Raw genomic sequence first — 57,671 nt, forward strand, 5'->3', positions numbered from 1 at the left:
GGATACCAATATATTTCAAAGCAATTGGCAAAAATCGTCTATCTATACTAAAATTCAACATCAAACCAAGTAATATCATGGACAATGGCATATTCGCGCCTGATAATACTGTGAAAAAGTCAATTACAGGTTTAGGAAAATGAATATTCGCCATGTTCAAGATAAACATAATAATATAGGTCATCAATGGTACAGAGCGTAGTAAATTCTTACCTAAATATTTAAAATCAAAGCTATCTCCACCACTACTAAAGTAACTACCAACAAAGTACGTTACGCCAAACATAATAATTGCCCCACCGATGTCGGCCATACCAAAATAAATCATTCCAGATTCAGGCCAAATCGCTTCGACTAGTGGATAAGCAAATAGCCCAATATTTAAAGAGGCCATCATCATACCAGTTGCGCCTCTTACATGGTTATCGTATTTTAAAAAGAACCATACTACAATAATCTTTGCAATGATGCCATAAGCAATCATCATAATAGGTAAAATTGATAATGACACATCTAAATCTGCTTTATTTAAGTTTACAATAACCAAAGAAGGAAGCGTGACATTAAGGACGAGTGTAGAGAATACTTGGCTATCATTCGCCTTAAAGTAATTAATTCTCTTAAGGGTGTAACCTAAAGCAATCAGTAAAATGATTATGATAAATTGTTGCGTCACAATAATCCTTCTTTCATTTTATTTTTTCAAATATAATTTACAATCTATTTTCATACTTTAACATACATTTTGGTGATTTTAGAAGCTTTCAGTTTCATGTTATACTTTATGTGATTTTCATTTTTTAAATTAGTAGCTTAAAGGAGTTTATTATATATGGATTTAAATCAAAAACTTATTGAACTTAAACATGACTATGTTCGTTTACAAGGTGATTTAGAAAAACGCGAATCAGTAAATCAACAAACCGATCCGTTATTAAAGCAATTAGATGAACTAGAGCATGAAATAGCTACTGTCCGTTCAGAAATTAGTCAAAAAGAAGATAAATAATATCCTAGTAAATATATTTTTAACATGCTAAGATTAATAGCGAATTATAGAAAGGATGTTATTTAATGCAACTTTATCTGATATTTTTACCAATACTCTATTTAATAGTTAGTTACATAAGTATATTTAAGATGGATACAATTATTACACGCATTTTACGTATAATTATGGCACTATTATTATTATTTGTAGTTGCAATCACAACATTATCCTTCCCTGCAGTTAACTGGTGGGTATTTATATTATTATTACTAATCGTTGGTAATGTTGAAATTACTGCATTTAAACATTTAAAGCAAGATAAAAAAGCAATTCAAATATTAAATATGATTAGCCTTGGTTTAATCATAATTTATGTCATCTTAACACTTGTACTTTACTAAAGTGATTTGAGTACTTCAGCAGTGTTTAGAACATCATACTTATAACAATGCCCCAAAATGGAACTATAAATTTCATTTGGGGCATTTGTTTAGCCTTTTCTAGCTAGCGATATTAGTTTACACATACATTTCAATTACTAACATAGCATTCCCTTTTAACCATTAATCACTAACCTTCAATAATTTAACGTCCATATCATTGTTATTCAAAAATGCTGTACATCTATGCAGCAAAAAAGACAATTCCTATCACAGTAAGATAGAAATTGCCTTTTATTCATATTAGCTAGAAGGCACTTCGTTTTATAAATGAGTGCATAAGCTAGAATTATTTTCTTTATGATTTTCGATGTTTAAATAGTTTATTTTTCATTGTAAATAAAAGTTCATAAATAACAGGTACGACGATTAACGTTAATACAGTCGAAGAAATTAATCCGCCAACTACAGTCGCCGCCATTGCTTTCGAAATAAGTATTGAACTATTTTCACCAAACAGCATTGGTATTAAAGCTGCAATTGTAGCTAATGCTGTCATTAATATTGGTCTAATACGTGTTGCCCCCGCTTCAATTAAAGCTGCTTTCATATCTAAGCCTTCATGTTGCTTATTAATCACTCTGTCAATTAGTACAATGGCATTGGTTACAACAATACCTATTAACATCAACATACCAATCATACTTGGAACAGAAATTGTTTCTCCTGTTATAACAAGTGCTATAACAACACCTATAATTGTATATGGTAGTGAGAACAAAATTGCAAATGGTGCTAAACCACCTTTAAATGTTAACACTAGAACCAAATACACAATGATAATTGCTGCTAACATAGCAACAGAAAGTTGAATAATTGCATTTGAAATATCTTCGTTCGCACCACCAACACTCGTTTTTACATTATTTGGTTTGTCTAATTTATCAACCTTAGACAATACTTTTTGAGACACTGTTCCAACATCACTTTGTGTAACTTTAGCTGAAACTTTTGTCGCATAATCTCCTGCTTTGGTCTCAATTTTATTAGGTGTAGATGATTTCTCTAAACTTGCGATATCACTTAATTGAATTGTCTTTCCAGTTGGAGTTTGAAGCTCGGTCTTTTCTAATTTTTCTTTTGTCCAATGTGTTTCTTTATCTTTCTTCACTTTTACATCAACTGATTTACCATTTTCTTTTACTTTTGTTATTGCTTGCTCTGGTGCATTCTGACTTAAAGTCATAGCTAATTGTGATGCAGATAATCCGTTCTCACTTGCTTTATTCTGATCTACTTTGACATTGTATTGCTCATAAGTCTCTATCAAATCAGATTTTACATTTGCTAGGCCTTTTGTATGTTCCATTTCACGTTCTATTGATTTCACAGTACCTTTAATTGCATCCAATGACGGACCTGTCACAGTAATTTCCAATTTGTTATTCGTTCCACCTGTACCCATGTCTTGATTAGACCATTCACCAGGATGATGGTAACGTTTGATATGGTTTAACACTTTATCAGGTTCTTCATCAAAATGAGGTGTGTCAGAATCATACTCAACCATTAGTGCCAGGCTATTTGAACTGCCCGTTGGATCAGTTGGTGTTTCTCCACCTACTGAATATTGTACAGTTTTAACTTTATCCTTATCATTCAAATAATTTTGCACTTTCTCTGCATGTTTTAAAACACTTTGCTTTGTTTCACCTGGTTTTGGAGTGTATGTCAATGCCATATATTTATCTTCACCAGTAGAAATAAAGCTCGTACCTAATTTGGCAGCACCTAATCCTATACTAAAAATTAATAACACTGTACTTACAATAATGACAATCCATTTATGATTGAGCGACCATTTGAGTATACGTTGATATTGCTTACTTACAATACCTAAATTTTCAGTACGTGGATGTTTAATACCCTTTTTAAATAAACTAGCACTTAATGCAGGTACTATCGTAATTGAGACCAGTAGCGATGCAAGTAAACTAAAGGCAATCGCTAAGGCAAACGGTCTAAACATCTGACCTACTGACCCTGATACAAATGCTAATGGTAAGAAGACAACGATTGTCACAATAGTGGATGACATAATTGGTTTAAATACTTCTCTCGTTGCATCTATAATTAAACTATCCCCTACTAATGCCTCACCTTTATCTGATAATCTACGATAGATATTTTCAACCACGACGATAGAATCATCAATAACACGTCCTATCGCTACAGTTAAGGCACCTAATGTAAGTATATTTAATGATACATTGCATAATTTCAATGCTACCATAGCAATTAGAATCGACATCGGTATAGATACTACTGATATAGCCGTTGTTCTAATATTTCTCAAGAAGAGTAGGATAATGATGATAGCAAAAATTGTACCTAAGATTGCCTTTTCAATCATTGTATTAATCGCGTCTTCAATCGGTTTAGCCGTATCCATAACTTTTGTATCTTTTAATTCAGGATTGGCTTTAACGAATTTGTCGATCTCTTTCTTAGTATCTTTAGCTACTTGAACTGTGTTTGCATCCTGTGCTTTAATCACTTGGACATTAACTGCATTTTTACCATTCGTTTTAGAAATTGATTTTCTTTCATCACCAATAGAAACACTAGCAATATCTGCTAATTTAACTGATGGTATTTTAGTTGATTGACTCGTGTTAGTAGCAGAAGTCCCTGTCATAGCATCCTGTCCACTAGCTGACGCATTACTTTGGTCATCGCCATTCCCAGATGTTGCACTTGCTGCAGATAATGGTATTTCTAAATTTTTTAGTCCATCGACAGAATTAAATTGTCCATCAATGACAATCGATTTCTCTTTATCATCAAATTGAAATAATCCCAGTGGTGTTTCACTTGTAGCACTCTTTATGTATTGTTGTGCACTATCCGCTGTCAAACCACTTTTTTCTAATGCGCTTTGTTTAAATTTAATTGTTACTTCACGTGTTGTTTGCCCATTTAATTGTGCGTTCTGTACACCATCAATGGTTTGCAATTTAGGTAATAATTGCTGTTCTAATTTTTTCGTCGTACTTTTTAAATCATTGTCTTTAGAAGTAAAAGAATACGCAACGATTGGAAAAGCATTCATCGTTTGTCTTTTTAGTTCTGGTTCCTCAACATTTTCCCCAAATTTGATCTTATCTAGTTCTTTTTTTAATTTATTTTCAGCACTGTCTAAGTCAGTACCTTCTCTGTATTCAACAGAAACAATCGATGCATTCTGTATGGATTGCGCACTAACATTTTTCACATCGGCCATCGATCGAATTTGTTCGTCAATCTTATCACTAATTTCAGTTTTAGTTGTCTCTGGTGTTGCACCCGGCATAGTTGTTTGAACTGTAATCATTGGTGTTTCAACATCCGGCAATAATTCAAGTTTCATTTTAAAGCTTGAATAAAGCCCGCCTAGAATAACGAGTAACACCATTAAAAAGATTGCAAATTTATTCCCTAGCGAGAACTTTAGCATCTTCTTTATCATTCCCATAGCTCCTCTCATTTTTTCACTAACAACATCAATTTACCACAATATCACAGGATGCAATATAGCTTTACTAAATTATTTTAAAAAGATTATCAATCTTTCTTAACTGCTACTATTTATTTTTCAACATAACAAAATCCCTAACATATTTGATAACGCTACATTGTAAGAACAATTGCTTAAACTAATGTATTGTTTCAAATCGCTAGGGATTATTTTTATCATTTGCTATATTATTTTCGCTTTAATTTTCTTGAAATATTAATTTTTGCTTTAATTTTCTTGAAATATTAATTTTTGCTTTGGTTAATTTAGGTTTAACATTTTCAATGACTTGGTAAAGTGGCTTGTTTAACACATAGTCAAATTCGCCGACTTTTTCACTTAAGTATGTTCCCCATACTTTTTTAAAGGTCCACAAACCATAATGTGATGAATCTTTATCTGGATTATTATCAGTTCCACCAAAGTCATAAGAAGTTGCACCATTTTCTCTTGCATATTGCATCATAGCAAATTGCATATGGTGATTAGGTAAAAAGTCTCTATAATCATTCGAAGATGCACCATATAAATAATAAGATTTTTTACCTGCAAACATAAGTAAGGCACCAGATAAATAAATGCCGTCTGGATGACTAGCTTCCAAGCCTTCCATTTCTGTAATAAGTTCCGTTGTTTTTGCTATCTTATTATCAGCATCATTGATTTTATTTAATGTTTTTTTATCTTGCTTTTTCTCACTTAATTTTACTTTTTCTGCTTCAATACCTGCTAATTCTTCACGTAATTCCTTTAATACAGGTTTAGGTTCCAATTTCACTAAGAATAACTCAGCATCGCCATCTGGATGTAACGCATCATAAATATTTTCAAAATAACTTATATCTCGCGTTAAGAAGCCATCTCTTTCACCTGTAATCTTCATTAAATTACTAAATGTCTTCAAACCTTCGCGATTTGAACGTTCAACAGTGGTACCTCGTTTTAAAGCCAATCTTACTTTAGAACGGTTTCGTCTTTCAAAACTTTGAATTAATTCTTCATCAGTCTTGTCGATTGGCGTAATCATCGTCATGCGAGGTTGAATATAATCTTTAGATAAACCTTCTTTAAAGCCTTTATGCTTAAAGCCTAATGCCCTTAGATTTGTTAAAGCTTCAGTTCCATGTTCAACTTCAACATCTGGATCAATTTTAATTGCATAGGCTTTTTCTTCTTTAGCAATTTGCATAGTGGCTTCTAATAATGTTTCTAATGCTAATTTATTACTATAATCAGTTACAAAGCCTCTCGAGATATAACATAACGTAAATGGTAGTTTGGGCACTTTTTTAAATAATAGTTGAGCAACTCCAACGATTTCTCCAGCTTCCCCAACTGCGACTCGTCTTGAATACCAACCCGTTAGTTTTTTTGTTTCTGCCCATTTTGTCAATTGTAATAAATCACCTTGCGGGTGAGCCTTTACAAATGCATCATGTTCTTGATTTGTGATATTCATCTTTTCCATAAAAACTGATGTCTCCTTTATCATTACAGTACATTAAGTATTATACATTGCTTCAAACATTCTTTCACATATTTACCATTCATTTGCTATACTATATTAAAAATTAAAAAAGAGGTAAAGGTAATGCGTATTATTATTTTAAGTTTACTATTAATTATCAATATTATTTTTATATTTCATGATATAACTCAAGCATTAACAGTTTCATTTTTAAGTATTAGAATTATTTTAGCATTTCTTAGTTTCGTATTATCCATTTTTCTATTATTATTGCGCGTCAATCGATATATCACGATATTGACAATCGTTACACTTCTCGTTTCAATCATTCATATAGCATTGATTGCGCACAGTGTATACCTTTATATCTACTAATCAGCTTCAAATTGATAATTGGCACCTCTAATAATCAACGTATATGACGAAGTTGTTTTATTATCTGTTAATTGAATCGTTTTATAACCTGAGTAATGTCCATCATTAATACGATAGATGATTGGGTCATTTTCCAACTTTAGATCTGAATAAGTTGCTGTTTCATCTACGATTTTCATGTTAAACCATTTACACCACTTTTCAACAGTGTGAGCACGCTCTGTACTATTAATAACGATTCCTTTAACAGTAAATTCTTTTTGTTTAAATGGTTCAATTTTTTTATTTCTAACTTCTTCAATCTCATCCCATTGAATAAAAAATGGCGGTTTAACTCTATAATCAGGATCCGCAATATATAATAATCTCCATGTTGTTTTATGACCCTTTTTATTTTCACGTTGCATATTTACCGGGCCAATGACCTCGACACCCTTTTCTTCCAAGTCACTTTTAACTTGATCGATATCTGATGTTTGAAATGCAATTGTCTTTAAACCTTGCTTATAGTCATCTTGTACTATCTTTGAAGGAAATGAAACACGTCCTTCTTCAGTTTTAATTATTTTTTGCAAAACTTCAGGTTTATTTACATCTAATAATTCAATATAAGTATTATTCAAATAAGCTAATCTGTTAAATGTACCTAATCGTTCGTGCTGTCCACCTTGATTTAATTTTAAAATGTGACCAGGATATTTAAAATCATTGAGCTGTTGAATATAGTGAATGATATGATCCAACTTTAATTCTTTCATAGACAATCCCCTAACCTTTAATATCTTATTAATTTTAACAAATAATAAGCTTTATTACCCGTCAAAACAATATTCAGTCGTCTTTTATTGTTATAAATTTCAATTGTTTATTCATTACCCTACTTGAATTATAGATAATCTAGTATTGCTTTATTTAAAGAATAGGTTTACAATATTAATTGTTATAAACAAGTTAGCTTAGCTAACTATTAGGGAGGATCATATGGATACAACTTTGCTTTTCAATCAATTAACTGGTGTTTATCGACCTTATATCAAACTATTTCAACCAGTATTTGATGACTTCGAACTCTTTCCTGCTCAATGGCTCGTGTTAAAAGATATATCTCAAAATGCACCTACAACGTTAGTTCAAATTTCGAAACGACGCGCTATAGAAAAGCCAACTACGCGAAAAATCCTAAAGGCTCTTTCAGAAAAATCTCTACTCATCATCGAACAAGGAAAAGATAAAAGAGAAAAAAAGCTATCCTTATCTGACGATGGAAGATTATTATTCTCGCAAATGAGCGAACGCATAGAAGGCATTCAGGATGAAATTATTAAAGAAGCAGGTATTTCAGCAGACCAACTCGCTGAAACATATCACACCATCCGCTTAATTCACGAACAAATTAATAAAATGGAGGAATCATAACATGTCTGATCGTTCAAATTTAAAGACACCAATTTGGACAAAAAGCTTTAATATTAACTTTATCACTAACTTTTTAGTCTACTTATGTATGTACTTGTTAATCGTTATCGTTGCCAGTTATACGAAAGAAGTTTATCATGCCTCTGACAGTGTTGCTGGTTTAGTGTCTGGATTATTTATCATTGGGTCACTTATCGGTCGATTTGCTACTGGTAAATATGTAAATAAAATTGGTCCTAAGCGTATATTATTAATAGGACTAGCTTTTCTCTTAATCACACAGCTTTGTTATTTTATTGAAGGTTCATTGTCTTTCTTAATGTTCACAAGATTAATTAATGGTATTGCCACAGGTATTACAACTACTGCAACTGGTACAATTGCAGCGTATGTAACACCTTCCGAAAGAAAAAGTGAAGGTATTAGCTTGTTCTCATTAAGCCTAGTCATAGGTGCTGCAATCGGACCATTCTTTGGCTTATTATTAATCAATAGTTTTCCAATCAAACTATTATTCTTTATTTGTTTAATTTGTGGTATTGTCAGCTTTATTATTTCTTTCTTCGTTAATGTGAAGTTTGAAATCACTAATGAAACTTTAACACCTACGACTAAGCGCAAAGGATTTAATCTTAGCAACTATATTGCAAAAGAAGCAGTACCCGTTGCCATTATTATGTTAATAGCTGGCCTAACATATTCATCTATTCTGACATTTTTACAATTTTTCGCTAAAGAAATTGATTTAGTCTCACTTGCAAGCTACTTCTTTATTTTCTATGCCATAGCATCATTAATAACTAGACCCATTGCCGGTCGATTAATGGATCAAAAAACAGAAAATGTAGTAGCGTATCCTTCGTTCATTTTGTTATTTTTAACATTTTTAGTACTAAGTTTAACGCATAGTGGCTGGATGTTAGTATTAGCTGGTCTGTTATTAGGTGCAGGATATGGTAATATTTCATCATGTATGCAAGCAATTGCCATTAAGGTATCACCACCGACTAAATATGGTATTGCCACTTCTACTTACTTTATTGGATTAGATTTGGGATTAGGATTTGGTCCATATGTACTTGGATTTGCTACATCAACTATGACATACGCTCAACTATACGGTGTCATGGCTGTTGTCGTTATCATTACCTTAATCATTTATTATTTAGTACATGGTCGCAAAGTAAAAGCCATGGAATCATATTAATTCAATAACAAAAAACGAGGGTTATCGATAATTTTCAAACCGATAACCCTCGTTTTTTACTTTAGTGAATATCCCGCATATAAACTAAAGTCTAATGTATTAATTTTCAACTTATTATATTAAGGAACGTTGATATGCTCAATTTCTTTAATAATGTCATGTAACGCTTCATGTTGTGTCTCATTATAGTAATAGAACACCTGACGCTCATCAGTCTCAGATCGTACTTTTGACAATAATTCCTTTTTATAAATTTTTCTAATTATCACATCAATTTTACTTGTGTCCCATAACATTTCAAAATGTAATGTGTCACGTAATTCCTTACCACTGATTTTTGTGGCTTCGTATACTTTATATAAAACCACAAATTCTTCAATAGATAAACCGTGCACTGACTTTAACCAATGCTTTAATTGACTTAACGCCCTTTCGGAAGTTATAAAATAAGATACTTTACTTTCCATAATGCGTGCCTCCTCATTGTCTTCTCTAGTTGTATTAATGGCTATTTTTAATGAATAAGCTTTTTAAATATTATATAACACTTTCTTCAATAAATCTATTATTTTAATTCAAATAAATAATTAAATTCTACTATTGGATTCTATTTATATACCCTATTATTCATATCACAATATTTTTGTATTACCTAAAATCTATAAATGTTATTTTAAATTATTACAAAATATGTAAACTTAACATGTAAATACATTGAATCTACCATAAAGTATTTACTTTCAAGTATGTAGAGCGACATCTTTCACACCTTTAAAAGTACTAAGTAAAAAATAAAACAGGAACACCTCGTATTAATTGGAGATGTTCCTTTTAATTTATAACTATTAAAGTTAAATTAGACACTTATGTGATTGTTTTAAATAAATAATATTAAGTGTATACTTATCCACCTATATAGTTCATATTTATTTTATTTCTTTTACGATTCGCTACAGTTTGTTCAGTACGTTCGTCAGAATACCGATTATCTCTTATTTTCCATAATGCTTTAAATTGATCTAATAGTGTTTCATCTGAGGCGCCTGAGCGCATAAGCGATTTGACATCAAACCCATCGACTTCACTAAATAAACATCCATAAAATTTCCCATCGGATGATAAACGTGCACGTGTACACGTACTACAAAATGATTGTGACACGCTTGTAATCAAACCAAATTGTACACCGTTATCTTTATGTCTATAGTACTTTGCTACTTCACCATAGTATTTAGGCTTTACCGCCTCTATATCAAACTCATTTTCAATCATAGATAACATTTCATCTTTAGTGACTACTTTACTAAAATCCCAACCATTATCATTACCAACATCCATAAATTCAATAAATCTTATTTCAATATTACGGTGTTTAAAATATTCAAGCATTGGCAATATTTGATTATCATTCACACCTTTTTGTATCACTACATTTACTTTGATGTGAAAACCAATCGACAGCGCATAGTCAATTTGTTCTAAAATGGTAGTCGCCTTAATGTTTCTATTATTTATACTTTGGAACACCTGATCATCTATTGCATCAAGACTAATATTCAGACGTCTTAACCCTGCATTATACAAGTTCAAACCATGTTTCTTAAGCAACAATCCATTTGTTGTCAAACCAATATCTTCAATGCCCTCAAGTTCGTTAAGTTTAGCTATCAGTTTATATAAATCACGTCTCAGTAACGGTTCTCCACCTGTGATGCGTATTTTTTTGACACCTAACTGCGTATAAAGTGCAGCAATACGTACCATCTCATCAAACGTTAATAATTCATCTTTAGGTAAAAAGACAAAATCATCACCGAAAATTTCCTTAGGCATGCAATAATCACATCTAAAATTGCAACGGTCAGTAACTGACAACCTTAAATCTCTAATAGGACGACCGAGTTTATCAGTTATTTGTTCAACCATATTCACAGGCCTCCTTATCTATTCAATATACGAAACTTTAAAGAGTCCAAATCTTGCTGATAGTTTATATTTTTGTACCAATATTCAGTCGAATCAATTTGATTAACATCTAACCAATCCGTTACGACTTGATGATAAACATGCTTCAGACTGTAATCGTCAGAAGTTAAGGCCGCTTCTATCTGTTCCATAGTCCTTGGATGATAAAATGCAATCGTTGGTATAGGTTGTTCACCTTCTTTAAAACCAGCGACATCAAGTTGGTCATCAATTAAATGTTCCACCATAAATTGATAGAGCTTACTTACTGCCTTTTGAGTAATCATAGGCGTATCGACCGAAATCACGAAGAATAATTCTTCTTCTTGATAAGTTTTCATAGCTGCATGAATACCTGCCAAAGGCCCTTTATTTTTATGTTGTGCTTCATCTACTAGAATATGTGGATAGTCAAATTTATCCTGTAACTGATCATTTGTACTAATAATAATTTGATTAAACATATTCGTAGCCTCTAATACATCGATGATTCTACGATAAAATGGTTGTGAATCAATCTCCGCAAAAGCTTTAGGTTCACCGAATCTCTCTGATTGTCCTCCGGCAAGTATAATTGCTTTCATTTCTCTCTTAACCTCCGCTAACTGGTGGAATTAATGCGACTGTATCATTTGATTGTACAATGTCGTCATCCTTTACAAACTCTTCATTTACTGCAATCTGAAACTTCACCTTTGCAATTTCTGGATAACGTTCTATGATATGTTGTACAAATGATTTCACAGTAATATCATAACTTAAATCAATTTCTTCATCGTGCTTATCCAATAATTCCCTAAGTTCTGCAAAATAAAGTACCCTCATCGTTTAACACCTTCCTACAGAATCTTCATGCTTACCACGTTGGTCACCTTGCCATTGTGCACCATCTTCCCAGATTTCTTTCTTCCATATTGGCACGATGGCTTTGATGCGTTCAATTGCATATTCATTTGCTGCATATGCATCTTTTCTATGTGGTGATGACACACTAATTAATACTGCTATGTCCGAAATATTTAATGGACCAATTCTATGCACAATCGCAGTAATTGTACCTGGCCATTGCGCTTCAATTTCATCACCAATTTGCTTTAATTTTTTCTCTGCCATTGGTATATACGCTTCATATTCAAGATATTCAGTTCTAATACCTTTTGTCCACTCACGAACATGCCCCGTAAATACTACAACAGCACCTTGCTTTTCATTTAACACAAATTCCCGATATTGTTCTGTCTTGATAGGTTGAGTTACAATTTCGAATTGTTTCATTCTATTTCATTCCTTCTTGTATATACGCTAATAACCACTTATCATATTGTGCTAATGCTTGTTGATCATCTAAATTGATTCTATATTTAATATTGGTAAGTTGGTTCAACTGCTTTAATTCATCAGTATCTCTATAGACAACTACTTTAGGAAAAGTAGCATCTTTGTATCCTTCTACCAATATAATGTTAGTGTCTATTGTAACAGATTTTCTGATAATTTCAGTCAAAGTTTGCTTAGGACTCCGACTTACTGTTTGTTGATAATTGACACCTTGGACAATGCTTTGATCTGCACCTGCTTCAAAATGTTTCATATGATCAACTTCTGCACTTTGCAATTTAATATCCTGTAATTGATTATCGTGTTCGCCACCATGATGTTTAATAGTTACAACTGTATAGTTATTTAACTTTAGCTGTTGAATCGTATGACTCATTAATGTCGTTTTACCTGATTTCTTATATCCAACAATTTGTATTATCATAATGTTAAATCATACTCTCTACTGTCAGATTCTGTCAGTATAACGTCAACAGTATAGCCTTTTTTATAACCTCTAGTCCCGCCTGGCAACATTATCATGGCATTACTATGAGCAATTGCTACAACAGCTCCAGATTTATTAAATCCTGAAGGCGTAACAGTCATTTGGTGACCATCAAATGTTGTTGTTGCACGTATAAATCTTGTAAATGGGTTCGGTTTTGTGAAGTCTTCCATTAACGTTGCGCGAACTACTTGTGGGTACACTGCCTGTGCCCCTGTCATCTTTAAGACAGCAGTTCTCACAAATAACTCAAAGCCTGTATAGCAAGCAGAAGGATTACCTGAAAGCCCAAATAAATATTTCCCTTGTGCTACGGCAACTGTCGTAACACTACCAGGTCTCATAGCAACCTTGTTAAACAAGACCTTTGCCTCTAAATGTTGATAAATTTGTGGTAAATAATCGAAGTCACCAACAGATACACCACCTGTAGTGATAATAATATCGTGCTGTTGCAGTGCATTTGTAACAGTTTCTATACTGGTATCTAAATCGTCCTGTTGAATTTTATAAGTTTCTATTGTTAATCCAAGATTTTGTGCTAATGCACTAATCATAGGCCCATTAGAATTTCTGATTTTTCCAGGCTCTAATTCATCTCCGACATCTAACAATTCACTACCTGTAGCAATAATAGCTACGCTTGGTTTATTATAAACAGGCACTTCTGTATAGCCGTAAGTTGCTAATACTGCGATGGCACCAGCATTAATACGTTGTCCTTTTTGTAAGACAATGTCACCCGTCTTAGTCTCTTCTCCCTTAATAGAAATATTTTCTAAAGCATCAAATTGCTTACGAATCGTAAATCCTGACTCGTATTCGGTAGTTTGCTCTAACATAACAACAGCATCTGCGCCTTTAGGAATAGCAGCACCTGTCATTATACGTACAGCCTCATGTTCACCTACTGATTCGTTAGATACTGCTCCCGCTCCAATGTGATCAATTACTTTAAAGAAGATTCTGTTATCTCCTGATGCCTTTGTTGTATCTATACTTCTAAGTGCAAAGCCATCATAAGGAGACTTGTCGAATCTCGGTATATCGTATGTAGCAACAATATCTTCGGCAAGTATATAGTTCAAGCTTTCAGATAATTTTACATTTGTGATATCCATTAATATAATTTCATTAACAATACGTTTAATTGCCTCACTTACAGGGATAGGCGTTCTCTTTTCTACTGGCATACGATCTACTCCTTATAACTTATAATTTCATGGTATACTAAAAATGTTTAGGAGGGATAACTGTGTCTCAATTTACACATATAAATGAGCAAGGTAATGCTAAAATGGTAGACGTTTCAGACAAAAAAATCACAAAACGTACAGCTACTGCACACTCTAGCATTACAGTAAACGAAGAAATCCACACACAAATTGTCGAACATACGAATGATAAAGGGAATGTCTTAAACACTGCACAAATTGCAGGTGTCATGGCAGCAAAGCAAACATCAACTATCATTCCAATGTGCCATCCTCTACCATTGACTGGCATTGACATTCAATTTAATTGGCAACAAAACCAAGCCGATTATACATTAAATATTCAAGCTACTGTTTCTACCACAGGTAAGACTGGCGTAGAAATGGAAGCACTCACTGCTACCTCTGTTACAGCACTCACGATTTATGATATGACTAAAGCATTAGACAAAGGTATGATTATTGGTGAGACTTATTTGCTAACCAAGACAGGCGGTAAATCCGGTGACTTTCAACGCGAACAGTAATTTAATATAACAGTTCATACCTCGAATTGATTGTTCGAGGTATTTTATTTTGTTAGTTCTTTAATCAAATGTGTAATTTCAGGTTTAATTAGTTCCTCTATTGCCAATTTCACGGCACCAGTTGAACCTGGTAAGCAAAAAATCAACTTATCATTGTGCGCACCTGCTATCGCCCTCGACAACATTGCCCTTGTCCCTACATCCTTGACATAACTTAAATATCTAAACAATTCTCCAAATCCTTCGATCTGCTTTGTTAAATACGGACTTACCGCTTCGATTGTTACATCTCTTTGAGCAATGCCCGTCCCACCTGTTGTTATGATGACGTCTAAATCTGTCGCTAACCAATGCTCTATTTGAGACTCTATAGCAATTTTGTCATCTTTGACAATTTTGTAATATTCTGTAGAAATTGTGATACCTATTTCAGAGAGCAACGCTTGCACTAATTTACCACCTTTATCCGTATCATAATTTCTAGTATCCGATATCGTTAATACACCACATTTAATTGGTCGATTTAACTTAACATTCGTATGCATAATGCAATTCCTCCTATGTTAGCCAAATAATTGATTAATTAAGGTTTTCGCCTCATTCGGGTTAGTCATTCCGTGAATGAGCATTCGTCCACCTTTGAAACTTACGATTTGATGCTCTTTGTATTTAAACCTTATCATATACGGGTTACTTTGATAGTTAATATGATTTCTAATTAAAAATGATTCTAATATTTCCTGGGTTATATTATTATTTTGATATTGTACTGTGTCTCTACCACACAAAGTCGCATAATCTCGACTAGTAGCATGCAAGTATGGATATGTTGGATTTTCACCACAAGTAGGACAAGTTGAGCGACTCATTTTGGCAAAGCCAAATGAATGATGTGTACCTTCCCATAAATCACCATAAGTTAATTTAGGAGATAATTCCGCATCTAAGATAATCTTTAACGCATCTCTCATCTGTAAGCTCGTCGTCATTGTCACTGCTGGTTGAATAACGCCTACCGTATCACAAGTCATGTTTATCGTTGGTATATTAGGAACAAGGCAATTAAAGCACGGTGTCTCACCTGGTATAAAAGGCGCTTCCACATATGTACTTTGTACAACACCACCATAAATCCAAGGCACTTTATTTAAATATGCAAAGTCATTTATGAGCTGTCGTGTCTCAAAGTTATCTGTCGCATCTAAGATCAAATCAATTTGTGTTGCATGCAGTTCTAAAAATCGTGCATCGACATGAGCAATGTGTTGATGAATCACAACATCAGAACGAATTGCTTTAAGATGGTTGTTTGCGGCTACCACTTTAGGCATATATGACGAAGCATCCTGTTCTGTAAACAAAGTCTGGCGTTGCAAATTACTAAATTCGATATAATCCCTGTCTACAATTGTAATTTCACCGACACCAGTCCGTACTAAACTTTCTGCTAAATGTGTTCCTAATGCACCCATTCCTATAATCAGCACATGTTGCTTTAATAACTGTGCTTGACCTTGTTGTCCAATATTCTTATATAAAATTTGCCTAGAATAACGTTCGAAATCCACCATTATAAACTCCTCTACACATCAATTGTATCTATTATAAATCTTGCACTTCAATGTAACAACGTTTAGTAATTATATAAAATAAAAATAAGTGAATTCCCTAATACAATTATAGTCGCATAACTCACTTATTCAGTGAACAGTCATTTGCCATACTTTGACACACTTACAACACCTTTTAGCTTGTGTTATAGATAACAAAATTAAAAATGTATTAAATTGTTTACTTTAAAGAATATCTTTCGAAATACTGTTCATGGTACAATATATAAGATTTGATATGGAGGTGGATAAATGGCACGTTCAAAGGGCTATGAAGAGCAATTAGAAAAAGCAAAAGATATTGTTATTAATTCTATTGGTGAAACAATGGACTTATATGGTGTAAATAGAAGTGTAGGTAATTTATATGGAACGATGGTTTTTGAGCAAAAAAGTATGACATTGGATGAAATGCGTTATGAATTGCAAATGAGCAAACCCAGCATGAGTGCAGGTGTAAAACGATTGCAAGAATTTGACGGCGTGAAACAAGAATTTATTAGAGGGAGTAGAAAACAACATTTTACTGCCGAAAAAGATTTCTTCACCTTTTTTGGAAATTTCTTTTCACAAAAATGGAAACGAGAAATCAAACTTAATTTAGAAGCCATACATAAAGCCGAAGCCATTCTTAATCCAATCATTCATTCGGAAACAGCAACTACTGAAGTAAAAGAAGAAGCCTATGAAGTTTTAGAACAGATTGAGCATTCAAAGGTTTATTATGATTGGCTCTCAACACTTAGCAAAGCATTAGCATCTGGTAAAATATTCGATTACTTCCCAATTCCAGATAACAACCAAGATTAAACACTGACATCTAACAATTCGATTTTCGACACATAACCTTAAAGCTATACTAAACGCTATATAGTGGTTTTTTATAAATTAGAATAACTTAAATGGAAATTAAATAGTATATTGTCAGGAATATTTTCCCAAGAGAAAAGTCGGCAACTGAGTTTTTACAATTTCAGTTACCGACTTTTTATTTAACATACGCCACTTAATTAGCTACGATGCTTAAATGATCTAATCCTGCTTTTCGATTTTCTCGATATATACACGTTCATTATTCAATCTACTGTGTATATGGAACTATTACATGCTTAAATGGCACAATATTAAAGTTATATAACTTCAACACATCTTTATTATGACCAGATTAACTTCTGATAATGAGTTATATTTTATAGCTATAATTCATGCTTTAAAGTAATAATTTCATCCGCCAACGTTTCTGCTTCATAATGTGAATGTGTAACAAAGATAATAGGTATTTTCCATAAATTGAATATTTGTTTAACTAAGTCAATGCTTTCATTTTTCGTATTATCATCCAAACTTGAAAAAGGCTCATCTAACAATATTAAATCAGGTTTCGTAGTCAATGCACGTGCAAGTGCAACTCTTTGAGCTTCTCCCCCTGACAAGCTGCTTGGGTATTGACTTGTTAAATGCGCAATATTTAATTGCTTAGCTAATTCTGTGATATGTGAAGAATGTCGTGACATAAAGGTTAAATTTTGCATCACTGTCATATTTGGAAATAATTGATAATCTTGAAATAAATACGCAATACGTCGTTGTTGAATTTTCACTTGAACGCCTAGTTCAGTATCTGTTAACACACGACCATTAACTTTAATGTAACCTTTGGCAGCCGGAGTTAACCCCGCAATAATATTTAACACTGTTGTTTTACCAATACCAGAAGGACCTGTTAGCGCATATATTCGCGGTTGCTCATCGTTAATATTCACTTTCAAACGATAATCTCTAACCTGTTGGACTATATGAATATCTATCAATTAAGTCCCCTCCTTAAAACGCTCTCTATGCATAAGGTTTATCGTGCCAATTACAGTTATAGCAAATGCCACTAATACAATAACCCATAACCATGCTTGATTTTCCTTGCCCTGTTCTACTAAAAAATATATCTCAAGTGGTAATGTGTTCGTCTTATTTGGAATATAGCCAGCAACCATCAGCGTCGCGCCAAATTCGCCAATCGCTCGTGCGAAACTCATCATTACACCTGATAACACAGCGCGCTTAGATAACGGTAATGTTAACTTGAAAAATATTTTTAACTCACTGGCTCCCATAGTTCTTGCAGTATTCAGCATCTTCGTATCAATATTACGAAACCCTTGCACCGTATGTTGATACATCAATGGCAAACTAACAATCGTAGAAGCTATGATTGCACCAGTTAAGGTAAAGACGACAGGTATATGGAGTACTTGTGTAAAAAAATGACCTAGCGGATACTTTGGCGAAAAGATAATAAGCAATATAAAACCCATAACGGTAGGAGGCAATACAATAGGCAACACAATAAAGCTCTCTATAACTCGCGCCATTACACCATGCCTTTGATATAGCCATCTTGCAATGAGAATACCAAGTATTAATACAATCAGTGTACTCGATATAGCTACTTTTAAAGATATCCAAAATGGAGTAATATCTGGCATCTCGTTAACCTCCTACTTTATGCTTCAAATTTATATTTCTTCAAGATTGATTTCGCTTTATTTGTTTTCAAGAAATCTACCCATTCTTTTGCCATCTTCTTATTAGATGTTGTAGCCGCTTTATAAATAATTGGCTTTTTCAACTTAGCATCAGCAATTTCTTTAACTTTATCATTACCATTCTGTTGATTTTGATATAAATCTGTTTTATATACATAACCGAGTTGCGCATTACCTTTATCAACATAATTCAATACCTGTCTGACATCTTTAGCATAAACAATATGATCTTGTACTTGCTTATATAACCCTTGTGATTTCAAATATTGCTCTGCATATTTCCCAGCTGGTACTGATTTCACTTCTCCTATTGCTAATTTATCTCCTTGTTGTAAATCACTAACTTGATGATACTTATGTTTATCATCACCGATTAATATTAATTTGTTTTTTGCGTAATTATATGTATGATGCGCTTTATTTTGCTCAGTTAAAGCGTCGACATCCTTTGTATTAGCAGACATTAACACATCGGTTGGCGCACCTTTTTCTATTTGTTGTCTCAGCGCACCAGAACCACCATAGTTAAAGCTTATATCAACATCTTTATGCTGTTTCTCAAATGCTTGCTCTAAATCTTTTGTAACATCTGTTAAACTAGCTGCAGCAGAAATTTGTAACGTTTGCTTTTTATTTTGGCTACTTTTTTTGTTGTCACTCTTTTGTGCAGATGAATTCGAACAGCCAGCTACAATGACACTTAATACTAGGACCATTATCAAAAATGGTTTGTAATATTTGTTCATATTTAATACCCCTTCCTTTGTGAATTATTATATTCCTCTTTTTTAAAAAACAAAAGGGTAACTAAATTAACAATTTATAAAATAATTTTCACTAAATGAATTTTTAATCATACTTTCAATACTAATTGCTAAAAAATTCACAAAAAAGCTTGCCAAAAAATGTTTTTGACAAGCTCAATGATATTTTATTGAGTGCTTTCTAATGTGTGAATAAAGCGCATAAATGCATTCTGTCCTACTTCAGTTTGTTTAAATACACCAGCATCCTCTAACACGCGTTTAAATTTATAGCCTACTTCTTTGTCTACAATTTCATCAACATTAGACTTATTTATACTATAATTAGCTTTCATTGTATCCGCCCATGATTGATGGATACCTAAATCAATATAATTATCACCTAATAAATAGGCTTTGACATGTTGTAGCTCTTCCTTCAATCTGCCAGGAAGGATTGCTGTGCCCATTACTTCGATTAACCCTATGTTTTCTTTCTTGATATGTTGAACATCTTGATGAGGATGAAAAATTCCATCTGGGTATTCATTAGACGTCTGATTGTCTCTTAATACAACATCTAATTCATATAAACCATTACGATATCTTGCAATTGGTGTTATGGTATGATGTCTCTCACCATTATTACTAAACGCTTTAATTTGGACAGTTTCATCAGAATAACGATTCCAACCATCCATAATAAAAGTAGCCGCTTCGATAAGTTCATTTTTATCTGCGCTTTTCAATCTAATGACACTCATCGGCCATTTTAAAATACTAGCCTCAACACTAGGAAATTGGACTAGCGAAAAACGGTCTAATTCACGTGCTTTATCCATAGGGAATGTATGTCTTCCAGTTTGATAATGGTTATGTGACAATATCGAACCACCAACTAATGGAATATCAGCATTAGAACCTATAAAGTAATGTGGAAATTGATCAATAAACGCCAGTAAATTTTTAAATGTTTGCTTATTAATTTTCATTGGTTCATGTTGTTCCGACAACACGATACTATGTTCTTGAAAGTATGCATAAGGAGAATATTGAAAACCAAAGTGTTCATTATCTAACTCTATTCTTATAATACGGTGATTGGTACGCGCAGCTTGAAGCACAGAACCTTTATACCCTTCATTCTCAATACACAATGCACATTGTGGATATGCTGAACTTTTTGCTTCTTTCGCTAAAGTAATCTGTTTAGCATCCTTTTCTGGTTTAGATAGGTTAATCGTAATTTCTATATCCCCATATTCCGTCGACACTTCATAATTAATATTGTTCGCTATGGCATCTTCTTTAACATAATGATTTAGCTTTGAAATTTCATAAAAATAATCTGTCGCATTTTGAGGTGCTTCCTTATAGGCTTCAAAGAATCGCTGATTAATCATTGATGGTTTAGGTGTTATTAAATCAAGAATTTGTGCTTCAATTATTTCTTTATTGTATAAAGCATCTTCAATCATTTGTTGCTCAATTGCCTGTTGAATCCAATACTGAGTAATATCATTTGGAGAAGGCGCGCTATTGATTGAATCAGGCATTGACAATTTTTGATCAATACCTTCTGCATTTAATATTGCTAACAGACGATTTTGTATATAAATAGCATCTTCATTTTCGAAATCACCATACTTAATTGCAAATGCCACAAAGCGATTTACGAGTTGTTGCTCTAATAACATCTTTTATCCCTCCGTATCTTCAAGATAACCATTAGGATTTTGATTATGCCAAGCCCAAGCTGAAGCTATAATGTCATTAATATCATCATGTTGCGGTTGCCAACCAAGTAACCTCTTAGCTTTATCACTAGAAGCAATCAACTTACTTGGATCACCTGCTCTTCGCTCTCCTACTTCGGCTTTAATTGGTTGTTGCGTCACTTCTCTTGCTGCCTTTAAAATTTCAAAAACTGAGTATCCTTGGCTACTGCCTAAATTAAAGGCACCAGATTCTCCACCACTTTGTAAATATTTAAAGGCTAAGATGTGCGCATCGATTAAATCAACTACATGAAGATAATCCCTAATACATGATCCGTCTGGTGTATCATAATCATCACCAAATATCGTCAAATGATCTCTTTGACCTAAAGCAACTTCAAGAACAATAGGAATAAGATGTGTCTCTGGTCTATGATCTTCACCAATCGAACCACCCTCTTTAGCACCAGCCACATTGAAATAACGTAACGCCGCATAATTTACACCATATGCTTCATGACTCCAACGCATCATTTTTTCCATCATTAATTTACTTTCACCATATGGACTAGTAGGCGTTTTTGAATCATCTTCTGTAATAGGTACGTTGTCTGGCTCACCATATACCGCTGCAGTAGAAGAGAAGATAATATGTTCTACTTGATAATCATACATAACCTCTAATAATACCTGTAGACCTTGTACATTATTATTAAAGTATGCTAATGGCTTTTGAACAGATTCTCCTACTAACGAATATGCACAAAAATGAAACACACCTTCAATTTGATGTTGTGAAAATACATTAGTTAAGAAAGCTTTATCTCTAATATCTCCTTCATAAAATTGCGCATCTTTATGAACCGCATCTCTATGCCCCGTTCCTAAGTTATCAACTACAATTACTTCAAAGTCTTGTGAAATGAGCTGATCAACAGCATGACTACCAATATAACCGGCTCCACCCAATACTAATACAGACATCATAAATCTCCTCCTCTTTATATCGTTAGTTCTTTAACGCCTTCGCTAATACCTACATGATAAAATGATGGTAGATAACCTATATCATCCTGGTATTTTTGGGATACTTCAGATTCTAGTTGCTTAATACTATCTTTATGTACTAGCGCAATTGCACAGCCAGCAAACCCTGCACCAGTCATTCTCGCTCCTAATACACCTTCTACCTTTTGTGCCGTTTCAGCTAAAGTATCTAACTCTTTACCTGTTACTTCATAGTCATTTTTCAATGAGTTATGTGATGCATTTAACAATTCACCAAAGGTTGTAAAATCACTTTGTTCTAATGCTTTGAACGCTTGTTTTGTACGTTCATTTTCAGTGACTGCATGTCTTGCACGGCGCAATTCAACATCATTTTCAATTAAATATTGATGTGCTTTAAATTGCTCCGTTGACAATTCACCCAATGCTGCTATATCTAATTTTTGTTTTAATGCTTCTAGTGCCGATTCACATTCTGCCCGACGTTCATTGTACTTACTCTCCGTTAAATTCCGACGTTTATTTGTATTCATTATCGATATGACATAATCACCAAACTTCGCTGGTACATAGTCATACTTTAACGTTGCTGTATCTAACATAATTGCATGTTCAGCTTTACCCATGCCAATGATAAATTGGTCCATAATACCTGAATTCACGCCCATAAATTTATTTTCAACTTGCTGACCCATTTTTATTAATTCTAACCTTGATAATTCTAAATTAAATAATTGTCTTAGTAGCCAACCTGTTAATAATTCAATAGATGCTGATGAAGACAAGCTTGCACCATTTGGAATATTACCTTCTACAAGCATATTAAAGCCCTGAGTAATATGTGGAAATTGTGCTTTCAAGTATTTAATAATTCCTTTTGGGTAATTGGCCCAATCATGCGTATCATCAAATTCTAGCTCATTTAGCGAAAAGCTAATCATCCCCTTATCTTCAAAGTTATTTGAAAATAATTGCACCATATCATCTGAACGCTTTGACACTAAACCATACGTACCTAATTCAATTGCAGCAGGAAAAACATAACCCCCATTATAATCAGTATGTTCACCAATTAGATTAATTCTCCCGGGCGCAAAAGCTGCAACATCTGCCCTGCTATCAAATAACCGTTCGAATTGTTTATGCATTGCTTGTAACATCATCCATCCGCTCCTTATTGTGTGACGCACTTTCGTCCGTAACATTATTTTATTTCAATATAGTAAACTTAAAATGAGTTTACTTGTTTACTAAATGTTTTGTCAATGAACTTCATTCAATGCATCGTTTTGAAGGTTGTACGTTCATTTAATTGCGCCTCCACTACAACGTGAATTGCAATTTTACGTGTTTTATTTATACGTTCTTCAGCCATACGCACAGCTGTTCTACCAAATTCATCAACCGGTATATGTACCCCACTAACTGATGGAACGGCATATTGAATGACTTCTAAATCATTAAAGCTTACTAATTTAACTTCATCAGGTAATTTAATATTTTCACTTTGTAACTGTTGTAAAATACCAATAGCAACCATATCATTACCAGCTATTAACACATCTGGCAAAGTATCTTCAGCTATAAAACGTTGTACTGCTAATTTGCCATCCTCTTGTTCCCAGCCACTCATTATCGGCAAGGCATCAATATGATGGTCTTCACACCATGCTGTATAAGCTTCATATCTAGGATCTGTGTTATATAATTTAGCTTCCCCTGCAAGATTCCTAACTGTATGGGTACCACCTACATATGCTACTCGCTTTAAATTCATTTTCTCAATTTCATTTAATAATGTTGTCATGGCATAATGTAAATCTGAATAGACGGCATCTATAGATTTAGGTGTATTTGGATTATTAATAACAACAATATTATTATTGTGTGCTTGTAATTCGATAATCGCTGCTTCTGAAAAGTTACCTACCACGATAATTGCTCCAGCCTTTTCAACTTTATCGAAATCTACAACACCACTACTCCCATCAATTCTAATAGTACGTTTCAATGATAAATTGAGTCGTGTTACTTCTGCTTCAATAGCTAATCTAATTTCTCTGTAATATGGATCTGACATTTCCTTAGCTCGTGAAGCATATGTGATGATTTGAATTGTCTTGTTTTTACGTGATACCTTTTGATATTGCATGCGTTTAGCCACATCATGAATTCTCTCTCGTGTTGTTGCTGCAACAGACAGTGTTGGATCATTATTTAACACACGGGACACAGTACCCGGACTCACATTTGCCTCTTTTGCTATATCTCTAATACTCGCCATTGTATCACCTCATATTGTTTACTTTAAGTTTACTTGTTTACTCTTTAGGTATCAACCATTTACATTACCGATTGTTTTTTCTACTATTGGTACAATTAATCTGTTTTATTTTTTTACATTTAAAAATAAGTTACACTTAGTAAATGAAAAGAAATGAGGTGTACTTATGCATGAAGATGTCTTAACTAATCAACCCATTGTACGTTATGAACAAGGCGCATTAATCCAAACAACAGATCATTATGTTACAGAATTCCCATTAACTATCATGGTAAATGGCTCAGAATTTGCCACTGTTATTTGTAGTCCTAATCACTTAGAAGAGCTAGTGCTAGGTTTTTTAGCATCTGAAGGTGCCATATTGAAAAGTACAGATTTGAAATCTATTCAAATTGATGATAGTAAGGGCTTTGCTCATGTCCATCTAAATAAAGAACTAGGTGAGCGTTTTGAATATTCTACGAAGCGAACCATTGCTTCATGTTGTGGAAAAAGTCGTGCTTTTTACTTTCAAAACGATATGGCTGTTGCCAAGACTTCACTCTCCGACATCACCTTAACACCGACTCAGGTATTAAATATGATGACAAGATTACAAAGTGCAAGTAAGGTATTTAAACAAACAGGTGGATTGCATAATGCTGCAATCAGCGATGGTGAAACATTCTTTGAACACCGCCAAGATATCGGTAGACATAATGCATTAGATAAACTATATGGATATTGCATACAAAGACATATACCCGTGCGCAATAAAGTATTGATCTTTAGTGGTAGAATCTCATCCGAAATATTAATCAAGGCTGCAAAGATTGGAGTAGGCATGATACTATCAAAATCTGCTCCTACTACATTAGCCATCACATTAGCTCAAGATTTGAATATAACAGCAGTCGGTTTTATAAGAGATGGTAACTTTAATGTATACAGCCATCCAGAGCGCATAAAAGCTGTAGACGCTAACGAAACTTAAATTCCGAATGCATCTACAGCTTTATTTAAATACTTATAATTGTATATCACTATCTTCAATGGTCTCTTTTACTATTTGATACCTAAAGCTTATAAACTGATACCCTTGCTTGATATACATATCCTTTGCAGTATCTTCTCCATCAGCTATCAAAATCATTGGCTTTTCACCAGCATAACGAGCTACAAAACTCTGCATAACAGTTCCAATTCCTTGTCTTTGAAAGTTTGGTAACACACCAAAGCCATCTATTTCGATTGTATTGTCCGAAACGATTATATCCAATATACCTACAGGCTGGCCTGCTTTATAAGCTATCAGACGTTCTTTATTATCGATACCATAACTAGCTCTCAGGAGTTGAATACTCTCATTTGCATATGCATTGCCATATGGTAAGGCAAATGTTCTATAAATTTGTATGTAATCCTCAATTGATTCTGATGAAACAAATTGGATATCAATGTCAGTGTTGTTCGATTGCGGAAAATCCTTAGCTTCAATGGCATACAATTCCATTAAACCTAATTCAAAACCAGTTCGCTCTAATAAATTAATCCACGTATCAGAAAGTAGTACATTTTCTGGAAAAACAAATGCTAAATGTTCGGAACCTTGTTGCTGATGTAATTTAGCTTGTTTCAAGACATGTTGTTTAAATTCTGTGATTGAAGGTAAATACTTGTATTCCCATTTATTCGTATCATAGACTAAGGGTTCATCCGGAGTTAAGTAGATCGTTTTATCTTTTTCATTTTTAAATATCGTACCTTGTTGAAAGATATTATCCATCGAAATTTTCAACTCCATCACCACACCTTGTCAATTAATTGTTTGTTTTTAATAATTGTTGGAAACGACTATGATTTAATAATATATTGCCAATTAAGCTTGCAATAATTGCTTTTATTATATCTCCAGGCATAAATGCAAATGATAAAAGTATCGATTTACTCATTGGAATATTAGTAATTATGCCCATAATAAGCGTACCTACTACATCTAATAATACTACCCCAAATATAATAGTTGTAACTAATAATAAGATAAAATTAATCTTTTTGAAGTATAAGTCTCTTACTAAACCAATGAGAAATGCAACAACTGGATACATAAATAAGAAACCAGCAGATGGACCAGCAAATACGCCTATACCACCTCTGCCACCAGATAATAATGGTAATCCCGCTGCAACAAGTAATAATAAGACAATCACACTTATCGTGCCATACTTTCTCCCTAAGATAATTGCCGCCAAGAATATACCTATATTTTGTAACACGATAGGTACAGGCATAATTGGCAACGGAATTGCTGGAACAAAACCTAACACAGCAATGATTGCCGTCATTAATGCTGTATATACTAAATATTTTGTAGTCACAATACATCCTCCTTAATTTCGTTATCTCACCATTAATGTAAACATTAATATAAAAACAGTTTACAATATTGAATGATATATTTAGATTCAATAAAATGCAATATATTTTTACAATGATGGTTAGGATAAAAATACATTAATGCGTAATTTCTAGAAAAATAACGCATTAATGTATTGATTGGTATAATCAAAATTAAACTTAGGCATCAACGTTTAATCACAAGTTTTTTCAAATGTAAAAAGAGAGCTAATCCGTTGAGGATTAACTCTCTTATTTTGAGAATGGGATTTACGTCCCAAACACTTAAAATAATAATAGTCTATTGTCATTTAATAAGTATATTGCTTTAAAGCACTTACTAAATTCCCTAATAAGTTACTGATAATACAATTTCATAGCTTTATATTATTTTAATAATTTTTCTTTTAAATCTTTTCTCATATATTCCAATGTGTATGGATCATTATACCAATAAGTTTCTGCTTGAACTTTGATTACATGACCATCCTTAACTGCTGGAATATTATTCCATAAATCTGTTTTAGCGTATGATGGCGTAGCTTTACCTTCACTTGTTGAAACAATATAATCACCAGCATAATCTGCAAGTTTTTCTTGTTTAATTTCAGCCCAGCCTTCTTTTTTAACTAACTTGTCTAATTTCTCAGGCATTTTTAGACCGAATGCTTGGTATAATACTTCGCCACCACGACCCCAGTTTGGTCCGTAACTATATAATTTTTTGTCAAATTCATCGAAGATTGATACTGTTGCATCTGAACCAATTTTTTCTTTGATTTCTTTACCATCTTTTTTAGTTTTAGCTTTCCACTTTTCTTCCCAAGCTTTAACTTTATCTTCTTTACCTAACAATTTCCCTAATTCTTCTTGTTGATCTAGATATTTATGTTTACCATAGTCAAATACAACTGTTGGTGCAATTTTTTTGTATTTTTTGATGTTTTTATCAGTAGAATATACAATAATTAAATCTGGTTTTGATTTAGCAACCTTTTCAACATCGTTATCTCCAACTTTTGTAACACCTTTAAATTTATCTTTTAACAATTTACTGCTATCTACTTGCTTGTTTACAGCAACAATTTTCCCACCAAGGTATTTAACTCCCCCAGCATATGTAGGTGCAACAACCGCAATGCGTTTCGGTGATTTAGGTACATCGATACTCTTGCCACTATCTAATTTATAAGACTTTGTTTCTTCTTTCTTTGAATCGCTATCCGATTTATTACCGCAAGCTGCCAAAATTAAAACTAAGGCAATTAACGGAAACAATAATTTCTTCATTTATTTCCCTCCATTGAAAACGATTATCAGTTACAAAGTAATTATATAGCTTCTAAAGTAATTTTACAATAGTAATATTTACAAGTATTGTGATAATTAATAATTCAAAAAACTACGTATAAAATTTCTATATAAGTATAAAAATAATTGCCTCTTATTTTTTAAAATAAATAATAAGGAAACTGAAATACTTATACCTGAAAATGCTATCCACAAATTGTAAATCATTTTGTAGAAACAGTTCTAGGAATAACAAGGTTAAAACGTGAACTAAGATTAGCATAAATGGCTATCAATATCAGAAAAACAACAGCACTAAGTACTAATCAATTTGATAATAATAAAAAAATCGATGATTTTTACATTTTCACAGTAAAAATCATCGATTCTATTTTAGTTTGAAAGCTAATATCCCAGACTCTCACTCTAGCCTTGATATTCCAAATCCTTCTATAAAATAAAGCCATATATAATACTTAGCTTATTCGAATAAACCAAGTACTGACTTAGCAATATTTGTATAAGCCATATCTTCCATTGGAGGGTTATGTAACCCTGCTCGCATATCACGATAATAGCGCTGTAAAGGGCGATCCATCTCAAGGCTCTTAGCACCAACAATTCTCATGGCAATATCTATCACTTCAAGACCTTGATTCATCACTAATACTTTTGAGGCTGATGTTTCATTCCAAACATTCGGTGTTGCTTCTGATGTATAAAGCTGTGCGGTGCTCCATAAGAAATGTCTAGCAGATAATAATAATGATTCCATCTTACCTATATTTTGTTGGACGGTTGGCAGTTCTCCAATACACCCCTCAATGCTGTTTGGACTATGTTTTTTAGCAAAATCTACTGCATAGTCTCTAGCAGCTTGTGCAATACCAAGATATACACTCGGAATATGTAGAATCCAGCCATTAGGTTTCTTAACGCCAGCACTTCTCGTTTCTACAAAATTCTCCTTAGGAATGTGTACATCATTTAACACTAAATCATGACTTTCAGTTGAGCGCATTCCTAGCATATTCCAATTATCAGCAATTTCAACACCTTGCATATCCTTTGTAACTAAATAGTACCCTACTTGTTCGAGTGATTCACTATATGCACTGACAACAAAGTGGGTTAACCCTTTACTCATCGATGTAAATGTTTTAACTCCATTTAACACATAACCATCTTCTGTTTCTACAGCATGGGAAGCTGGTCTGCCGCCTCTAGTTGGACTACCAGTTTCCGCTTCACTAATCGCTCTATTAACTAGCGCACCTTGTTTCACAGCTTCTGCAAATGATTCTAACATTGGTGATTCCCATAACTCTTGTTCATAAAGTTGGCCGACAACACTCAAGTGCCAGCCTATTGATAAGGCAGTAGCACCATCTATAGCGCCGAGATGACTTTGCAGAATCACCATATCTTCAATGGTAGCACCTTCTCCGCCATAGCTTTTTGGTAGTGTTAATTTAGAATAGCCTTCTTTGACAAGCCATTCTATATTTTCATAAGGAAAGCGAGAATGTATGTCATTGTATGCCGCTCTAGATTGAAATGTTTCCTTTATTGTTTCAAATTTATGAATCCACTTTTGTTGTATATCTGAATGTATTAATGCGGAATCATTCACTTCTATCACCTCTTAGTTAATCTCTTATTATGATAATCTTAGTTTAACACTCAACATTATCTAAATAAAGTCATTAAAAAATTTAATCCTTACTTTACCGATAAGATATATTATGATAGTTTTTAATTAATACATATATGGAGGACAACAAAATGATTTCTGTAAATAATCTTAAACTTCAATACAAGGATCATAAAGTTTTAAATGACGTGAGCTTTTCACAAAAAACTGGAACAGTAACAGCCATTATTGGTCCTAGTGGTTCCGGTAAAACTACGCTCTTAAGAACATTAAATGCGCTTGCTATACCCAAATCCGGAACAATTCAAATTAATGATACAACATTTGATGCTAGTCACTTTACTAAAAAGGATATAAAGCAATTACGTAGTAAATCTGCAATGGTGTTTCAGAACTATAACCTCTTTAAAAATAAGACAATATTAGAAAATATAACAGAAGGCTTAATATATGGACAAAAAATGAGCCTAAATAAAGCCACGGAAATCGCTGAGTCATACTTATCCCAAGTGAATTTATTAGAGCATAAAGATAAATATCCAATACAGCTTTCAGGTGGCCAAAGTCAACGTATCGGCATCATACGTGCATTAGCGTTAAATCCAGAAATTTTATTGTTGGATGAACCTACATCTGCACTTGATCCCGAATCAATACGCAGTATATTAACACTTATAAAATCAATTGCCGAAAAAGGAATGACGATGGTACTTGTGACGCATGAGATTGAGTTTGCAAAAGCTATTGCTGACCAAATTCTATTTATAGATGAAGGAAAAATCGCACATCGTGGCACACCAACAGAAGTATTAGAAGAGGCTAATTCAGAACGTATACATCGCTTTTTAAATAAAGTACGAACAGAAGGTGATTATGTATGACCTTTAAACGTTCTTGCTATTTAGCGATACTATTGTTGCTAATTTTGACAACGGCAGCTTGTGGTAAAGATAGTAATTCGCAAAATAGCTCATCGAAACAAGAAGTTAAAGTTGCACTGTCAGCAGAAGTGAATCCACCTTACCTATACACAAATAAAAAGAATGAATTCGTTGGTTTAGATATGGATTATATGAAATTGCTAGAGAAAAAATTACCTCAATATGATTTCAAATATGAAGTTGGCGAAGAGGAATCTAATTTAGTTGGTATTGGTTCTGGAAAATTTGATATGGGAATCAATTGGTTCTTTAAAACACCAGAACGAGAAAAACAATTTCTCTATCAAGATGAACCATACAGCTATGCTTTACCTTTATTAGTAGTTAATAAGGATAACAATAATATACATAGCTTAGATGATTTGCCAGGCAAACGCCTTACACCTATGGCTCCAAGTGGCGGATTATTCTCAATACTTACACAATATAACAAATCACATCAGAAACAAATCGATATAGATACAATTCAAGAACCATCCAATGGAGATAATTTAAAAATGGTAAGTCAACAAAGAAGAGATGCAATGTTTTTAAATTGGAATACATATAAAGCAATTCAAGAACAAATCAACGCCAATGTCAAAATCGGTGGCATCGTCAAAAAAGAACCACTCCATATTGTCTATAATAAGAAACAACAGAAATTACACGATGATATAGATCAAGCAACTAAAGAATTAAAGCGCGAAGGTAAACTTCAAGCATTGTCAAAAAAATACTTTGATTTAAACGTTTTTGATAGTTTAAACGAAATCAACGAAGATAAAGATAAATTGGAGGTGCAATAATGAGCGCATCAATAAATTGGATTGACTTATTTTTACAAGTCGTGCAACGATTGCCACTTACATTAGGTATCATATTATTGTCATTACTATTTTCTATTATTATTGGTTTTTTATTAGCTGTTATACGTATTAATAAAATACCTTTCCTTGCACCTATTGTCAGAGTATATTTATCATTTATTCGCAGTACACCACTCTTAGTACAATTATTTTTAGTATATTTTGCATTACCTCAATTATTATTATTTATTCATATTGATATCAATCATTTTAGTAGAATGTTTTTTGTAGTATTAGCCTTTTCATTTCATACAGGAGCGTATCTTTCTGAGATTATACGTGCTGGTTATCAATCCGTCGATTATGATCAAATAGAAGCTGGTCTAACAGTCGGATTATCCTACCCAAGAATTATGAAAGATATTATCATTCCACAAGCTTTACGCAATAGCATTCCTAATTTGACGACACAAATTATCGAATTAGTTAAAGATACCTCTCTAGCATTTACAATCGGTATTATTGATATGATGGGACAAGTTAAACTCATTATCGGTAATAATTATGGGCTCGGTATGTTAGAAGTATATATCGTTATCTCCCTTATTTATTGGATGATTGCATTAATAATTCAAGGCGTATTCACTGCAATTCATAATAAAACAGAAAAACCATATCAAGTATAAGGAGAATAAATATGTCATTTATTTTATATACAATCTTTGAGGTATTAAAGGGTGTTCCCAACACTTTAATTATCACTATAGTTGCCATAATATTTGGTTTAATCATAGGAACACTTTTTGCAATCATACGACTAAAAAACGTTCCAGTATTATCACAATTAATTATTATTTATAACTCTTTTTTCAGAAGTACACCTTTAATCGTACAATTATTTATTGTTTACTATGGGTTACCTTCACTAATTTTATTGCTTAATGATCAATTTAATTTATCTATTAATCCTGATATGTTTTCACCATTAATTATTTCACTTATTGTATTTTCACTTCATGCGGTAGCTTATCTGAGCGAATCAATTAAAGGTGGTTTACAATCAGTAGAAAATAGTCAAATAGAGGCGGCTCAAACAGTTGGTCTATCTAAATTTAATATTTATAGACGTATCGTTTTACCTCAAGCATTTGGTTATGCTTTACCCAATATTGAAAACCAATTTATTATGCTTTTAAAAGGGACTTCTCTAGCATTTGCTGTTCAAGTAACTGAAATTATGGCCGTTAGCCATGTCATTGCAAATGAAGGTTATCGATTCATCCCAGTTTATTCCGTAGCTGCAGCATTTTACTGGTTGCTTGCCATTATTTTTGAAGTAATCTTCTCGAAATTAGAAAATAAAACAACACGTCATCTACAATTCACATCCAATTAATTCTAATTATGCGATGTAATAATAATGATGAATAGCCAGTGCCTATTCAAATTTGTAGTATATAGATCACATTAAATTCAAAGTTATTATTACCACATTCGTATATGCTTAACAAATATGAGACAAAAATAGCCAGTAAACGAATATAAATTCATTTACTGGCTTACTTTATTATAAAGTACAATCATCACATAGTTTACCTTTATCTGCTTGTGATGGTATATGACTTATGAATAAACTTTTAATTTTATGCGATAGATTCGGCATACTTTCTTTTTAATTCATAATAGTGTTTTACCTTTTTAGGCATGGCATCATCAGCTAATTCGGCCTTTGTCACAATAGGATACCGTTTAAATACTAATGCGCCTAGATATCCACAAACCCCACTACAAATTGCACATAGCATTGCTACTAATATTACTGTTAAGGCATTATTAAACCCAAACATAACCATTAAACCAGCAATGGGCGTTGCTGTACCTGTTGCATTATTAACTAAACCGAACAATGCGATAATGATACCAGAAATTGCCCCGCCAACAAAGTTTGTCACATAAACTGGCACTGGGTTTGCAGTAACAATATCTGCTTGTGATAGTGGCTCTATAGCGACAGCAATTGTCGTCTTTCTATCTCCAAATTTTAGCTTTTTAAATAACACAAAGTTCAAGAACGAAGATGCAAACACTGCTAATGCACCGATTGCCATTGGTGTACCTGTGAGACCTAATAACGCAGTCAACGCCATTGAACTTAGTGGTGCAGTTGCCACTACAGTGATAATACCACCTAAGACAATCCCCATTAATATAGGACTAGAATGTGTAGAATCTTTAATTATATTGCCTATTTGTAATAATGTCGCATCAACCACAGGCGTAGAAGCAGTTGCTAATAATCTTGCTAATGGTGCAACTATAACGATTGATGCAATCAAATCCAGTCCATCTGGAAATTTTTCTTCTATCCATAGCATAACAAAACTCATTAAATAACCTGCAATAAATCCTGGTAATAAATCCATATTGCCACACGCTACTGCTATCACAAATGCGTATACAGGTAAAACACCTAATGCTAAAGCGACGAGTCCAGCGGCTGCTACACCACCTAAACCGCCTGCTATATTACCTAATTGCCCTAAGTAATCCATACCCATTAAGTCTCCACCCACATATTTATGAAAGGCTTCAACCAAAAATGAAGCTATAGCTGCATTGGCTAAAGCTCCCATAGCCTTTCCACCTTTTGGAGCCTTACTGGTAAATAGTGTAAATAAGTATAATACTAATCCTAAAAATAATACCCCGATTAATAATTTCATTATATTACCCCTTTTATGTATGCGTTTTCATAACCGTCATTAATTGTATCACATCACATACATTAGAAATAATATATTAGAGTGCAAAATATAAATTACAATATATTTTTACATAATAGAGGTAATATATATAATGATTTTAATCACAAAAGTTATTATAATTGTGATTGCAATTGTTCAATAATTTGAGTTATTTTCGCTCGTTGTTGATCATCTATATAGACTACTACGGTTCTTTCGTCAATTTGGCTTCTTTTTTTACTTAAAAATTCCATTTTAATCAATTTCTGTAAAGCTTTCGTTAAATAATATGGCTTGAGATCGGATGAAAGTGCAATTTCCTTTGCTGTTATTTCATTTGAATTACAATTATAAAGATAATTCAAAATATAGATTTCTTCATAGTTTAACTTAAATTGCTTTTTAGAACTCTTAAAGAATTTCTTCCCTTGTTGATAAGTAGCAATAAGTTCATTTAGTGTTTTAAACTTTTGTTGTTCCATATAACCACTCCTAATGTTTATTCTAGATGTTAATATATACTAAAGTGATTCTTATATATTAATATAATAATTTTATACTATTCCGTACATTCTATTCAATATAAGTAGCTATGAAAAATGTTAAAAATGCCCACTATTTTTTTAATATTTACTTTTAAAAATAAAACAATAGTAGTTAACGCAACATTTTATTAATAAAAAATGAGCGAGCTATGATTTTAGTTAAAATATTTTATCATTTCGATTGATCTTTCATTTATAAATGTAGATAAAATTAACATAATGTCCACTTTTCACTTAACTTAATACTTTTAAAGTGATTCAACACAACTAAAATATTACGTATACTATTTGTTTTTAATTTTGTAATGTGTATTAAATAACACGTAGTATCATTAATTTGGCGAGACTCCTGTGGGAACAGGACAAGCTGAAGACTACAGACTGAAGCTGGCCCCTAGGAAAGCGAGCCAACAATACATAATATTGAACAAAAAATAGATGCAAATTTGTGGATTGGATGATTTACATTCCTATAGAAATTTAACATTTGTATCTTAATGTAAAATACTTTTCTTTAAGAAATAATTTGGCGAGACTCCTGAGGGAACAGGACAAGCTGAAGACTACAGGCTGAAGCTGGCCCCTAGGAAAGCGAGCCAATAATATATATAATATTGAACAAAAAACACTCAGATAAATTGAATTCAATCATCTGAGTGTTATTTTTATAGGATTTATGTCCAAAAGTACTTTACTTATATTCATATAAGTATCTAACTATAGTAGTTTTGATTTATTTCTTTTTACAATCTACAGTATCTAGTAAGCTTAATGCTGCTAAACCAGTTAAATCTAACGCATGTTTAGCACCAGCTTTACCATGTCCAGCTTCAAAATGTTTAAATGCCGCAACACCTAATACTGAAATTGCTAATAATGAACCAAGGCGTGATAGCTTTTTGCTACCAAAACTTAATACGAAGAATAAAGCACTTAATGCTTCAACCGCGCCAGCCAATGGTACTGCATTTGAAGGTAAGTTAAACACTTCTTCAAATGTATCTTTCATTGATTGATCACCTTGTAATTTTGGTTTTGCTGCTCCATATAATTCTTTTGCTAATTTTAAATTTGTTAAATAACGTAAAATCATTAAAAACGCTCCTTCTATTTATTTTCAAAATATTTATTTACAATAGGCTTCACACGATTTGCTAATAATTCAATAGTACGAATCGTTCTTTCATGTGGCATCGAACCAACAGGGGTATGCAACATGAATCGTGTTATGCCTAGTGTTTCCACTGTTTCTATAATCTTTTGTGCGACGGTTTCAGGACTACCTACATACAAGGCACCGTGGGGCCCAGCTTCTCTCTCAAAGCTATTTTGGTCATACGGTGGCCAACCACGTTCTTGAGCCAATATATCATGACTTGCTTTAACAGATGGGAAAAATTCACGCTTCGCTTGTTCATCTGTATCAGCAATATAGCCCCATGAATGTGTTGCAATTTTTAAATCATCTACCTTATGTCCATAAGATTCAGCAATTGACTGGTACATGTCTATATTACGTCTAAATCTTTTCGGATCTCCACCAATTATAGCATAAGTTATTGGTAATCCTAATGCTCCTGCTTTTAACGAGGATTCCGGAGTACCTCCAGTAGCTATTGATATAGGCAATGCATTGTGTTCAGCTCTAGGATAAACACCTAAATTATCAATAGAAGGTCGTAAATGCCCCTTCCAATTGACGATTTCATGTTGATTAATCTTAAGAAGTAAATCAATCTTTTCATTAAATAACTGTTCGTAGTCATCTAGATTATATCCAAATAATGGAAATGATTCTATAAATGAACCTCTTCCTACCATTATTTCGGCACGTCCATTTGAAACTGCATCTAATGTAGAAAAGCGTTCATATACTCTAACAGGATCATCTGAAGATAATACAGTAACTGCACTAGTTAATTTAATATGCTTGGTATTTCTAGCGGCTGCAGCTAATACCGTTACTGGATCTGATACTGCATAATCAGGTCTATGGTGTTCACCAAGACCATAGACATCCAAACCATTTCGATCTGCTGTTTCTATTTCTTCTATTATATTACGAATTCTTTGTGCATTACTGATTGCATCTTGTTTACCTTGTTCTGTATAGATATCACCATTATCTGCAAAAGAGGTCAAGCCAATTTCTATCTTCACTATTAACACCTCCAAATCTAGTATAATTTTTATACCTAAATATTAAAACTTTCTGATAAAGGTGTCAATATCTCTGCTTAATTCAATTTTTTATATGTATAATATGACCTACTGCTGCACAATTAATCTATAGTATTTTTGTATTTTCAAATAATAAATTTACCTAATCAATTATATTTTGAAATTTTCTGTTATTTTACAGCTTTGTAATAATAGAGATTGTAACAATACACTTTGTAGCGCAAAACCCTTATAAAACAAGTATTCCACTACTTTTTTAATTCATTTTATTTGTTACACATTAGGTTAAATTATTAGAACTAAATTACAAAACGATAACAATGCACACAAATGGTTATTTTTCTGATAAAGTATTTCTTGTCGTTGAAACAGCGAAAACATAAAAAACAAATTATTGTCGTTAGAGACTGGGAATAGCATTACGAAAAATATAATAATAAATAGAGAGAAATTCTAGGAGGATATTTTATAATGAAGAAAATCGCTACAGCTACAATCGCAACTGCAGGAATCGCTACTTTTGGTTTTGCACATCACGATGCAGATGCAGCAGAAAATAATAACGGTGGATACAATCCAAACGATCCAACATCATACGAGTATTCTTACACAATCGATCAACAAGGTAACTACCACTACGATTGGAAAGGTAACTGGAACCCTAGTCAAGCTGACCAAGGTCACAGTAACTACAGTAACTATAATCAAACTGCTTCATACGCTACTGGGAATAGCTATGGTAAGCAATCATATACAGCTAATAATCAAGCAACTGGTGGAAGAGGCGCTTCAGTTTCAAACTCTACTTCAAGCCATAACATCAAAGTAACAACTACAAGTGCACCATCAAGTTCATCAAAATCAACTAGCTCATCATCAAGTTCATCAATTTCAATTTCTAGCACTTCAGGTTCTTCAAACAACCTATACACTGCTGGTCAATGTACATACTATGTATACGACAAAGTTGGCGGTAAAATTGGATCAACTTGGGGCAATGCTAATAACTGGGCAAGCGCTGCAGCTGCTTCAGGTTACACAGTAAATAACTCACCTTCACAAGGTTCAATCTTACAAACTTCAGCTGGTGCTTACGGACACGTAGCATATGTTGAAAGTGTTAACAGCGATGGTTCAATCACTGTTTCAGAAATGAACTACGGTCAAGGCGCTGGTGTTGTTACTTCACGTACAATTTCAGCAAGTGAAGCTTCAAGCTACAACTACATTCACTAATAAGTATGTTTCAAAAGGCAATCCATATGGATTGCCTTTTTTATTTATATTCATCATACGAAAACAAACGAGAACCGGTCTTACATTGCACCATCGCTACAATATACAATGTAAAACCGATTAAATAGATTATAGAAGGATATTTTAAATCTTTACCTACATTGAATTATCGATGAATATACAGATAATTAAAGTAATATCGCTACAATTATTACTCAACTCAAACTCATATCATCTCATTCATATTAATTTATATCCCAAATATAACTGTTTAAACTTCTATTTGAAAATTTATTATTTTTTTCATTCTATTAAACCATCAACGGTATAAAATAAAAAACATGATTATCCTTATAACAACAGTAAATATGCCCAACTATCATTCAAACATGATAGCTGGGCATATTGTTATGAGTGCGTTGATTTTACTTTTTTTATTCCAATACCTGTAAACCCATAGAATAATGCGAAACAAATACATAGGTAACAAGGTACAGTCCAAATAAAGAACTGATCCACTGTAACACCTAATTGCTGAGCATAATATATACCTGATGTTCCCCACGGTATGAGTGGGATTATCATTGTACCTGAATCTTCCAATGTTCGAGATAAATTCGTTCTATCAAGATTCATTTTATTATACATATCTGTCATTAACACACCGACCATAATAATTACTACTGAAGCGACCCCCGCTGCTAATACCATTATTAATCCACCAATAATCGTTGTTAAGATAAGTTGACCTACAGAATTGATATTTTTTGAAATTTTTTGCAAGATTACATCTAAACAACCGGCCTTTTCTACAATACCAGCAAATGCATACCCACAAAATATCGTAACTACAATTTCCGTCATACTCATCATGCCACCTTGTTCTATCAAAGTGACTGTCTTAGCAGATAGATGCTCTGTAGATATCATACCTTTATTAAAGCCATCAAACGTAGATTTAAAACCGTCTACAATACTAAATTTATTGTTTACAACACCTACGATGATTGCGCTAAGACTAGATAATAACATGGCTGGAACAGTAGACATTTTAAATGCCAAACACAAGACAATGACAATAATTGGTAACCAGACTAACACATTAATATTATAAATTTGTGATAGTTCACCTAATAATCGTTTGATTTGTGCTGAATTAGCATCACCTTTAAATTGGCGTCCCACTATAAACCATACAACAATTCCGACAATGGAAGCAGGTACTGTCGTCCATACCATCGCTCTAATATGGCTAAAAATATTCACCTTTGTAACAAGTGCAGCTAAATTTGTCGTATCAGATAGTGGTGACATTTTATCACCAAAAACTGCACCAGCAATGATTGCACCAGCAGCCATACCATGTGGAATATGTAATTGATTAGCAATCGCCATTAACGCGATACCCGCTGTTGAAGCAGAACCCCATGCTGTTCCAGTCGCCACTGATGTGATTGCACAAATGATAAATGCAGATACTAAAAATAAATTAGGATTTAAAAACTCTAAACCATAATAAATCAAAGCAGGTACTGTGCCAGAGTACATCCATGTGCCAACAATAATACCCACTGCTAAAATAATAAAAATTGCTGGCATTGCAGTTGCTAATCTGTTCGTTATACCTTCTTCAAGATCGCTCCACTTCAAGCCTACTCTTTTAGCAATCCAAGCAGCATAAGCAGATGCTAAGATAAGCAATGCTTGTATTGGAATACCAAACCCAACAAAACCTGTAATAACTATAATAATCATAACTACAATAGTAGAAATAGACTCAACAAAAGTTGGCTGTCTCGTCATCATTTGCACCCCCCTTTATATTCTATTAAATATACGCATTGTTAAATTAATCTAATCCAAGTTTATCAATGCCAAGTTCCTCAATTGTTAGCCCTTCTTCAAAAAAGTCTCGTTCCAATATTGTCGACGCAATGGTGATAATGGCATCTGTATTAGGTGTTGCCACACCGATATGCTTACCAAGACTTGACCACAAGACAAGACCATAGGCAATATCTTCTGTTAAGTAGCGATTTTTAACTTGATTAGGCCCTTTTATTTGGGAAAATACTGGACTGTTATTAAATAAACGGTTCAATGGTTCATCTTCATCAACTTGTTCCAAATAGCCACGGTCAATACGTGCATCTTTTGCTGTAGATAATTCGAAACCCAATTTACGTCCGAGTGTTAATCGTTCTAATTCTACAGCATGTAATAAACGCACTGTGTGTTGCGTAATCCCTTCTGCATATAAAGCAAAATCTTCTGCATAATCTATACGACCAACGTTTAATAATGTTGGTCCTGGATGAACTTCTGGATTTCCATTTTCTAGGTTTGTTTTCCATAGGCTTTCTTCTTTAACAATATATGGATACAGTAATTCAATTTTCTCAAAGCTATCGCTCAAATCTTCCTTATCATAGGTAGAAAAATGAACCTTTCTCACATTTAATGATAAGTTAACGGACGCTTCATCAAAATCCACTCGTGTTCCATAAGTAAGTGTATTTACTTCAGCAAGTTTAGGTTTTGTCTCAATATGCATTTCCTCTAGGACATTCAAGAATCTAATAGAACCCATTGCTGCTGCCATATTAAAAAAGATCAGTTGTTCTGATTTCAAGAATGGTGCCATCGTATGTGCATAATGTTCGATAAATGAAGATGGTATGACGACTTGTATCACCTCTGCATCCTCTAATACGTATGACATATCATCACTGATATCAGTAAATGGTACAAAGTTTGTCTCTCCCTCATTCGTAAAGGAAAAGCCTCCACGTTCTATAGCTTTATCAAATTTATGTATTGATTGGTTTCTACAATATAATTTCACTTCATGACCTTTAGTCTTCATATCTAATGCTGCTGTTACTGCCCCATTACCAGAGCCTATAATTGCAATTTTCATAATCACCCTTCTTTCTTCAACTTTATTTACATTACTTTATTGTATAACCAGTAATAATTAACGATAAACAATGGCTCGCAATAGAAAAGCGATCACATACCGTTGTAACACGACACATTGTAACAATCGCTACACATAGTTGCTAGATAAAAAACCTAATTTTATTTTCAGAAATTGATATAAAGTTAAATTATTTTTGTTATAGTAAAAGAAAAAGGAGGGGTATAATGCCTGAACATCAATATGAAACAAACAACACATCTAATATTGAAGTAAATGATGATGCACGATTAATGGCAATGCTTATTTATGTATTAAGCTTTTTCACTTCTATTATAGGGCCTCTAATCATTTGGCTCATTAAACGTGATGAATCACCATTTGTAGACCGTGCAGGGAAGAACTACTTTAATTTTTATCTGTCTTATTTTATTTGGGTTATTGTCGCTTCAATATTATCTTTAGTATTAATTGGCTTATTACTATTAATAGTATTGGGTATTTTAATGATAATATTTACTATTATTGCTGCAGTTAAATCTTATAATGGAGAAGATTATTTAGCACCTTTATCTATTAGATTTTTTAAATAATATAAATCTAAATTTTGTGACTTTTTACAAGTCTTGTAATAATTGGTGTTTTATATTAACTAACCAATGGAGCTCACACTAGTAGTGCCAACATAAAATTGAATTATGTCAGACTGTAACCTCTACATGCATTTATTACAATGACATGTGAGGTTTTTTTAATTGGTTTACAAAGACGTAACATTGCACACAAAACCAAATTCATCTGTTAGAGTATTATTTGTCGTTAAAAAGCACATACGAAAAACAATCAACTTAAATTAATTAATAGATAAAGTTATTTTATGAATGATGACTTTTGGGAGGACTTTTTAAAATGAAAAAATTATTAACAGCTACAACTTTAACAGCAGGAATCGGAGCAGCAATGTTGGGATTAGATCATGGTCAAGAGGCAGACGCAGCAGAACAAACTCAAACTCAATCAACTAACGAAAGTACAACTCAATCTGCTTCAAGTGGGAATTTATATACAGCAGGCCAATGTACTTGGTATGTTTATGATAAAGTAAATGGTGAAATCGGCTCTACTTGGGGAAATGCAAATAACTGGGCTTCAGCAGCATCTTCAGCTGGTTATACAGTTAACAACACACCTGAACAAGGCTCAATTTTACAATCTAACTCTGGACCTTACGGACATGTTGCATACGTTGAAAACGTATCTAGCGATGGTTCTGTTACAGTTTCAGAAATGAACTATGGCGGTGGACCATATTCAGTAAGTGAAAGAACAATTTCTTCTTCTGAAGCTAGTTCTTACAACTATATCCACTTAAACTAATAACTAAACATTTAATATAATTCGCTACAATGGTATTGGATATCATCTATGCTTATAAATAAGTATAAGTACACTATCTAAGCAAATATGACTAAATGACAAGTTCTTTAAGGGAAAGTTCTTCCATTCTGTCTGTTGAATTGCGCTACCATTAATATAGGCTGGAACATGATTATGCTTCATGTTTCAGTCTTTTTTTGTTATATGACATTGCAGTATATTAATAAATTTGAGAAAATGGACACGTTTCGTATAAATTAGGAGGTAAGACAATGCAGTGGTTTAAAGTAATATTGGCTGGTTTGATCGAGGTATTATGGGTTACTGGTTTAAATGTTGCTAATTCTGTATGGAGTTGGTTAGCAGTAATTATAATTATCGGCATAAGTTTCTTCTTAGTTATTTCAGCTTGTAAAGCACTACCAGTGGGCACTGTTTATGCTGTATTTGTTGGCATAGGTTCTGTTGGCACAGTAATTGTAGATATTATTTTCTTTGGAGATAACTTCAATATTGTAAAAATGATGCTTATTTGTCTATTAATTATTGGCATTATTGGACTTAAGTTATCAACTTCGGAGGTGCAGCAGTAATGAGTTGGTTCATTTTATTTTTTGCAGGTTTATTAGAAGTTGTTGGTGTCATCATTTTAAATGAAATTACAAGAACAAAAAAGAAATCACTTGTCGTTCTATTAGCAGTTGCCTTTATCTGTAGCTTTAGTACATTGAAATTAGCAATGAATACCATACCTATGGGCACAGCATATGCTATATGGAGTGGTATTGGTACTGGTGGTGGCACATTAGTAGGCATGTTGCTATATAATGAAGCCAAAAATGCCAAACGTGTATTTTTTATCGGTTTGATAGTTCTATCAATTGTAGGTCTAAAGTTAATTAGTTAATTAGTTAATTAGTTAATTAGTTAATTAGTTAATTGGTCAATTGCTCAAGTACAAAGAAAATGAGATTTAATATACGTTATTAAAGTAATTTATTTTTTTACATATCCCTTAAACGATTGTGTTTAGTTATTTTATTTCATTTTAAATATAAAAATTTGTTAAGCCCATATTTATTTACTATACTTTGTATTAAAGGAAGTGATTATTAATGGTAAAAGTTTATATCGCAGGACCTATTCCTGAAGCAGGACTTAAAGCACTTGAACAAGCTGGTGCTGAAGTTGAAATGTATGATGGTAAAGGAATTATTGATCAAGAGACATTAAAGTCAGGTGTCAAAGATGCTGACGCATTAATCAGTCTATTATCAACGAATGTTGATAAAGATGTCATTGATGCAGGAAATAAATTAAAAATAATCGCAAATTATGGCGCTGGATTTAATAATGTCGATACTGCCTATGCTCGACAAAAGGATATCGACGTTACTAATACGCCCAAGGCTTCGACTAATTCAACAGCTGAATTAACATTTGGACTCGTGTTAGCTGCGGCAAGACGTATTGTTGAAGGCGATAAATTATGTCGTTCAACAGGATTCGATGGTTGGGCTCCTTTATTCTTTAGAGGTCGAGAAGTGTCAGGCAAAACAATCGGTATCATAGGCTTAGGTGAAATTGGTGGTGCAGTTGCGAAAAGAGCAAAAGCTTTCGATATGAATATTCTTTATACTGGACCAAATCAGAAAAAGGATAAAGAGCGCGAAATCGGCGCAAAATATGTAGATTTAGAAACTCTTTTAAAGCATTCAGATTTTGTAACGATTAATGCTGCCTATTCTACAGATTTACATCATTTAATCGATACACCTCAATTTAAATTAATGAAGCCGACAAGCTATTTAATCAATGCATCACGTGGGCCAATTGTCCATGAAGCAGCACTTGTCGAAGCATTACAAGATAAACTGATAGAAGGTGCAGCTCTTGATGTCTTTGAATTTGAACCACAGATTAACGAAAAATTGAAATCACTTGATAATGTAGTCATTACACCACATATCGGAAATGCAACATATGAGTCACGAGATATGATGGCTAAAATTGTTGCGAATGATACATTAAGTAAACTAGAGAATAAAACACCAAAATTTATAGTAAACTAGTGATTCTCGACAATTTACATGCACCTACTAAAAAGAGAAGCCCTTAAATGAAATCAGTAGACTTCATTTAAGGGCTTCTCTTTTAATTATATTTATAAGTTCAACATAACTTTCATAGCTACTTTAATTTTGTTTTGTATAAAAATTTTGTTTGCGCACTGGCTAGTTGGTTTGGCATAATTTTAACAACAAAATTACGCAAAGCGACTAATAACTTATTTGATTTTTGTGCTATTTTCCCAATATTTCTAGAACGTTTAATTACTTTTTTAGTATGTTTAACACGTAATTTATCATAACGTTGCAAAGCTTCATCGAAATCATACTGCGCAAGGCAATTAGCTAATACAATCGCATCTTCCATCGCTTGTCCTGCGCCCTGTCCCATGTTTGGTGTCATAGCATGTGCTGCATCCCCTAACAAGACAACACGTTGATACACAAATGACTTCAGTGGTTGTATATCATAAATATCATGAAGTAAAATATTTGTTTCGCTTTGTTTGTCTAATATCATTCTTACTTCATTTGGAAAATGATTAAATTTTGCTTGTAAATGAGGTTTACCAAATGCTTTATACTTTGCATCATGCGCTTTAGCATTAATAGAAATAAACCAATAAGCCTGATGATTTAATAAAGGAACAATGCCTACTCTACCTTTTGTAGCCCAGTATTCTTTAGCAACCTGTTCTTCTTTTATATTTACATCGTCTACTAATCCTCTAAACACAGTATACCCTCTATATATCGGCTTACTATCTGGTAATATAGATTGTCTAACATTTGAATGAATGCCATCTGCAGCTATACATAAATCAAATGCTTCATCTGCTTGAGATTGAGATTCAAATTTCAATGTCACTTTAAGTGGTTCACTTTCAATTGTTTCCACACGGTGTCCAAAATAAAGATATTGTGATGGTACATAAGATTGAATAACATCTACTAAATCTTGACGTTTCACCGTCAAATTAACAGTCTTTTTCTTTAATTTCACATTTGATAGCGTATTACCTTTATCATCTAGCACTGCCATTTGCTCTATTTCATGTCCAATATTTCTTATGCCTTTCGCTAAATCATGATTACCTAACTTTTCAAGGACATTGCCCCCGATACCTATCCCTGCACCAATTTCAGTTATATCTTGTTTCTGTTCAAATACCTTTACGTCATGACCTTGCTCAATCAGTAACGCTGCAGTCGTTAAACCACCGATACCTGCACCTACTATACCTATCTTCATCATTTTCACTCCATCTATCATTAAACTTATTTGTTCTTACTAGCCTGTGTTTTTTAATGAATTCCTTAATTACTTTACAAAGAAAAAAGATAACACCTGTATTGATTACATCGTTATCCTTTATTCATAAAATATTGGTCCATTATAAATAGTAATCTTTATAAACATGATCCTTTTTAATACCAAACTTGTCATAATAATGTTGCATAAAGCGTGCAATATTACCGTCCCATGCGATATCAGAAGCATATTGATGTTCCCCTGGTGCTTTAGGGTTCCAACGCATTTGATATAATGTAATTTGCTTTTTATCAAAGTAATTTTTACGAACAAATTTTGCGCCACCCATAATTGCACGTTTAGGCGATGTCCAAGATTGTTTCTTAGCATAACTACTTCCTGTGTGCACTGCATTCTCATCAAACGCACCTATGCCAAAGAAATTGTAATACTTTTTACCATCATCTTTAATGCCTTTTGCCAATTCTGAACGACCATGACCTGTTTCAACTAAAGCATGACTTATCAGATATAGGACATTTACATCATACTTTTCCTGAGCTTTAAGAAAAGCCTTTGCTTGTCCTTTTAAAATACCTTTATCTTTTAATATTTGATTCAATTCATGCTCAGACATAGGTACCTTTTCTGAAATATCCATATAATTTAGATTTTCATATTCATTATCAATGTCCATAGCTTGTTTCACATCTGCTCTTGAAGCATCAACAAATTGACCTTGTTCTTCTTTCATGTTTAATGCATTACCATCTACTTGTTTACTCACGGCCTCATTAAATGTGTTTGTCTTCTGGTTATCAAATAAAGTCGTTTCATTGATAATCAGTAACAGAACAAAAACAGCTAAAATAACGATCAATAACACGACCGAAAGTCTTTGCGTAATTAATTGCTTCATTTTCAGAAAAACTCCCTAACTTACACAATTATTTAGTTAATGTAATATATGCAAATATAATCGCAATTAGCACAATTGCAAACGACACATTGATAGCAATCTTCATTCCTCTTCTATCTCTAAATAACGTATTGAAGATTGTGAGACTTATCGCTAATGAGACAACAAACATTGTAATTGCCATCATTATATTCATTGTAATCAAGAACACAATTCCCAATACTAGAATAACATTGGAAATGATGGCCATGACTTTTATCATTTTCGGATTAATATGTCTTCCTCTCCTCATCTAAAAAACTAATATTAAACTCTAATACTAGAAATTGTATCATATTTAAGCATTTTGCAATATGTCATTTTCTAAACAATAAAACAGACCAAGATAGAAAATAACTTTCTCCTATCTTGGTCTGTTACATGTCATTCTGTGAACACATACTATTATATTAGCGTGACATACCTCTCAGCATATTCAACATATAAGTTAAACTGCGGTTCATTTCATCGTCTTTTAAAATACTCATTAATCCGGTGATAGATGTTTTTTGGTTTGGGTTTGCTTGGTTTGCTACATGCAAACCTTTATTGACTTTGTTTAGCATTGTAGATAAATCATTTACATTTAAGTCACCTAATAAGAATACGAGTGAAGCCATATTTGAAATTAACCCTGTATATTGTTCTTTATTTAGTTCTACAGCAAATTTATTGGCGATTACTCCTCGACTTTTAACTGCGCCAGACAGAGCATCTAATATTTTAGCGTCATCTAATGTACTAATTAGATTAATTGTTTTTAAGATACTGTCTTTATTTGCAACAATTGCGTCTGTTACTTCAGCCATACTTTCTTGCTTGATTTCTGCTTCTGTCTTTTCCATGCGTTTTATTTTAGTTATTCTTTCAGCCATTAGTTATCCACCTGACTTCCTGGGAAAGTATAGTCATCACGTCTCCATTTATCTTCAACTCTAACACTATATTGTGGTTGGCGCTGTTTATTCACCCGGAAATTCGTAGGATTAAGTGGTGACTTTCCTCTTCGTGTTTTTACTTCCATTCGACAACTTGTACGTTTATATGATGGTGTATCTGTATCTTTATCAACGTCACTATTGGTCAATAAATTAATTGCACCATTGTCACCATGCAACATTGCATTGTTATTTAGAGGAATATATATTTCTTTACCTTTAACTCTATCAGTAACATGCGCTACCAATTCCGCTTCTCCAGTTTCAGAAATAAGCTTGATTTCTGCACCTTCATGGATGCCTCTGTCTTCAGCTAGTTCAGGTGAAATCTCTACAAATGCATTAGGCATTTTGTATTCTAACCCTGGTACCTTATATGTCATATTACCTTCATGGAAGTGTTCTAATAATCGACCGTTATTTACATGTAAATCATAAACTTCATTCACTTTGAAGAAATTATCAAATGACAGTGGATAGAATCTCGCTTTACCATCATCAAAGTTAAATCCTTCTAGATACAAGGTTGGTTCATCTGTACCATCTGCAGCAACTGGCCATTGTAAACTGTTATAACCTTCTAAACGATCATAATTTACACCTGAATAAAGTGGTGTCAATCGTGCAACTTCATCCATGATTTGACTTGGGTGTGTATATCCCCAATCATATCCTAATGATTTCGCCACTGCTTGAATGATTTGCCAATCAGGTTTAGAGTCTCCCTTTGGTTCCAATGCTTGATAGATACGTTGAATTCTTCGCTCTGTATTTGTAAATGTTCCAGTTTTTTCAAGTGATGGGCTGGCAGGCAAGACAACGTCTGCATATGATGCTGTAAAAGTGAAAAACTCATCTTGTACTACAAGGAAACCAACCTTTTCTAAAGCTGCTTGTACAAAGTTGATATTCGAATCAACAATACCTGTATCTTCGCCGTATAAATATAAAGAATCAATTTCACCTTCATGAATACCTTCCATCATTTGATGATTATCACGTCCTGGATGACTTGGTAAACTTTCACCATATTCTCTTTCAAATCTAGCTCGTACTTCATCATCAGTAACCAATTGATAACCTGGGAATTGATCAGGCATACTACCCATATCACTACAACCTTGTACATTGTTATGTCCTCTAAGCGGATAAGCACCTGAACCTGGCTTTCTATAATTGCCTGTTGCTAATAATAAATTAGAAATTGCAGTAGACGTATCACTACCAATATCTTGTTGTGTTACACCCATTGCCCAACAAATCGATACTGATTTTGCATTGACAACTTGGTGTGCAAAATCAATTAGCTCTTCTGAAGTTATACCCGTTGTTTCTTCTGCAAAGTCCATTGTAAATGGTTCTAGAGACGTTCTATATGCTTCGAAATCATTCACCCATTCATCAATAAATGCTGTATCATGTAAATCATTGTCGATAATATATTTCGTTACCGCAGATAACCAAACTAAATCTGTTCCTGGCTTAGGTTGATAGAAATTGTCAGCACGTTCTGCCATTTCATGCTTTCTAATATCAAATACATTTAATGTATTTTGATAAAGTTTATGACCTCGTTTAATTCTTGATGCAATGACAGGGTGTGCCTCAGCAGTGTTTGTACCAATAAGTACGACCATGTCTGCAATTTCTAAATCATCTATAGAACCAGAATCTCCACCATGCCCCACTGTTCTAAATAGACCTTTAGTTGCAGGAGCTTGGCAATATCTTGAACAATTATCTACATTATTTGTACCTATAACTTGGCGCGCTAACTTTTGCATTAAATATGATTCTTCGTTTGTAGCTTTGGAGGAAGAGATAAATGCTAAACCGTCTGGACCTAATTTATCTTTCACCTTAGTAAAATTGTCTGATACAACTTGTAAAGCTTCTTCCCACTCAACTTCTTCGAATTGACCATTTTTTCTTACTAATGGCTTAGTCAAGCGTTCATCTGAATCAACATAATCCCAACCAAATTTTCCTTTCACACATGATGATATTTTATTGGCCGGTGATTCATGCTGTGGTTGCACCTTTAGTACTTCTCTATCCTTTGTCCATACGTCAAATGAACAACCAACACCACAATAAGTACATACTGTCTTCGTTTTCTCAATTCTTTCTTCTCTCATGGCAGCTTCAGAATCAGATACTGCAAATAAAGGACCATAGCCTGGTTCTGCTTTTTTAGTTAAATCTATCATCGCGGCTAAAGAACCGGGTTCTAAATCTGTCATATAGCCTGCATTGCCTTCCATATTGACTTCAAGCATGGCATTACAAGGACATACCGTTGCACATTGACCACAGCCAACACATGAGGAATCATTAATTGTTGTATCATTATCCCAAATAACACGTGGTTGTTGTCGCTCCCAATCTATTGTCAAAGTCTCATTGACTTGAACATCTTGACAAACTTCAACACATCGTCCACATAAAATACATTGATTTGGATCATATCTGTAAAAGGGACCATAATCTTTTTCATATGGCTTTTCTTTATATTCGTACGTTTGATGCTCAAGTCCCCACTGATCCATTGTATTATGAATTTCACAATCACCATTATTATAATCACACACAGTACAATACAACATGTGCTTCTCTAATATGCGATCAAGTGCTTCCTTTTGGCTTGTTTGTACATTATCTGTTTGTGTATTAACCACCATTGGTCGATCAATCGTTGTACTACACGCACGTCCAATTTGGCCGTCAATCTCAACTGTACAAGTATCACAAGTTTGAATAGGTCCTAGCGATTCGTTATAACAAATCGAAGGCACAAATGTATCTTGTGATTTAATAAATTGCAACAAATTCGTGCCTGGTTCAACAAGATAGTCTTTACCATCTAAAGAAACGATTAAATGTTCCTGCATTCGATTCACCCCTGTTTTTATAATATACTGCCCGTATTATTCTCATTGTTGTTCAACAACATTCCATCATAAAAGCCCCACACTTTTTAGGTAATGTTACTTATATTGTAAACGTATTTATTATGAATGTTAAGGCATTCTGTATTCCATTCCCTTTTTTAATACAATTCAATATCCTACTATTCCAAAATATAATAAAACATTTTTGTATTATTGTTTTGTCAGTCATTTATCATTACAGCTTGTTCACCAAACTAAAGTATAGATTTGTATTTTTTCTATGCCACTTCCACTATATAACTCTAGGCATATAACAATAAATTTTTAAGATGTTTATGCCACAACAATATGAGTTCATTTATCTCTAGATCGTATTAAGTTTATGACAAAAAAAGTAGAACTACACTGTCAATTTTATTTGACGATTGTGACGTTCTACACTTATATATAAATTATTTTTTTCAGGGATTGAAATTTAGCTGAAGTATTTTTCTGTATCATTTCATTTATAGAAAAAGGTTGCTCGAGCGAAAGATTCTTAAAATCTTAACTCGAGCAACCATTGAAGTCATTAAATTTATCTTTAGATACTCATTTAAATTAAAACGTGCTTTGCTTGTAACAACAATTTATTATCATGAATAATTTACCTCACCTTGCTGTTCAGCTATCACAGGTGCTGTTCTAGTAAATACCTAAATTATCTTTAATACTAGATTCAATTTCACTTAATGAGCTTTGACTAGGTACAAAATAATATAAGCCATCATCTTGTATGCCGCCTTCACCGTCTAATTGGTGCTTATTAACTGTCTTATCTGCATCTTTATAGTTGCTTCTAATTTTATTTAATTCACCTATTGATAAGTCTGTTTTCACATTCTCTTTAATATGATTCATAATCGAATTAAAATGAGTGATTGAATTTACACTTGATAACTTACTTGCTAAACCTTGAATTACAATTTGTTGTCGTTCTTGACGACCAAAGTCTCCACCAGCACCGCTTTCTTTTCTACTTCTGATAAATGCCATTGCAGCATCACCATCTAAGTGTGTTTTTTCGCCATTATTAAATTGGTGATTTTTATATGAGAATGTCGCATTACTTGTTACGTCGATACCACCAACTGTATCAATCATATCTTTCATGCCATCCATATCTATCGTAGCGTAATGATCAATTGGTACATTTAATAATTTTTCAACAGATTTCACTGCCATATCAGGACCACCATAAGCATAGGCATGATTAATTTTTTCGGTTGTACCTTTACCTACAATCTTAGCTTGTGTATCCCTTGGAATACTTACAATTTCAGTTGTTTTCTTTTTAGGATTAATCGATAGCACCATAATTGTATCACTACGTTGACCATCGCCTTCAGAAGCTCTCTTCGCATCAGAGTCTACACCAAACAATGCAATTGTAAAAGCATCACCATCATCTAAACTGACATTCTTATCTCTTAGTGACGATTTATCTCTATCTAATGGATTATGTATTGATCCACCGACTGAAAAGATTTTATATCCTAAATAAATAACTGCTATCAAAGCAAGTATGGCTAATATACCGAAAAACCATAAAAATAGCTTTTTACCTAGTCCCATTTTCTTTTTTCCGTTCATTCTAGAGCGATTCACTCTTATCATTCCCCATTCTATATTCAGTTTTCAACTTAAATTAATAACTACATTATAAATGAATTTATACAATTTAGCATAGTGCTTAAGACCTAAAAATTTGATAAAGTATGATATTTTAGAGTTACAATTTACTTTTTATAACCCGCTCCTGAATTTAAAACGTCTAACATCTCTTCATGACAACCTGGATTACTGATAATGAATGGACCAGCCGTCGCATAATCCAAAGGTTTATTGTCTAGTGTCGTCATTTTCAACCCTAGCTCACTTGCAAATAAAAATTGCGCCGCGATATCCCATGGCTTTGGATTCGTATTGATATGCAAGCCAAATTGACCGTTGATCACACGAACAGAATCTAAACCACATGAGCCAATAAAACGATGACTAAAGGAAGCGTCAAATAATTCTTGCATTTTATTTGCATTTATAACTAGTGCATTAAATGACACAACGGCATCCTTTAATTCAATGGATTCCGGTTTTTCAAGTGGCGCACCATTAACATATGCACCATACCCTTTTACTGCTTTATATAATTTCCCGTGTGGATAATCATAAATATAAGACAACATTGGTACACCATCTACAAAATAACCTAATATAATGCAATAGTCTTCTTGTTGTTTCACTAAATTTGCGGTTCCATCAATTGGATCCATAATCCATACATGTCCCTCATGAGGGTGAACTTCTTCATTGGTTTTTTCCTCTGCAAATAGTTGATGTTCAGGGAATGTTTCAGTTAAAAACTGCTGGAATCTTTGTTGAATCGTTTTATCAACATTAGTTACTAAATCAAACCTATTCTTCTTGGTTGTAGTTACCATCTCATCGATTAATGCTGGTATAATATCATCTAACGAAGCGAGCCACGCTCTGACAGAATCGTCTATAAAAATTAATTGTTCTTTTTCCATGTCTACACCTCTTTTTATATTTATAATCTTTATGTATAGATTTAGATATGTATAATTTCGTCTCATTTTATCATAATTCGTAACAGAAAATATATGCCCAAAGTTAATCATCTAACATTTTTTTCATATATTGCAACAAACATAAATAAAACCGACTAGCTTTGCTAGTCGGCTAAATAGAAAGGAAAGTAAGTAATAAATATTGAAGATGTTTGTTTAGTAACTCGTACGAATAATTGTTAACAAAACTATTATGTAATAGCCTACCCCTTTGTCAACTATTCGTTACCCCCTTGTTACTATATACAATACTAACATAAGACTTGAAAAAATGTAAGCGTTTTCTCTAATTTTTTTGTTTATTTTTTCTAAATGTCGTCATTGTCACTTTTATGATATAATAATTGTAATATGTAATCATATTGGGAGGTGACTTTCTTCATGAATAAACGCGAACGACAAAACAAATTGGTTCAAGCAATTCAAGAAAATAGGCAAGTTACTGCTTCAGAATTAGCGTCTGAGTTAAATGTTTCAAAGCGTACCATTTTAAGGGATATTCAAGATTTAGAGGATCAAGGCGTTAAAATTTTAGCGAAACACGGTAAATTAGGTGGTTATCAATTACAAGAAACACCGAATAGCTATGACATTGAATTAACTGAAAATCAACTTTCTGCATTATTTCTTGTATTAAATGAAAGTCAATCTTATTCAACACTTCCTTACAAAGAAGAAATTCAAGCAATAATCAAAAAATGTTTAAATTTACCCTACACAAAAATGAGACGGACGTTAAAAAAATTAGACCGTTATATTAAATTTGACACGCCACCACACACAACATTGCCAACTTTATTTTCGGATGTATTAATTTACTGTACAGAGCGTAATGTAATGGCTATGGAGCATGGGCTTGATGATATGAATCGCACTGAGAATGTAATTTTCATTGGATTACTATGTGAAGAAGGTTTATGGAAAGCAGTCGTCTTTGAAATTGGATTAGGTAAAACTAATACAATCCCGATTGAGGATATACAAGATATTTCTTACTCATTCGAAAAAACAATAAAGACACAAGATATAACAATTAATAATTTCCAACAGTTTTCTAATCCAACTGAAAATTAATTCAGTTGGACTTTTTATTGACCTTTATTGGTACATCATCAAAACAGTAATAATAAAGGACACCAGGTTATTCAACATATGTAAGCTGAAACTAACGATTAATTTATTCTTCGTCTTAACATATGCATATACTAAAGCAACAGCTAAGATAAAATAACTACCAAACTCAAATGGTGAGGCTGCACTACTTACATGCATAAACGAAAATAATATAGCAGAAATGACTCCCATTACCTTAAAATTAAACACTTTCCCCAATTCACCTATCATTAAATGTCTAAATATAATTTCCTCTACTAATGGTGCTGCAATAACAATTAATAAAAAAGAAAATGGTAAAAATTGTGGATTTTTAAATAATATTTGAAGTTGCATTTCATTTTGTGTTTCGCTAAACCCCCATCCACCTGGAAGATATTGCACTACAAAGTTATATAAATATGATGCAACAAACATGATTATAAATATTCCGACTAACCAAGCTTTGTTTTGTTTAATGACTTCTACACCTGTATTAAATTTTGCATAAAAATCATTCATATGTAAAAAGTAAAAAATAAAAATAGTTGTCATATATGCTAATAATTGTATTAATGAACCGAGTAATACCTCACTACTCGAATTTAACCCCTCTACAAATTGATGTCCAAAACGCATTACAACTATAGATAAACATTCTATTATTAAAAACAAACTTACAACTACTATAAAATCTTTCCAGGTTACTTCGCGAAACCGTAACATAACTTTTTTCATTTTGTTCATACCTTTCTTGCTAAATATCTACCGACTTTATTTATATTTATTAACGATGCCTAGCATGAACGTTACCCAACTATATTTAAATTAAGCACAGTATATCATCTAAATCAACGGAGCAAAAATATTAACCCTATTATTAATCATTATGGAGGCGATAATCATGCAATTAGAAGAACTCTTAACTATCTCAGAAAGCGTACAACAATTACTTAATTTAATAGAGGTTTATAAATTTGGCATTGTCACCGAACATAAGAAAAAGGACCAATTTCAACAGGAATTACAACAATTTATTGAGCAAGAATATATCAAATTGAAAAACTCCCCCTTCCGTCATACTTCGCTTATCCACTATAATTACTATCATTTTCTAGAAGATTTCAAATTTCAACCTATTGAAGAATTCACTGTAGGTAATACCATCAAACATATTTCAAACATTCAGCAAAGATTACTCAAGATACTACACTTTATCAAATTATATTTGTAACAAAATTTCACAATACATTAATTTTTAATCTTAAATTGTAATTTGATTACACATATTGTACAATGAAAACGATTACAGATTGGAGGTATAGATATGCCAGGTTTTTCAGTTTATTTAGGTGAGCCATTCAATAAATCTTATATTAAATCGATGGTCGACTTTGGATATGATAGTATCTTTACTTCGGTGCAAATACCTGAAGAAGATGAACAGTTAAAGTATCAAAAACTAACAGAGCTGTTAGATTATCTAGACTATTATGAAATACACTTCATTATCGATATTAATCCAGCATTACTAACTCAAACATTGTTCCAAATTTTACAACGCTATACAAATGCACATTTTATTATAAGGATTGATCATAGTACCTCTGTTGCTACGGTAAATTCTATTATCAATGCAGGCTTTAAATGTTGTTTGAACGCGAGCACTGTTACTACCTCATTATTAACTCATCTTAAACAAACAGTAAGTGATTTTTCAAATATCATATATTGCCACAATTATTATCCTAGACCGGATACGGGACTTTCCGAATCATTTATCACACAACAAAATATGCTAATTTTACGTTTTAATCCTGAAGCACATATCTTTGGTTTCATATCCGGTAGTCAAAAGCGAGGTCCGATATTTAAAGGTTTACCAACCATAGAAGCTTCACGTAATCATCATCCTATAGAAAGTGTGACAACACTAATTCAAGCAAAGACCACAGATTATTTAATTGGTGACCCTTATCTCGAGGAAACTATGGCACAACAACTCTATCAAGCAATTCAGCACAGAAATTTCATATTACATTTAAAATATTATGACAATCATATCCCTACAATACTTCAAGCATCACACACAGTTCGCATTGACAATCCCGAACATGTCATACGCTCACAAGAGGCACGACATTATCTGAATGACACAATTCAACCAATGCATACAGTTGAACGACTTCCAGGGCATATCACACTAGATAATACATTAAACGGGCGTTATGAAGGCGAATTACAAATCATCAAAGAGCCGCTTCCAGAGCATCCAAATGTCAATGTGATCGCTAGAGTTATCACAGCAGATTTACCATTAATCTACTGTATGCAATCAGGAGATTCATTTTCATTTAAAAATCAACCAAAGGAGATGTAATAATGAAACAAAAATCGACCGAATCTCGAAATACAGCATCAATGCATTTAGATGAAATGACTATCGTCGAAGCACTGCAAACCATGAATGAAGAAGATAAAAAGGTGCCACAAGAAATAAGCAAAGTAATACCCCAACTTGCTGAAGTCATTGAAATCACTATAAATAGGTTTAATAACGGGGGCAGAATTATTTATTTAGGCGCTGGAACTAGTGGTAGATTAGGTGTATTAGATGCAGCTGAGTGTGTACCTACGTTTAATACGACAATAAACGATGTGATCGGACTTATCGCTGGTGGTCAACGCGCATTAACCGTAGCTGTTGAAGGTGCTGAAGATGATCCTGCACTTGCGCGAGAAGATTTGACTCATATCCATCTTTCAAACAAAGATGTCGTCATTGGAATTGCTGCAAGTGGTTCGACCCCATATGTCCAAGGCGGTATCAAATGTGCAAATGAAGTTGGTGCACATACGGTAGCAATTTCTTGTAATACTGACACACCGATAAGTAGCCTAGCTAAACAAGCAATAGAAGTAGATGTAGGACCAGAAATACTTACCGGCTCTACAAGAT

General features: G+C 33.1%; 60 protein-coding genes (2 of these 60 cut by a window edge). 22 read left to right on the top strand and 38 right to left on the bottom strand.

Annotated features, from left to right (window positions below; all coding sequences use genetic code 11):
* Positions 1-676: the 5' portion of an AEC family transporter gene (locus SH09_RS07835; protein ID WP_042739092.1), read on the bottom strand. It extends 233 nt beyond the left edge of the window; the window shows 676 of its 909 coding nt (coding positions 1-676); the start codon lies at positions 674-676; its stop codon lies off the left edge, out of view.
* A 156-nt stretch (positions 677-832) separates the two neighbouring features.
* On the opposite strand from SH09_RS07835, the gene SH09_RS16870 reads away from it, so the two are divergent.
* Both SH09_RS16870 and mspA read left to right on the top strand, forming a co-directional pair.
* The gene (locus tag SH09_RS16870; protein WP_162846334.1) at positions 833-1,009 is read left to right on the top strand and encodes an SE1832 family protein; all 177 of its coding nucleotides are present in this window, start codon (positions 833-835) and stop codon (positions 1,007-1,009) included.
* A gap of 65 nt (positions 1,010-1,074) precedes the next feature.
* On the top strand, positions 1,075-1,392 hold the full coding sequence (mspA, locus tag SH09_RS07840) for a membrane stabilizing protein MspA (protein ID WP_042739093.1): 318 nt from the start codon (positions 1,075-1,077) through the stop codon (positions 1,390-1,392).
* Between the two features lie 337 nt (positions 1,393-1,729).
* On the opposite strand, the gene SH09_RS07845 is transcribed toward mspA, so the two are convergent.
* Both SH09_RS07845 and SH09_RS07850 read right to left on the bottom strand, forming a co-directional pair.
* On the bottom strand, positions 1,730-4,879 hold the full coding sequence (locus SH09_RS07845; protein WP_042739094.1) for an efflux RND transporter permease subunit: 3,150 nt from the start codon (positions 4,877-4,879) through the stop codon (positions 1,730-1,732).
* A gap of 247 nt (positions 4,880-5,126) precedes the next feature.
* Complete coding sequence (locus SH09_RS07850; protein ID WP_042739095.1) at positions 5,127-6,395, bottom strand: lipid II:glycine glycyltransferase FemX; 1,269 nt, start codon at positions 6,393-6,395, stop codon at positions 5,127-5,129.
* 123 nt (positions 6,396-6,518) lie between these two features.
* Here SH09_RS07850 and SH09_RS16985 point away from each other — a divergent pair, with 123 nt between their 5' ends.
* Positions 6,519-6,770, top strand: coding sequence for a hypothetical protein (locus SH09_RS16985; RefSeq protein ID WP_042739096.1), 252 nt, complete (start codon positions 6,519-6,521; stop codon positions 6,768-6,770).
* Here the strand turns inward: SH09_RS16985 and SH09_RS07860 are convergent.
* Entirely contained in the window at positions 6,767-7,528 is a 762-nt protein-coding gene (locus tag SH09_RS07860; protein ID WP_042739097.1) for a VOC family protein, read from the bottom strand. The genes SH09_RS16985 and SH09_RS07860 overlap by 4 nt on opposite strands.
* A 223-nt stretch (positions 7,529-7,751) precedes the next feature.
* Here SH09_RS07860 and SH09_RS07865 point away from each other — a divergent pair, with 223 nt between their 5' ends.
* Both SH09_RS07865 and SH09_RS07870 read left to right on the top strand, forming a co-directional pair.
* A complete protein-coding gene (locus tag SH09_RS07865) occupies positions 7,752-8,186 on the top strand; it encodes a MarR family winged helix-turn-helix transcriptional regulator (protein WP_042739098.1) in 435 nt (144 codons plus the stop codon).
* A gap of 1 nt (position 8,187) precedes the next feature.
* Entirely contained in the window at positions 8,188-9,393 is a 1,206-nt protein-coding gene (locus tag SH09_RS07870) for an MFS transporter (RefSeq protein ID WP_042739099.1), read from the top strand.
* Between the two features lie 119 nt (positions 9,394-9,512).
* Here the strand turns inward: SH09_RS07870 and SH09_RS07875 are convergent, their stop codons facing one another.
* The 7 genes from SH09_RS07875 to SH09_RS07905 form a co-directional block, all read right to left on the bottom strand.
* Positions 9,513-9,860 carry a SarA family transcriptional regulator gene (locus SH09_RS07875; RefSeq protein WP_042739100.1) on the bottom strand — a complete coding sequence of 116 codons (348 nt, stop codon included), beginning with the start codon at positions 9,858-9,860 and terminating at the stop codon, positions 9,513-9,515.
* Positions 9,861-10,296: 436 nt separating this feature from the next.
* Entirely contained in the window at positions 10,297-11,319 is a 1,023-nt protein-coding gene (gene moaA, locus SH09_RS07880) for a GTP 3',8-cyclase MoaA (protein ID WP_042739101.1), read from the bottom strand.
* A 14-nt stretch (positions 11,320-11,333) separates the two neighbouring features.
* Positions 11,334-11,942, bottom strand: a complete 609-nt coding sequence (gene mobA, locus SH09_RS07885; protein ID WP_042739102.1) for a molybdenum cofactor guanylyltransferase MobA — start codon at positions 11,940-11,942, stop codon at positions 11,334-11,336.
* A gap of 7 nt (positions 11,943-11,949) precedes the next feature.
* Positions 11,950-12,183 (bottom strand): molybdopterin converting factor subunit 1, encoded by a 234-nt coding sequence (moaD, locus tag SH09_RS07890; RefSeq protein WP_042739103.1) that lies wholly within the window; start codon positions 12,181-12,183, stop codon positions 11,950-11,952.
* A 3-nt stretch (positions 12,184-12,186) separates the two neighbouring features.
* A complete protein-coding gene (locus SH09_RS07895; RefSeq protein WP_042739104.1) occupies positions 12,187-12,633 on the bottom strand; it encodes a molybdenum cofactor biosynthesis protein MoaE in 447 nt (148 codons plus the stop codon).
* 1 nt (position 12,634) lies between these two features.
* Positions 12,635-13,120, bottom strand: a complete 486-nt coding sequence (gene mobB / locus SH09_RS07900; RefSeq protein WP_042739105.1) for a molybdopterin-guanine dinucleotide biosynthesis protein B — start codon at positions 13,118-13,120, stop codon at positions 12,635-12,637.
* Positions 13,117-14,376 carry a molybdopterin molybdotransferase MoeA gene (locus tag SH09_RS07905; protein ID WP_042739106.1) on the bottom strand — a complete coding sequence of 420 codons (1,260 nt, stop codon included), beginning with the start codon at positions 14,374-14,376 and terminating at the stop codon, positions 13,117-13,119. Before SH09_RS07905 ends, mobB begins: the two co-directional genes overlap by 4 nt.
* A 62-nt stretch (positions 14,377-14,438) precedes the next feature.
* Here SH09_RS07905 and moaC point away from each other — a divergent pair, with 62 nt between their 5' ends.
* A complete protein-coding gene (gene moaC, locus SH09_RS07910) occupies positions 14,439-14,924 on the top strand; it encodes a cyclic pyranopterin monophosphate synthase MoaC (RefSeq protein ID WP_042739107.1) in 486 nt (161 codons plus the stop codon).
* 44 nt (positions 14,925-14,968) lie between these two features.
* Here the strand turns inward: moaC and SH09_RS07915 are convergent, their stop codons facing one another.
* Together SH09_RS07915 and SH09_RS07920 are read right to left on the bottom strand one after the other, a co-directional pair.
* Positions 14,969-15,469, bottom strand: a complete 501-nt coding sequence (locus SH09_RS07915) for a MogA/MoaB family molybdenum cofactor biosynthesis protein (protein ID WP_042739108.1) — start codon at positions 15,467-15,469, stop codon at positions 14,969-14,971.
* 18 nt (positions 15,470-15,487) lie between these two features.
* Positions 15,488-16,492, bottom strand: a complete 1,005-nt coding sequence (locus SH09_RS07920) for a ThiF family adenylyltransferase (protein WP_119199073.1) — start codon at positions 16,490-16,492, stop codon at positions 15,488-15,490.
* Positions 16,493-16,786: 294 nt separating this feature from the next.
* Between SH09_RS07920 and cudC the strand changes: the two genes are divergently transcribed.
* Positions 16,787-17,344, top strand: coding sequence for a choline uptake/conversion transcriptional regulator CudC (gene cudC / locus SH09_RS07925; RefSeq protein ID WP_042739110.1), 558 nt, complete (start codon positions 16,787-16,789; stop codon positions 17,342-17,344).
* 386 nt (positions 17,345-17,730) lie between these two features.
* Here the strand turns inward: cudC and SH09_RS07930 are convergent, their stop codons facing one another.
* The 7 genes from SH09_RS07930 to SH09_RS07960 all read right to left on the bottom strand — a co-directional run bounded on the left by SH09_RS07930 (position 17,731) and on the right by SH09_RS07960 (position 24,830).
* Complete coding sequence (locus SH09_RS07930; RefSeq protein ID WP_042739111.1) at positions 17,731-18,345, bottom strand: ATP-binding cassette domain-containing protein; 615 nt, start codon at positions 18,343-18,345, stop codon at positions 17,731-17,733.
* The gene (modB, locus tag SH09_RS07935; RefSeq protein ID WP_042739112.1) at positions 18,346-19,017 is read right to left on the bottom strand and encodes a molybdate ABC transporter permease subunit; all 672 of its coding nucleotides are present in this window, start codon (positions 19,015-19,017) and stop codon (positions 18,346-18,348) included.
* A 17-nt stretch (positions 19,018-19,034) separates the two neighbouring features.
* A complete protein-coding gene (gene modA / locus SH09_RS07940) occupies positions 19,035-19,823 on the bottom strand; it encodes a molybdate ABC transporter substrate-binding protein (RefSeq protein ID WP_042739113.1) in 789 nt (262 codons plus the stop codon).
* 185 nt (positions 19,824-20,008) lie between these two features.
* The gene (galT, locus tag SH09_RS07945) at positions 20,009-21,517 is read right to left on the bottom strand and encodes a UDP-glucose--hexose-1-phosphate uridylyltransferase (protein WP_042739114.1); all 1,509 of its coding nucleotides are present in this window, start codon (positions 21,515-21,517) and stop codon (positions 20,009-20,011) included.
* A gap of 3 nt (positions 21,518-21,520) precedes the next feature.
* Positions 21,521-22,522 carry a UDP-glucose 4-epimerase GalE gene (gene galE, locus SH09_RS07950; RefSeq protein ID WP_042739150.1) on the bottom strand — a complete coding sequence of 334 codons (1,002 nt, stop codon included), beginning with the start codon at positions 22,520-22,522 and terminating at the stop codon, positions 21,521-21,523.
* A gap of 17 nt (positions 22,523-22,539) precedes the next feature.
* Positions 22,540-23,706: a galactokinase gene (locus tag SH09_RS07955; RefSeq protein ID WP_042739151.1), complete on the bottom strand. Its 1,167-nt coding sequence runs from the start codon at positions 23,704-23,706 to the stop codon at positions 22,540-22,542.
* Between the two features lie 116 nt (positions 23,707-23,822).
* A complete protein-coding gene (locus SH09_RS07960; protein ID WP_042739115.1) occupies positions 23,823-24,830 on the bottom strand; it encodes a LacI family DNA-binding transcriptional regulator in 1,008 nt (335 codons plus the stop codon).
* A gap of 166 nt (positions 24,831-24,996) precedes the next feature.
* On the opposite strand from SH09_RS07960, the gene fdhD reads away from it, so the two are divergent.
* Positions 24,997-25,803, top strand: coding sequence for a formate dehydrogenase accessory sulfurtransferase FdhD (gene fdhD / locus SH09_RS07965; protein WP_042739116.1), 807 nt, complete (start codon positions 24,997-24,999; stop codon positions 25,801-25,803).
* Between the two features lie 33 nt (positions 25,804-25,836).
* On the opposite strand, the gene SH09_RS07970 is transcribed toward fdhD, so the two are convergent.
* The 4 genes from SH09_RS07970 to SH09_RS07985 all read right to left on the bottom strand — a co-directional run bounded on the left by SH09_RS07970 (position 25,837) and on the right by SH09_RS07985 (position 30,129).
* Positions 25,837-26,595, bottom strand: a complete 759-nt coding sequence (locus tag SH09_RS07970) for a GNAT family N-acetyltransferase (protein ID WP_042739117.1) — start codon at positions 26,593-26,595, stop codon at positions 25,837-25,839.
* Between the two features lie 34 nt (positions 26,596-26,629).
* Positions 26,630-27,187 carry a biotin transporter BioY gene (locus tag SH09_RS07975; RefSeq protein ID WP_042739118.1) on the bottom strand — a complete coding sequence of 186 codons (558 nt, stop codon included), beginning with the start codon at positions 27,185-27,187 and terminating at the stop codon, positions 26,630-26,632.
* Between the two features lie 406 nt (positions 27,188-27,593).
* Positions 27,594-28,496 (bottom strand): ABC transporter substrate-binding protein, encoded by a 903-nt coding sequence (locus SH09_RS07980; protein ID WP_042739119.1) that lies wholly within the window; start codon positions 28,494-28,496, stop codon positions 27,594-27,596.
* A 481-nt stretch (positions 28,497-28,977) separates the two neighbouring features.
* Positions 28,978-30,129: an acyl-CoA dehydrogenase family protein gene (locus SH09_RS07985; protein ID WP_042739120.1), complete on the bottom strand. Its 1,152-nt coding sequence runs from the start codon at positions 30,127-30,129 to the stop codon at positions 28,978-28,980.
* Between the two features lie 152 nt (positions 30,130-30,281).
* Here SH09_RS07985 and SH09_RS07990 point away from each other — a divergent pair, with 152 nt between their 5' ends.
* The 4 genes from SH09_RS07990 to SH09_RS08005 are packed head-to-tail and all read left to right on the top strand — an operon-like array spanning position 30,282 to position 33,275.
* Positions 30,282-31,031, top strand: coding sequence for an amino acid ABC transporter ATP-binding protein (locus tag SH09_RS07990; RefSeq protein ID WP_042739121.1), 750 nt, complete (start codon positions 30,282-30,284; stop codon positions 31,029-31,031).
* Positions 31,028-31,879 (top strand): amino acid ABC transporter substrate-binding protein, encoded by an 852-nt coding sequence (locus SH09_RS07995; protein ID WP_042739122.1) that lies wholly within the window; start codon positions 31,028-31,030, stop codon positions 31,877-31,879. Before SH09_RS07990 ends, SH09_RS07995 begins: the two co-directional genes overlap by 4 nt.
* On the top strand, positions 31,879-32,565 hold the full coding sequence (locus tag SH09_RS08000) for an amino acid ABC transporter permease (protein WP_042739123.1): 687 nt from the start codon (positions 31,879-31,881) through the stop codon (positions 32,563-32,565). Before SH09_RS07995 ends, SH09_RS08000 begins: the two co-directional genes overlap by 1 nt.
* 11 nt (positions 32,566-32,576) lie before the next feature.
* On the top strand, positions 32,577-33,275 hold the full coding sequence (locus tag SH09_RS08005) for an amino acid ABC transporter permease (RefSeq protein WP_042739124.1): 699 nt from the start codon (positions 32,577-32,579) through the stop codon (positions 33,273-33,275).
* A 247-nt stretch (positions 33,276-33,522) separates the two neighbouring features.
* On the opposite strand, the gene SH09_RS08010 is transcribed toward SH09_RS08005, so the two are convergent.
* The 4 genes from SH09_RS08010 to SH09_RS08025 all read right to left on the bottom strand — a co-directional run bounded on the left by SH09_RS08010 (position 33,523) and on the right by SH09_RS08025 (position 37,328).
* Positions 33,523-34,602, bottom strand: a complete 1,080-nt coding sequence (locus SH09_RS08010) for a PTS sugar transporter subunit IIC (protein ID WP_042739125.1) — start codon at positions 34,600-34,602, stop codon at positions 33,523-33,525.
* 155 nt (positions 34,603-34,757) lie between these two features.
* On the bottom strand, positions 34,758-35,105 hold the full coding sequence (locus SH09_RS08015; protein ID WP_042739126.1) for a transcriptional regulator, SarA/Rot family: 348 nt from the start codon (positions 35,103-35,105) through the stop codon (positions 34,758-34,760).
* Between the two features lie 796 nt (positions 35,106-35,901).
* A complete protein-coding gene (locus SH09_RS08020; RefSeq protein WP_042739127.1) occupies positions 35,902-36,261 on the bottom strand; it encodes a DoxX family protein in 360 nt (119 codons plus the stop codon).
* A gap of 14 nt (positions 36,262-36,275) precedes the next feature.
* Positions 36,276-37,328, bottom strand: a complete 1,053-nt coding sequence (locus SH09_RS08025) for an LLM class flavin-dependent oxidoreductase (protein ID WP_042739128.1) — start codon at positions 37,326-37,328, stop codon at positions 36,276-36,278.
* 492 nt (positions 37,329-37,820) lie between these two features.
* Between SH09_RS08025 and SH09_RS08030 the strand changes: the two genes are divergently transcribed.
* Entirely contained in the window at positions 37,821-38,585 is a 765-nt protein-coding gene (locus SH09_RS08030; protein ID WP_042739129.1) for a CHAP domain-containing protein, read from the top strand.
* 408 nt (positions 38,586-38,993) lie between these two features.
* On the opposite strand, the gene nhaC is transcribed toward SH09_RS08030, so the two are convergent.
* Together nhaC and SH09_RS08040 are read right to left on the bottom strand one after the other, a co-directional pair.
* Positions 38,994-40,388, bottom strand: a complete 1,395-nt coding sequence (gene nhaC, locus SH09_RS08035) for a Na+/H+ antiporter NhaC (protein ID WP_042739152.1) — start codon at positions 40,386-40,388, stop codon at positions 38,994-38,996.
* 46 nt (positions 40,389-40,434) lie between these two features.
* Entirely contained in the window at positions 40,435-41,505 is a 1,071-nt protein-coding gene (locus tag SH09_RS08040) for an NAD/NADP-dependent octopine/nopaline dehydrogenase family protein (RefSeq protein WP_042739130.1), read from the bottom strand.
* A 227-nt stretch (positions 41,506-41,732) separates the two neighbouring features.
* On the opposite strand from SH09_RS08040, the gene SH09_RS08045 reads away from it, so the two are divergent.
* The 5 genes from SH09_RS08045 (at position 41,733) to SH09_RS08065 (ending at position 44,954) form a co-directional block, all read left to right on the top strand.
* The gene (locus SH09_RS08045; protein WP_042739131.1) at positions 41,733-42,098 is read left to right on the top strand and encodes a DUF4870 domain-containing protein; all 366 of its coding nucleotides are present in this window, start codon (positions 41,733-41,735) and stop codon (positions 42,096-42,098) included.
* A 316-nt stretch (positions 42,099-42,414) separates the two neighbouring features.
* On the top strand, positions 42,415-42,882 hold the full coding sequence (locus SH09_RS08050) for a CHAP domain-containing protein (protein ID WP_042739132.1): 468 nt from the start codon (positions 42,415-42,417) through the stop codon (positions 42,880-42,882).
* Between the two features lie 272 nt (positions 42,883-43,154).
* Complete coding sequence (locus SH09_RS08055; protein WP_042739133.1) at positions 43,155-43,475, top strand: DMT family transporter; 321 nt, start codon at positions 43,155-43,157, stop codon at positions 43,473-43,475.
* Positions 43,475-43,789, top strand: a complete 315-nt coding sequence (locus tag SH09_RS08060; protein WP_042739134.1) for a DMT family transporter — start codon at positions 43,475-43,477, stop codon at positions 43,787-43,789. Before SH09_RS08055 ends, SH09_RS08060 begins: the two co-directional genes overlap by 1 nt.
* Before the next feature lie 208 nt (positions 43,790-43,997).
* Positions 43,998-44,954 carry a 2-hydroxyacid dehydrogenase family protein gene (locus SH09_RS08065; protein ID WP_042739135.1) on the top strand — a complete coding sequence of 319 codons (957 nt, stop codon included), beginning with the start codon at positions 43,998-44,000 and terminating at the stop codon, positions 44,952-44,954.
* A 118-nt stretch (positions 44,955-45,072) separates the two neighbouring features.
* Here the strand turns inward: SH09_RS08065 and SH09_RS08070 are convergent, their stop codons facing one another.
* From SH09_RS08070 to SH09_RS08100, 7 genes are all read right to left on the bottom strand, one after another.
* Positions 45,073-46,203, bottom strand: coding sequence for an FAD-dependent monooxygenase (locus tag SH09_RS08070; protein WP_042739136.1), 1,131 nt, complete (start codon positions 46,201-46,203; stop codon positions 45,073-45,075).
* A gap of 142 nt (positions 46,204-46,345) precedes the next feature.
* Complete coding sequence (locus tag SH09_RS08075; protein WP_042739137.1) at positions 46,346-47,122, bottom strand: N-acetylglucosaminidase; 777 nt, start codon at positions 47,120-47,122, stop codon at positions 46,346-46,348.
* 28 nt (positions 47,123-47,150) lie between these two features.
* Positions 47,151-47,414, bottom strand: coding sequence for a hypothetical protein (locus SH09_RS08080; RefSeq protein ID WP_162846353.1), 264 nt, complete (start codon positions 47,412-47,414; stop codon positions 47,151-47,153).
* Between the two features lie 157 nt (positions 47,415-47,571).
* Complete coding sequence (locus tag SH09_RS08085) at positions 47,572-48,036, bottom strand: helical membrane plugin domain-containing protein (protein ID WP_042739139.1); 465 nt, start codon at positions 48,034-48,036, stop codon at positions 47,572-47,574.
* Complete coding sequence (fdhF, locus tag SH09_RS08090) at positions 48,036-50,990, bottom strand: formate dehydrogenase subunit alpha (protein WP_042739140.1); 2,955 nt, start codon at positions 50,988-50,990, stop codon at positions 48,036-48,038. Before fdhF ends, SH09_RS08085 begins: the two co-directional genes overlap by 1 nt.
* 684 nt (positions 50,991-51,674) lie before the next feature.
* On the bottom strand, positions 51,675-52,622 hold the full coding sequence (locus SH09_RS08095) for an LCP family glycopolymer transferase (protein WP_371664162.1): 948 nt from the start codon (positions 52,620-52,622) through the stop codon (positions 51,675-51,677).
* Positions 52,623-52,768: 146 nt separating this feature from the next.
* A complete protein-coding gene (locus tag SH09_RS08100) occupies positions 52,769-53,560 on the bottom strand; it encodes an inositol monophosphatase family protein (protein WP_042739142.1) in 792 nt (263 codons plus the stop codon).
* A 441-nt stretch (positions 53,561-54,001) separates the two neighbouring features.
* Between SH09_RS08100 and SH09_RS08105 the strand changes: the two genes are divergently transcribed.
* A complete protein-coding gene (locus SH09_RS08105; RefSeq protein WP_042739143.1) occupies positions 54,002-54,694 on the top strand; it encodes a helix-turn-helix transcriptional regulator in 693 nt (230 codons plus the stop codon).
* A 24-nt stretch (positions 54,695-54,718) separates the two neighbouring features.
* Here the strand turns inward: SH09_RS08105 and SH09_RS08110 are convergent, their stop codons facing one another.
* Positions 54,719-55,387, bottom strand: coding sequence for a CPBP family intramembrane glutamic endopeptidase (locus SH09_RS08110; RefSeq protein WP_232171167.1), 669 nt, complete (start codon positions 55,385-55,387; stop codon positions 54,719-54,721).
* A 229-nt stretch (positions 55,388-55,616) separates the two neighbouring features.
* Here SH09_RS08110 and SH09_RS08115 point away from each other — a divergent pair, with 229 nt between their 5' ends.
* From SH09_RS08115 to murQ, 3 genes are all read left to right on the top strand, one after another.
* A complete protein-coding gene (locus tag SH09_RS08115; RefSeq protein ID WP_042739145.1) occupies positions 55,617-55,946 on the top strand; it encodes a hypothetical protein in 330 nt (109 codons plus the stop codon).
* 93 nt (positions 55,947-56,039) lie between these two features.
* Positions 56,040-57,092, top strand: a complete 1,053-nt coding sequence (locus SH09_RS08120; RefSeq protein ID WP_042739146.1) for a MupG family TIM beta-alpha barrel fold protein — start codon at positions 56,040-56,042, stop codon at positions 57,090-57,092.
* Positions 57,093-57,094: 2 nt separating this feature from the next.
* On the top strand, positions 57,095-57,671 hold the 5' portion of the coding sequence (gene murQ, locus SH09_RS08125; RefSeq protein WP_042739147.1) for an N-acetylmuramic acid 6-phosphate etherase. The gene runs 311 nt beyond the window's last position; the window shows 577 of its 888 coding nt (coding positions 1-577); its start codon is at positions 57,095-57,097; its stop codon lies off the right edge, out of view.

Source organism: Staphylococcus gallinarum (genome assembly GCF_000875895.1).
Classification (GTDB): Bacteria; Bacillota; Bacilli; order Staphylococcales; family Staphylococcaceae; genus Staphylococcus; species Staphylococcus gallinarum.

What these genes read in the sequence shown, in the direction of transcription:
- SH09_RS16870 (WP_162846334.1), top strand. Translation starts at nt 833, where the DNA reads ATGGATTTAAATCAAAAACTTATTGAACTTAAACATGACTATGTTCGT.
- mspA (WP_042739093.1), top strand. Translation starts at nt 1,075, where the DNA reads ATGCAACTTTATCTGATATTTTTACCAATACTCTATTTAATAGTTAGT.
- SH09_RS07845 (WP_042739094.1), bottom strand. Translation starts at nt 4,879, where the DNA reads ATGATAAAGAAGATGCTAAAGTTCTCGCTAGGGAATAAATTTGCAATC.
- SH09_RS07850 (WP_042739095.1), bottom strand. Translation starts at nt 6,395, where the DNA reads ATGGAAAAGATGAATATCACAAATCAAGAACATGATGCATTTGTAAAG.
- SH09_RS16985 (WP_042739096.1), top strand. Translation starts at nt 6,519, where the DNA reads ATGCGTATTATTATTTTAAGTTTACTATTAATTATCAATATTATTTTT.
- SH09_RS07860 (WP_042739097.1), bottom strand. Translation starts at nt 7,528, where the DNA reads ATGAAAGAATTAAAGTTGGATCATATCATTCACTATATTCAACAGCTC.
- SH09_RS07865 (WP_042739098.1), top strand. Translation starts at nt 7,752, where the DNA reads ATGGATACAACTTTGCTTTTCAATCAATTAACTGGTGTTTATCGACCT.
- SH09_RS07870 (WP_042739099.1), top strand. Translation starts at nt 8,188, where the DNA reads ATGTCTGATCGTTCAAATTTAAAGACACCAATTTGGACAAAAAGCTTT.
- SH09_RS07875 (WP_042739100.1), bottom strand. Translation starts at nt 9,860, where the DNA reads ATGGAAAGTAAAGTATCTTATTTTATAACTTCCGAAAGGGCGTTAAGT.
- moaA (WP_042739101.1), bottom strand. Translation starts at nt 11,319, where the DNA reads ATGGTTGAACAAATAACTGATAAACTCGGTCGTCCTATTAGAGATTTA.
- mobA (WP_042739102.1), bottom strand. Translation starts at nt 11,942, where the DNA reads ATGAAAGCAATTATACTTGCCGGAGGACAATCAGAGAGATTCGGTGAA.
- moaD (WP_042739103.1), bottom strand. Translation starts at nt 12,183, where the DNA reads ATGAGGGTACTTTATTTTGCAGAACTTAGGGAATTATTGGATAAGCAC.
- SH09_RS07895 (WP_042739104.1), bottom strand. Translation starts at nt 12,633, where the DNA reads ATGAAACAATTCGAAATTGTAACTCAACCTATCAAGACAGAACAATAT.
- mobB (WP_042739105.1), bottom strand. Translation starts at nt 13,120, where the DNA reads ATGATAATACAAATTGTTGGATATAAGAAATCAGGTAAAACGACATTA.
- SH09_RS07905 (WP_042739106.1), bottom strand. Translation starts at nt 14,376, where the DNA reads ATGCCAGTAGAAAAGAGAACGCCTATCCCTGTAAGTGAGGCAATTAAA.
- SH09_RS07915 (WP_042739108.1), bottom strand. Translation starts at nt 15,469, where the DNA reads ATGCATACGAATGTTAAGTTAAATCGACCAATTAAATGTGGTGTATTA.
- cudC (WP_042739110.1), top strand. Translation starts at nt 16,787, where the DNA reads ATGGCACGTTCAAAGGGCTATGAAGAGCAATTAGAAAAAGCAAAAGAT.
- modB (WP_042739112.1), bottom strand. Translation starts at nt 19,017, where the DNA reads ATGCCAGATATTACTCCATTTTGGATATCTTTAAAAGTAGCTATATCG.
- modA (WP_042739113.1), bottom strand. Translation starts at nt 19,823, where the DNA reads ATGAACAAATATTACAAACCATTTTTGATAATGGTCCTAGTATTAAGT.
- galT (WP_042739114.1), bottom strand. Translation starts at nt 21,517, where the DNA reads ATGTTATTAGAGCAACAACTCGTAAATCGCTTTGTGGCATTTGCAATT.
- galE (WP_042739150.1), bottom strand. Translation starts at nt 22,522, where the DNA reads ATGTCTGTATTAGTATTGGGTGGAGCCGGTTATATTGGTAGTCATGCT.
- SH09_RS07955 (WP_042739151.1), bottom strand. Translation starts at nt 23,706, where the DNA reads ATGTTACAAGCAATGCATAAACAATTCGAACGGTTATTTGATAGCAGG.
- SH09_RS07960 (WP_042739115.1), bottom strand. Translation starts at nt 24,830, where the DNA reads ATGGCGAGTATTAGAGATATAGCAAAAGAGGCAAATGTGAGTCCGGGT.
- fdhD (WP_042739116.1), top strand. Translation starts at nt 24,997, where the DNA reads ATGCATGAAGATGTCTTAACTAATCAACCCATTGTACGTTATGAACAA.
- SH09_RS07970 (WP_042739117.1), bottom strand. Translation starts at nt 26,595, where the DNA reads ATGGATAATATCTTTCAACAAGGTACGATATTTAAAAATGAAAAAGAT.
- SH09_RS07980 (WP_042739119.1), bottom strand. Translation starts at nt 28,496, where the DNA reads ATGAAGAAATTATTGTTTCCGTTAATTGCCTTAGTTTTAATTTTGGCA.
- SH09_RS07990 (WP_042739121.1), top strand. Translation starts at nt 30,282, where the DNA reads ATGATTTCTGTAAATAATCTTAAACTTCAATACAAGGATCATAAAGTT.
- SH09_RS07995 (WP_042739122.1), top strand. Translation starts at nt 31,028, where the DNA reads ATGACCTTTAAACGTTCTTGCTATTTAGCGATACTATTGTTGCTAATT.
- SH09_RS08000 (WP_042739123.1), top strand. Translation starts at nt 31,879, where the DNA reads ATGAGCGCATCAATAAATTGGATTGACTTATTTTTACAAGTCGTGCAA.
- SH09_RS08005 (WP_042739124.1), top strand. Translation starts at nt 32,577, where the DNA reads ATGTCATTTATTTTATATACAATCTTTGAGGTATTAAAGGGTGTTCCC.
- SH09_RS08010 (WP_042739125.1), bottom strand. Translation starts at nt 34,602, where the DNA reads ATGAAATTATTAATCGGGGTATTATTTTTAGGATTAGTATTATACTTA.
- SH09_RS08015 (WP_042739126.1), bottom strand. Translation starts at nt 35,105, where the DNA reads ATGGAACAACAAAAGTTTAAAACACTAAATGAACTTATTGCTACTTAT.
- SH09_RS08020 (WP_042739127.1), bottom strand. Translation starts at nt 36,261, where the DNA reads ATGATTTTACGTTATTTAACAAATTTAAAATTAGCAAAAGAATTATAT.
- SH09_RS08030 (WP_042739129.1), top strand. Translation starts at nt 37,821, where the DNA reads ATGAAGAAAATCGCTACAGCTACAATCGCAACTGCAGGAATCGCTACT.
- nhaC (WP_042739152.1), bottom strand. Translation starts at nt 40,388, where the DNA reads ATGACGAGACAGCCAACTTTTGTTGAGTCTATTTCTACTATTGTAGTT.
- SH09_RS08040 (WP_042739130.1), bottom strand. Translation starts at nt 41,505, where the DNA reads ATGAAAATTGCAATTATAGGCTCTGGTAATGGGGCAGTAACAGCAGCA.
- SH09_RS08045 (WP_042739131.1), top strand. Translation starts at nt 41,733, where the DNA reads ATGCCTGAACATCAATATGAAACAAACAACACATCTAATATTGAAGTA.
- SH09_RS08050 (WP_042739132.1), top strand. Translation starts at nt 42,415, where the DNA reads ATGAAAAAATTATTAACAGCTACAACTTTAACAGCAGGAATCGGAGCA.
- SH09_RS08055 (WP_042739133.1), top strand. Translation starts at nt 43,155, where the DNA reads ATGCAGTGGTTTAAAGTAATATTGGCTGGTTTGATCGAGGTATTATGG.
- SH09_RS08060 (WP_042739134.1), top strand. Translation starts at nt 43,475, where the DNA reads ATGAGTTGGTTCATTTTATTTTTTGCAGGTTTATTAGAAGTTGTTGGT.
- SH09_RS08065 (WP_042739135.1), top strand. Translation starts at nt 43,998, where the DNA reads ATGGTAAAAGTTTATATCGCAGGACCTATTCCTGAAGCAGGACTTAAA.
- SH09_RS08070 (WP_042739136.1), bottom strand. Translation starts at nt 46,203, where the DNA reads ATGAAGATAGGTATAGTAGGTGCAGGTATCGGTGGTTTAACGACTGCA.
- SH09_RS08075 (WP_042739137.1), bottom strand. Translation starts at nt 47,122, where the DNA reads ATGAAGCAATTAATTACGCAAAGACTTTCGGTCGTGTTATTGATCGTT.
- SH09_RS08080 (WP_162846353.1), bottom strand. Translation starts at nt 47,414, where the DNA reads ATGAGGAGAGGAAGACATATTAATCCGAAAATGATAAAAGTCATGGCC.
- SH09_RS08085 (WP_042739139.1), bottom strand. Translation starts at nt 48,036, where the DNA reads ATGGCTGAAAGAATAACTAAAATAAAACGCATGGAAAAGACAGAAGCA.
- fdhF (WP_042739140.1), bottom strand. Translation starts at nt 50,990, where the DNA reads ATGCAGGAACATTTAATCGTTTCTTTAGATGGTAAAGACTATCTTGTT.
- SH09_RS08095 (WP_371664162.1), bottom strand. Translation starts at nt 52,622, where the DNA reads ATGAACGGAAAAAAGAAAATGGGACTAGGTAAAAAGCTATTTTTATGG.
- SH09_RS08100 (WP_042739142.1), bottom strand. Translation starts at nt 53,560, where the DNA reads ATGGAAAAAGAACAATTAATTTTTATAGACGATTCTGTCAGAGCGTGG.
- SH09_RS08105 (WP_042739143.1), top strand. Translation starts at nt 54,002, where the DNA reads ATGAATAAACGCGAACGACAAAACAAATTGGTTCAAGCAATTCAAGAA.
- SH09_RS08115 (WP_042739145.1), top strand. Translation starts at nt 55,617, where the DNA reads ATGCAATTAGAAGAACTCTTAACTATCTCAGAAAGCGTACAACAATTA.
- SH09_RS08120 (WP_042739146.1), top strand. Translation starts at nt 56,040, where the DNA reads ATGCCAGGTTTTTCAGTTTATTTAGGTGAGCCATTCAATAAATCTTAT.